Origin of the sequence: Kitasatospora sp. NPDC087271 (assembly GCF_044744605.1) — a bacterium.
GTDB lineage: Bacteria > Actinomycetota > Actinomycetes > Streptomycetales > Streptomycetaceae > Kitasatospora.
Genome location: NZ_JBIUYQ010000005.1, coordinates 254577 through 308444, shown reverse-complemented (window position 1 = coordinate 308444; position 53868 = coordinate 254577). Strand labels below are relative to the sequence as shown.

At 74.5% G+C, this 53868-nt stretch carries 53 protein-coding genes and 2 pseudogenes (2 of these 55 running past the window's edge); 25 read left to right on the top strand and 30 right to left on the bottom strand.

What is annotated here, in order from left to right; all coding sequences use genetic code 11:
• Together ACIO9K_RS11865 and ACIO9K_RS11860 are read right to left on the bottom strand one after the other, a co-directional pair.
• Positions 1-753: the beginning of an AAA family ATPase gene (locus ACIO9K_RS11865; protein WP_400328962.1), read on the bottom strand. It extends 1224 nt beyond the left edge of the window; 753 of the gene's 1977 nt are visible here — the first part of the coding sequence; its start codon is at positions 751-753; its stop codon lies beyond the left edge, outside the window.
• Positions 754-1160: 407 nt separating this feature from the next.
• Positions 1161-1793: a uridine kinase gene (locus ACIO9K_RS11860; protein ID WP_371516010.1), complete on the bottom strand. Its 633-nt coding sequence runs from the start codon at positions 1791-1793 to the stop codon at positions 1161-1163.
• A gap of 209 nt (positions 1794-2002) precedes the next feature.
• Between ACIO9K_RS11860 and ACIO9K_RS11855 the strand changes: the two genes are divergently transcribed.
• Positions 2003-3166, top strand: coding sequence for an acyl-CoA dehydrogenase family protein (locus ACIO9K_RS11855; protein ID WP_400328829.1), 1164 nt, complete (start codon positions 2003-2005; stop codon positions 3164-3166).
• 128 nt (positions 3167-3294) lie between these two features.
• Here the strand turns inward: ACIO9K_RS11855 and ACIO9K_RS11850 are convergent, their stop codons facing one another.
• Positions 3295-3774: a hypothetical protein gene (locus ACIO9K_RS11850; RefSeq protein ID WP_363623625.1), complete on the bottom strand. Its 480-nt coding sequence runs from the start codon at positions 3772-3774 to the stop codon at positions 3295-3297.
• A 229-nt stretch (positions 3775-4003) separates the two neighbouring features.
• Here ACIO9K_RS11850 and ACIO9K_RS11845 point away from each other — a divergent pair, with 229 nt between their 5' ends.
• The 4 genes from ACIO9K_RS11845 (at position 4004) to fxsA (ending at position 8698) form a co-directional block, all read left to right on the top strand.
• The gene (locus ACIO9K_RS11845) at positions 4004-4444 is read left to right on the top strand and encodes an Lrp/AsnC family transcriptional regulator (protein ID WP_350883567.1); all 441 of its coding nucleotides are present in this window, start codon (positions 4004-4006) and stop codon (positions 4442-4444) included.
• 31 nt (positions 4445-4475) lie between these two features.
• The gene (locus ACIO9K_RS11840) at positions 4476-6089 is read left to right on the top strand and encodes an amidohydrolase (protein ID WP_400328825.1); all 1614 of its coding nucleotides are present in this window, start codon (positions 4476-4478) and stop codon (positions 6087-6089) included.
• Between the two features lie 334 nt (positions 6090-6423).
• Entirely contained in the window at positions 6424-8064 is a 1641-nt protein-coding gene (gene lnt / locus ACIO9K_RS11835) for an apolipoprotein N-acyltransferase (RefSeq protein WP_400328822.1), read from the top strand.
• Positions 8065-8119: 55 nt separating this feature from the next.
• Entirely contained in the window at positions 8120-8698 is a 579-nt protein-coding gene (fxsA, locus tag ACIO9K_RS11830) for an FxsA family membrane protein (protein WP_400328819.1), read from the top strand.
• A 136-nt stretch (positions 8699-8834) separates the two neighbouring features.
• On the opposite strand, the gene ACIO9K_RS11825 is transcribed toward fxsA, so the two are convergent.
• The 3 genes from ACIO9K_RS11825 to ACIO9K_RS11815 form a co-directional block, all read right to left on the bottom strand.
• A complete protein-coding gene (locus ACIO9K_RS11825; RefSeq protein ID WP_030306127.1) occupies positions 8835-9209 on the bottom strand; it encodes an RNA polymerase-binding protein RbpA in 375 nt (124 codons plus the stop codon).
• Between the two features lie 275 nt (positions 9210-9484).
• The gene (locus ACIO9K_RS11820; RefSeq protein ID WP_400328816.1) at positions 9485-11101 is read right to left on the bottom strand and encodes a hypothetical protein; all 1617 of its coding nucleotides are present in this window, start codon (positions 11099-11101) and stop codon (positions 9485-9487) included.
• Positions 11102-11228: 127 nt separating this feature from the next.
• Complete coding sequence (locus tag ACIO9K_RS11815; protein WP_063346460.1) at positions 11229-11423, bottom strand: hypothetical protein; 195 nt, start codon at positions 11421-11423, stop codon at positions 11229-11231.
• 431 nt (positions 11424-11854) lie between these two features.
• Between ACIO9K_RS11815 and ACIO9K_RS11810 the strand changes: the two genes are divergently transcribed.
• The 4 genes from ACIO9K_RS11810 (at position 11855) to ACIO9K_RS11795 (ending at position 14608) form a co-directional block, all read left to right on the top strand.
• On the top strand, positions 11855-12280 hold the full coding sequence (locus ACIO9K_RS11810; protein WP_400328813.1) for an ankyrin repeat domain-containing protein: 426 nt from the start codon (positions 11855-11857) through the stop codon (positions 12278-12280).
• A 23-nt stretch (positions 12281-12303) separates the two neighbouring features.
• Positions 12304-12816 (top strand): GNAT family N-acetyltransferase, encoded by a 513-nt coding sequence (locus tag ACIO9K_RS11805; protein WP_363623636.1) that lies wholly within the window; start codon positions 12304-12306, stop codon positions 12814-12816.
• 50 nt (positions 12817-12866) lie between these two features.
• Positions 12867-13940 (top strand): serine hydrolase domain-containing protein, encoded by a 1074-nt coding sequence (locus ACIO9K_RS11800; RefSeq protein ID WP_400328810.1) that lies wholly within the window; start codon positions 12867-12869, stop codon positions 13938-13940.
• Positions 13941-14110: 170 nt separating this feature from the next.
• Positions 14111-14608, top strand: a complete 498-nt coding sequence (locus tag ACIO9K_RS11795; RefSeq protein ID WP_363623640.1) for an NUDIX hydrolase — start codon at positions 14111-14113, stop codon at positions 14606-14608.
• Positions 14609-14641: 33 nt separating this feature from the next.
• Here the strand turns inward: ACIO9K_RS11795 and ACIO9K_RS11790 are convergent, their stop codons facing one another.
• The 3 genes from ACIO9K_RS11790 to ACIO9K_RS11780 all read right to left on the bottom strand — a co-directional run bounded on the left by ACIO9K_RS11790 (position 14642) and on the right by ACIO9K_RS11780 (position 16993).
• Positions 14642-15292, bottom strand: a complete 651-nt coding sequence (locus ACIO9K_RS11790; RefSeq protein ID WP_400328807.1) for a vitamin K epoxide reductase family protein — start codon at positions 15290-15292, stop codon at positions 14642-14644.
• Positions 15293-15360: 68 nt separating this feature from the next.
• Positions 15361-16182 (bottom strand): thioredoxin domain-containing protein, encoded by an 822-nt coding sequence (locus ACIO9K_RS11785; protein WP_363623642.1) that lies wholly within the window; start codon positions 16180-16182, stop codon positions 15361-15363.
• 136 nt (positions 16183-16318) lie between these two features.
• Positions 16319-16993: a hypothetical protein gene (locus ACIO9K_RS11780; RefSeq protein WP_350883589.1), complete on the bottom strand. Its 675-nt coding sequence runs from the start codon at positions 16991-16993 to the stop codon at positions 16319-16321.
• A gap of 284 nt (positions 16994-17277) precedes the next feature.
• Here ACIO9K_RS11780 and ACIO9K_RS11775 point away from each other — a divergent pair, with 284 nt between their 5' ends.
• Positions 17278-18165 (top strand): CHAD domain-containing protein, encoded by an 888-nt coding sequence (locus ACIO9K_RS11775; RefSeq protein ID WP_400328804.1) that lies wholly within the window; start codon positions 17278-17280, stop codon positions 18163-18165.
• A 240-nt stretch (positions 18166-18405) separates the two neighbouring features.
• Here the strand turns inward: ACIO9K_RS11775 and ACIO9K_RS11770 are convergent.
• Positions 18406-18531 (bottom strand): annotated as a pseudogene (locus ACIO9K_RS11770) (transcriptional regulator); the annotation flags it as partial.
• Between the two features lie 209 nt (positions 18532-18740).
• Here ACIO9K_RS11770 and ACIO9K_RS11765 point away from each other — a divergent pair.
• Positions 18741-19127: pseudogene (locus ACIO9K_RS11765) on the top strand (SDR family NAD(P)-dependent oxidoreductase); the annotation flags it as partial.
• Positions 19128-19242: 115 nt separating this feature from the next.
• On the top strand, positions 19243-19515 hold the full coding sequence (locus tag ACIO9K_RS11760) for an SDR family NAD(P)-dependent oxidoreductase (RefSeq protein ID WP_400328801.1): 273 nt from the start codon (positions 19243-19245) through the stop codon (positions 19513-19515).
• Between the two features lie 82 nt (positions 19516-19597).
• On the opposite strand, the gene ACIO9K_RS11755 is transcribed toward ACIO9K_RS11760, so the two are convergent.
• On the bottom strand, positions 19598-20377 hold the full coding sequence (locus ACIO9K_RS11755) for a uracil-DNA glycosylase (RefSeq protein ID WP_363623648.1): 780 nt from the start codon (positions 20375-20377) through the stop codon (positions 19598-19600).
• A 172-nt stretch (positions 20378-20549) separates the two neighbouring features.
• Here ACIO9K_RS11755 and ACIO9K_RS11750 point away from each other — a divergent pair, with 172 nt between their 5' ends.
• Both ACIO9K_RS11750 and ACIO9K_RS11745 read left to right on the top strand, forming a co-directional pair.
• Positions 20550-21521, top strand: coding sequence for an SPFH domain-containing protein (locus ACIO9K_RS11750; protein WP_363623649.1), 972 nt, complete (start codon positions 20550-20552; stop codon positions 21519-21521).
• Positions 21522-21598: 77 nt separating this feature from the next.
• Positions 21599-22087 (top strand): CBS domain-containing protein, encoded by a 489-nt coding sequence (locus ACIO9K_RS11745; RefSeq protein ID WP_400328797.1) that lies wholly within the window; start codon positions 21599-21601, stop codon positions 22085-22087.
• A 151-nt stretch (positions 22088-22238) separates the two neighbouring features.
• Here ACIO9K_RS11745 and ACIO9K_RS11740 read toward each other — a convergent pair whose 3' ends face one another.
• From ACIO9K_RS11740 to ACIO9K_RS11725, 4 genes are all read right to left on the bottom strand, one after another.
• On the bottom strand, positions 22239-25160 hold the full coding sequence (locus ACIO9K_RS11740) for an FAD-binding and (Fe-S)-binding domain-containing protein (RefSeq protein ID WP_400328794.1): 2922 nt from the start codon (positions 25158-25160) through the stop codon (positions 22239-22241).
• Between the two features lie 174 nt (positions 25161-25334).
• A complete protein-coding gene (locus ACIO9K_RS11735; RefSeq protein ID WP_400328791.1) occupies positions 25335-26339 on the bottom strand; it encodes a glycosyltransferase family 2 protein in 1005 nt (334 codons plus the stop codon).
• A 201-nt stretch (positions 26340-26540) separates the two neighbouring features.
• Positions 26541-27203 (bottom strand): lytic transglycosylase domain-containing protein, encoded by a 663-nt coding sequence (locus ACIO9K_RS11730; protein ID WP_400328788.1) that lies wholly within the window; start codon positions 27201-27203, stop codon positions 26541-26543.
• A gap of 539 nt (positions 27204-27742) precedes the next feature.
• Positions 27743-28588 (bottom strand): EI24 domain-containing protein, encoded by an 846-nt coding sequence (locus ACIO9K_RS11725; protein ID WP_400328785.1) that lies wholly within the window; start codon positions 28586-28588, stop codon positions 27743-27745.
• 143 nt (positions 28589-28731) lie between these two features.
• Here ACIO9K_RS11725 and ACIO9K_RS11720 point away from each other — a divergent pair, with 143 nt between their 5' ends.
• A complete protein-coding gene (locus ACIO9K_RS11720) occupies positions 28732-29529 on the top strand; it encodes a serine protease (RefSeq protein WP_400328782.1) in 798 nt (265 codons plus the stop codon).
• 115 nt (positions 29530-29644) lie between these two features.
• On the opposite strand, the gene ACIO9K_RS11715 is transcribed toward ACIO9K_RS11720, so the two are convergent.
• The 3 genes from ACIO9K_RS11715 to ACIO9K_RS11705 all read right to left on the bottom strand — a co-directional run bounded on the left by ACIO9K_RS11715 (position 29645) and on the right by ACIO9K_RS11705 (position 32910).
• On the bottom strand, positions 29645-30835 hold the full coding sequence (locus ACIO9K_RS11715) for a helix-turn-helix domain-containing protein (RefSeq protein ID WP_400328779.1): 1191 nt from the start codon (positions 30833-30835) through the stop codon (positions 29645-29647).
• 165 nt (positions 30836-31000) lie between these two features.
• Entirely contained in the window at positions 31001-32440 is a 1440-nt protein-coding gene (locus tag ACIO9K_RS11710) for an amino acid permease (RefSeq protein WP_363623664.1), read from the bottom strand.
• 245 nt (positions 32441-32685) lie between these two features.
• Positions 32686-32910, bottom strand: coding sequence for a hypothetical protein (locus tag ACIO9K_RS11705; RefSeq protein WP_400328777.1), 225 nt, complete (start codon positions 32908-32910; stop codon positions 32686-32688).
• A gap of 162 nt (positions 32911-33072) precedes the next feature.
• Between ACIO9K_RS11705 and ACIO9K_RS11700 the strand changes: the two genes are divergently transcribed.
• Both ACIO9K_RS11700 and ACIO9K_RS11695 read left to right on the top strand, forming a co-directional pair.
• On the top strand, positions 33073-34125 hold the full coding sequence (locus ACIO9K_RS11700) for a Ku protein (RefSeq protein WP_400328774.1): 1053 nt from the start codon (positions 33073-33075) through the stop codon (positions 34123-34125).
• Positions 34126-34169: 44 nt separating this feature from the next.
• Positions 34170-34460 (top strand): hypothetical protein, encoded by a 291-nt coding sequence (locus tag ACIO9K_RS11695; RefSeq protein WP_400328771.1) that lies wholly within the window; start codon positions 34170-34172, stop codon positions 34458-34460.
• A 57-nt stretch (positions 34461-34517) separates the two neighbouring features.
• Here the strand turns inward: ACIO9K_RS11695 and ACIO9K_RS11690 are convergent, their stop codons facing one another.
• Both ACIO9K_RS11690 and ACIO9K_RS11685 read right to left on the bottom strand, forming a co-directional pair.
• Positions 34518-35906 (bottom strand): NADP-dependent succinic semialdehyde dehydrogenase, encoded by a 1389-nt coding sequence (locus ACIO9K_RS11690; RefSeq protein ID WP_363581736.1) that lies wholly within the window; start codon positions 35904-35906, stop codon positions 34518-34520.
• Between the two features lie 123 nt (positions 35907-36029).
• On the bottom strand, positions 36030-36311 hold the full coding sequence (locus ACIO9K_RS11685; protein WP_350883625.1) for a DUF6158 family protein: 282 nt from the start codon (positions 36309-36311) through the stop codon (positions 36030-36032).
• Positions 36312-36484: 173 nt separating this feature from the next.
• Between ACIO9K_RS11685 and ACIO9K_RS11680 the strand changes: the two genes are divergently transcribed.
• Positions 36485-37477, top strand: a complete 993-nt coding sequence (locus ACIO9K_RS11680; RefSeq protein WP_400328766.1) for an adenosine deaminase — start codon at positions 36485-36487, stop codon at positions 37475-37477.
• Between the two features lie 69 nt (positions 37478-37546).
• On the opposite strand, the gene ACIO9K_RS11675 is transcribed toward ACIO9K_RS11680, so the two are convergent.
• The 5 genes from ACIO9K_RS11675 to ACIO9K_RS11655 form a co-directional block, all read right to left on the bottom strand.
• On the bottom strand, positions 37547-38110 hold the full coding sequence (locus ACIO9K_RS11675) for a dihydrofolate reductase family protein (RefSeq protein WP_400328764.1): 564 nt from the start codon (positions 38108-38110) through the stop codon (positions 37547-37549).
• Positions 38111-38194: 84 nt separating this feature from the next.
• The gene (locus ACIO9K_RS11670; protein WP_363581740.1) at positions 38195-38812 is read right to left on the bottom strand and encodes a vitamin K epoxide reductase family protein; all 618 of its coding nucleotides are present in this window, start codon (positions 38810-38812) and stop codon (positions 38195-38197) included.
• Positions 38809-39606, bottom strand: coding sequence for a DsbA family protein (locus ACIO9K_RS11665; protein WP_400328762.1), 798 nt, complete (start codon positions 39604-39606; stop codon positions 38809-38811). Before ACIO9K_RS11665 ends, ACIO9K_RS11670 begins: the two co-directional genes overlap by 4 nt.
• A 98-nt stretch (positions 39607-39704) precedes the next feature.
• Entirely contained in the window at positions 39705-40364 is a 660-nt protein-coding gene (locus ACIO9K_RS11660) for a hypothetical protein (protein WP_363623672.1), read from the bottom strand.
• A 166-nt stretch (positions 40365-40530) separates the two neighbouring features.
• Complete coding sequence (locus tag ACIO9K_RS11655; RefSeq protein WP_363623673.1) at positions 40531-40983, bottom strand: SRPBCC family protein; 453 nt, start codon at positions 40981-40983, stop codon at positions 40531-40533.
• A gap of 135 nt (positions 40984-41118) precedes the next feature.
• Here ACIO9K_RS11655 and ACIO9K_RS11650 point away from each other — a divergent pair, with 135 nt between their 5' ends.
• Complete coding sequence (locus ACIO9K_RS11650; protein ID WP_363623675.1) at positions 41119-41988, top strand: DNA-formamidopyrimidine glycosylase family protein; 870 nt, start codon at positions 41119-41121, stop codon at positions 41986-41988.
• A gap of 87 nt (positions 41989-42075) precedes the next feature.
• Here the strand turns inward: ACIO9K_RS11650 and ACIO9K_RS11645 are convergent, their stop codons facing one another.
• Entirely contained in the window at positions 42076-42936 is an 861-nt protein-coding gene (locus ACIO9K_RS11645) for an SAM-dependent methyltransferase (RefSeq protein ID WP_079135406.1), read from the bottom strand.
• A gap of 228 nt (positions 42937-43164) precedes the next feature.
• On the opposite strand from ACIO9K_RS11645, the gene ACIO9K_RS11640 reads away from it, so the two are divergent.
• From ACIO9K_RS11640 to ACIO9K_RS11625, 4 genes are all read left to right on the top strand, one after another.
• The gene (locus ACIO9K_RS11640) at positions 43165-44025 is read left to right on the top strand and encodes a polysaccharide deacetylase family protein (protein ID WP_400328757.1); all 861 of its coding nucleotides are present in this window, start codon (positions 43165-43167) and stop codon (positions 44023-44025) included.
• Positions 44026-44203: 178 nt separating this feature from the next.
• Positions 44204-44530, top strand: coding sequence for a hypothetical protein (locus ACIO9K_RS11635; protein ID WP_363623679.1), 327 nt, complete (start codon positions 44204-44206; stop codon positions 44528-44530).
• Positions 44531-44669: 139 nt separating this feature from the next.
• On the top strand, positions 44670-45542 hold the full coding sequence (locus ACIO9K_RS11630; RefSeq protein WP_363581754.1) for a sulfurtransferase: 873 nt from the start codon (positions 44670-44672) through the stop codon (positions 45540-45542).
• 227 nt (positions 45543-45769) lie between these two features.
• Positions 45770-47296: a M1 family metallopeptidase gene (locus tag ACIO9K_RS11625; protein WP_400328755.1), complete on the top strand. Its 1527-nt coding sequence runs from the start codon at positions 45770-45772 to the stop codon at positions 47294-47296.
• 93 nt (positions 47297-47389) lie between these two features.
• Here the strand turns inward: ACIO9K_RS11625 and ACIO9K_RS11620 are convergent, their stop codons facing one another.
• From ACIO9K_RS11620 to ACIO9K_RS11610, 3 genes are all read right to left on the bottom strand, one after another.
• Positions 47390-48250: an aminoglycoside N(3)-acetyltransferase gene (locus ACIO9K_RS11620; RefSeq protein WP_400328752.1), complete on the bottom strand. Its 861-nt coding sequence runs from the start codon at positions 48248-48250 to the stop codon at positions 47390-47392.
• A gap of 142 nt (positions 48251-48392) precedes the next feature.
• Positions 48393-49367, bottom strand: a complete 975-nt coding sequence (locus tag ACIO9K_RS11615; RefSeq protein WP_400328750.1) for an NAD-dependent epimerase/dehydratase family protein — start codon at positions 49365-49367, stop codon at positions 48393-48395.
• A 92-nt stretch (positions 49368-49459) separates the two neighbouring features.
• Entirely contained in the window at positions 49460-50812 is a 1353-nt protein-coding gene (locus ACIO9K_RS11610) for a condensation domain-containing protein (RefSeq protein WP_400328747.1), read from the bottom strand.
• 238 nt (positions 50813-51050) lie between these two features.
• On the opposite strand from ACIO9K_RS11610, the gene ACIO9K_RS11605 reads away from it, so the two are divergent.
• Positions 51051-52325 carry an MFS transporter gene (locus ACIO9K_RS11605; protein WP_363581764.1) on the top strand — a complete coding sequence of 425 codons (1275 nt, stop codon included), beginning with the start codon at positions 51051-51053 and terminating at the stop codon, positions 52323-52325.
• Positions 52326-52457: 132 nt separating this feature from the next.
• Here ACIO9K_RS11605 and ACIO9K_RS11600 read toward each other — a convergent pair whose 3' ends face one another.
• Positions 52458-53300 (bottom strand): class I SAM-dependent methyltransferase, encoded by an 843-nt coding sequence (locus ACIO9K_RS11600; protein WP_400328745.1) that lies wholly within the window; start codon positions 53298-53300, stop codon positions 52458-52460.
• A gap of 379 nt (positions 53301-53679) precedes the next feature.
• Here ACIO9K_RS11600 and ACIO9K_RS11595 point away from each other — a divergent pair, with 379 nt between their 5' ends.
• Positions 53680-53868 carry the beginning of a hypothetical protein gene (locus ACIO9K_RS11595; RefSeq protein WP_400328742.1) on the top strand. The gene runs 1863 nt beyond the window's last position, so only the first 189 of its 2052 coding nucleotides appear in the window; the start codon lies at positions 53680-53682; its stop codon lies beyond the right edge, outside the window.

The window sequence follows — 53868 nt, the reverse complement described above, 5'->3', positions numbered from 1 at the left end:
CGGCAGGCCGCCGTCCAGCAGGGCGTCCGGCAGGTCGTCCGCCAACCCGTCCTCCGCCGCGATCGCGGCCAGCCGCGCGGCGGTGTCCATGAACACCGGATCGGCCCGGTGCACCGCCCGGTAGAGCGGCAGCGCGGCCGCACTGCGCCCGGCCCCCTCGTACGCCCGGGCCAGCCAGTACCGCAGCTCCTTGCGCTGGGGCTGCTCGGAGCGGCAGCGGGCCAGCGAGGCGGCCAGCGGCGCCTGCGCCTGGGCGCACATGTCCAGCCGGACCCGTGCCATGCCGGCGAACAACCCGGCCTCGATGCCGAGCAGCGGGTCGTCCAGCAGCCGGTCGGTGTCCCGGATCAACTGCTCCCAGTCCTTGAGCAGATAGGACCGGCAGGCGTACAGGAACTGGGCGGACGGGTCCTCGCTGGGCGCCGGGCACTGTTCCAGCGCCCGGTCCAGCTCGGCCAGGTGGCGGCCGTCCAGCCAGTGCGAGGCGTGCGCCAGGGCCAGGTCGCGGGCGTCCTCCAGGACGGGCTGCACCCACCAGCCCAGCCAGTACCAGGAACTGAGCGGGCGGCGGTGGCGCCGCCGCTGCTCGCCGAACCGCTTCTGGTTGCGGTACATGGCCAGCAGCGCCGCCGAGGTGTCGCTGCGCAGCGCGTGCAGGCCGAGCCAGGCGTCGGCCATGCCCGGGTCCAGCCGGACGGCCGCGCGGAACTCCTCCTCGGCACGGGCGTACGCGCCCGCCGTGTACGCGTCCATGGCACGCAGCCACGCGCGTTCGGCGAGCCGGTCCGGGCCGCCCGCGTTGCTGTCCGAACTGTCCACCGTCGTCACTCACGCCCCCCGCGGCTTGGCCCGGGGCTCGGTGGCAGGTCGCCTGCGTGCAGCCGGGCCGGTGGTCGAAAGCCCCCGGGCGCATCTGCGCCTGCGAGGAATCGTACCGGCGTGGCGCTGATCCGGAAGGGCGCCCACGGAGTCAAATGCGATCGTGTGAGCGGTCGTTGAGCGGGTGGGGGCCTGGACCGGGGGTGCGGGAGCGCGATTCGGAAAGGACCGGACGGCGCCCCCGGCTCACGGGGGAACAAGCCGGGGACGCCGGGTCCGAGGCGGCCGGAACATCCCGTTCCGGCGGCTGAGGAGAACCTAAATCCTGGCGACAGCGCAGGTCAAGGGCTTGTTGAAGGTTCACCCACGGTGCCCGGCGTGATTCGCCCGGTCACCCCGTCGACCCGCGTCCCGGCGAACGGACGGCTCGGATCCGCGGCGAAATGCGCCGATTCGGCCCGGGCCCAGCCGGCCCAGAACTCGGCCAGATCCGGCCCGTCCCGCTGCTCGCCGCGCCGCCGGGCCGAGGCGGCGTCCAACTCCAGCCAGATCACCCGGGCCAGCCACGGCCGCACCGCCCGCCGTCCGGCGCCGACGCCCTCCACCAGCACCACCGGGGCGACCGGCACCGCGGCCGTGCCCGCGAAGCGGCGCAGCGTCCAGTCGTACACCCGGTACGCGCCGTCCCGGCCGGCCGCCAGCGGCTCCAGCACCTGTTCGCGCAGCCGCCCGGTCCAGCCGAAGGGCTCGGCGTGGGTGGCCAGGTCGTCGAGGTGGACCACCGGCGCCCCGCCGAGCGCCGCCGCCAGCCGCCCGGCGAAGGTCGTCTTGCCCGAGCCCGCGTGCCCGTCCACCGCGACCAGCCGCACCGGCCCGCAGGAGGGCGGCAGCGCGCGCAGCTCCGCCGCGAGCGAGGCCACCGCGTCGCCGGGAACGGGTGGAAGGGCGGGGGAGAGGGGTCGGGAAGCAGCCACAACGGCAACCCTACGGTGCCGTAGCCCACCAGTCCGTCCAGTTACTCCTGGGTGATCGTGACGGCGGCGCGGGTTTCCGGCATACTCGCATCGCCATGCCTGTGAACGGCCGTTCACCGTAATCCGGTGCCGGTCGGGCCGACCTGCCACACCCGCGCCGGACCAGCCACACCACGCTCCGGTGCCCGATCGAGGAGGCGACCGCCGCCATGACCCCGTCCCCAGCGAAAGCCGTGGAGCGCCAGCTGCCCAGCGAGGAGGCCCACGAGCTGCTGAGCCTCACCCGGGACCTGGTCCAGCGCGAGCTGCAGCCCCGCGCGGCCGAGGACGAGGCCGCCGGCCGCTTCCCGCGGGAGGTCTTCCGCACCCTCGGCGAGGCCGGCCTGCTCTCCCTCCCCTACGACGAGAAGTACGGCGGCGGCGGGCAGCCCTACGAGGTGTACCTGCAGGTGCTGGAGGAGCTGGCGGCCGGCTGGCTGGCCGTCGGCCTCGGGGTGAGCGTGCACACCCTCTCCTGCCACGCGCTGGCCGGCTTCGGCACCGAGGAGCAGCGCGGCCGGTGGCTGCCCGGAATGCTCTCCGGCGAGCAGCTCGGCGCCTACTGCCTCTCCGAACCGCAGTCCGGTTCGGACGCGGCCGCGCTGCGCACCCGCGCCGACCTCGACGGCGACGCGTACGTGGTGAACGGCACCAAGGCGTGGATCACCCACGGCGGCCGGGCGGACTTCTACAGCGCCCTGGTGCGCACCGGCGACGAGGGCTCCAAGGGCATCAGCTGCCTGCTCGTCCCGGGCGACGCGCAGGGCCTGTCGGCCGCCCCGCCGGAGCACAAGATGGGCATGCGCTCCTCGCCGACCGCGCAGCTGCACTTCGACGGCGCCCGGGTCTCCCGCGACCGGCTGATCGGCGAGGAGGGCCAGGGCTTCCAGATCGCGCTCGCCGCACTGGACTCCGGCCGCCTCGGCATCGCCGCCTGCGCGGTCGGCGTCGCCCAGGCCGCGCTCGACCTCGCGGTCGACTACGCGCGCACCCGCCGTCAGTTCGGCCGCCCGATCGCCGACTTCCAGGGCCTGTCCTTCATGCTCGCCGACATGGCCACCCAGATCGAGGCCGGGCGGGCGCTCTACCTGTCCGCCGCCCGGCTGCGGGACGCGGGCCTGCCGTTCTCCAAGGAGGCGGCGATGGCCAAGCTGTTCTGCACCGACGCGGTGATGCGGGTGACCACCGACGCGGTCCAGGTGCTCGGCGGCTACGGCTACACGCAGGACTTCCCGGCCGAGCGCTACATGCGCGAGGCGAAGGTGCTGCAGATCGTCGAGGGCACCAACCAGATCCAGCGCCTGGTGATCGGCCGTCACCTCACCAGGGGCTGAGCCCCCCCACAAACGGCCTCCGGCCGTCACTCCAGGGTGCGGAGTGACGGCCGGAGGCGTCTTCGATCCTGTGTCAACCCGCCTGCGCGGGCGGGCGGATCAGCAACCCGCCCGCGCGGGCCGGCGGATCAGCGCCGGACCAGGCGGCGGCGCTGCTCGGGGATGGCCGAGATGGCCGAGATGACCGGGACGGCCGGGGCGACGACGGCGGTCCGCGTCGGCCGGTGCGCCACCGCGTGCGAGAACGGCTGGGTGCGCCAGTCGAGTTCGGTGGGGAGCCTGAACAGCGCGTCGAGCACGCCGGGTTGGGCGTCCTCCGGGGTCTCCACCTCGGCGAGGTCGTCGGTCGGCGTGCCCGAACCCGGGCACAGCGCGGGGGTGAAGGGGTTCCAGGCGGTCGGCAGCAGCGCGTGCTGCGGCAGCCGCTCCTCGTCGGCCACCAGGGCGATCGGGCGGCGGCACTCGGGGCAGTGCACCCGGAAGATGTCCCAGGTCTCGGCCTCGCCCGGGTCGATGCCCGGGACGTGGCCGTGATCGACCGCGAGGTCGTCGCGGCCGGTCGTATCGTCGGTCTCGTCGGCGCCCAGGGCACGCTGGTCAGTCGGCATGAGGATCCCCCTCGGATCGGGCCCGGCGTGGTCGCCCGGGGCCACAACCAGCACTTCCCTCCGATTCGGGCTCATAACCCTGCGGTCCGGTGCACCGTGATGCACCGGGTGTGTCCTTGGCCACATCCACTGCCACATTCGCCTGGCATTTGCCCGCGTGACACCTGCGGGCACCCGATGTGACACCGCGTGCGCCCCCCGTGCCCCCGACCGGGTAGGTTTGCGCACTGTGGAGGATCTCGACCAACGCATCGTCCAGCTGCTCCTAGAGGACGGCCGGATGAGCTACACGGACCTGGGCAAGGCCACCGGCCTGTCCACCTCGGCGGTGCACCAGCGGGTGCGCCGCCTCGAACAGCGCGGGGTGATCCGCGGCTACACCGCGATCATCGACCCCGACGCCGTCGACCTGGCACTGACCGCGTTCATCTCGGTCAAGCCCTTCGACCCCAGCGCCCCGGACGACACCCCCGAACGGCTGGCCGGCCTGCCCGAGATCGAGGCCTGCCACAGCGTCGCCGGCGACGAGAACTACATCCTCAAGGTGCGCGTCGGCGCCCCCGGAGACCTGGAGGACCTGCTCGCCCGCATCCGCAGCGCCGCCGGCGTCTCCACCCGCACCACCGTCGTCCTCTCCACCCCCTACGAGGCGCGACCCCCGAGGCTCTGAGGACGAACCCCGCAGGTGCAGACTTAGCGGCATGACCGAACGCACTTCCCGGACCGTCCTGCTGCGCGGCGGCGCCGTCTACAGCCCCGCCGACCCCTTCGCCACCGCGATGCTCGTCGAGGGCGAGCACATCGCCTGGGTCGGCAGCGACGGCGCCGCCGAGGCGTACGCCGCCACCGCCGACGAGATCGTCGACCTGGACGGCGCCCTGGTCACCCCCGCCTTCGTCGACGCCCACGTGCACGCCACCGCCACCGGCCTGGCGCTCACCGGCCTCGACCTCACCGGCAGCCCCTCGCTGGCCGACGCCCTCGCCGCCGTCACCGCCTTCGTCGACGCCCGGCCCGAGCCCGGCGGGGTGCTCATCGGCCACGGCTGGGACGAGACCGGCTGGCCCGAGGGCCGCCCGCCCACGCTCGCCGAACTCGACGCCGCCGCCCGCGGCGCCGCGCTCTACCTCTCCCGCACCGACGTGCACTCCGCGCTCGCCACCACCGCGCTGCGCACCCTCGCCCCCGGCCTGGCCGAGCGCCCCGGCCACGCCGCGGACGGCCCGCTCACCAAGGACGCCCACCACGCCGTCCGGCGGACCGCGCTCGCCCACCTCACCCCCGAGCAGCGCGGCCGCGCCCAGCGCGCCACCCTCGCCCGCGCCGCCGAACTCGGCATCGGCGCGCTGCACGAGTGCGCCGGCCCGGAGATCTCCTCCGAGGCCGACCTGGCCGCCCTGCTGGCCCTCGCCGCCGAGGGTGAAGGCCCCGAAGTCTTCGGCTACTGGGGCGAGTTGGGCGGCGTCGAGACGGCCCGCCGGCTCGGCGCGGTGGGCGCCGGCGGCGACCTCTTCGCGGATGGCGCGCTGGGCTCGCACACCGCCTGCCTGCACACCCCCTACGCCGACGCCGAGCACACCGGCACCGCCTACCTGACCGCCGAGCAGGTCGCCGACCACGTCGCCGCCTGCACCGAGGCCGGGCTCCAAGCCGGCTTCCACGCCATCGGCGACGCGGCCGTGGCCGCCGTCCTGGACGGCGTCCGGGCGGCCGGGGAGCGGGTCGGCGCCGGGCGGGTCAAGGCGCTGCGCCACCGCGTCGAGCACGCCGAGGCGCTGGACGACGAGTCCGTCGCCGCCTTCGCCGAGCTCGGCCTCACCGCCTCCGTCCAGCCCGCCTTCGACGCCGCCTGGGGCGGCCCGGACGGCATGTACGTCCAGCGCCTCGGCGCCGAGCGGGCCGCCGCGCTCAACCCCTTCGCCGCCCTGCTGCGGGCCGGTGTGCCGCTGGCCTTCGGCTCGGACGCCCCGGTCACCCCGCTCGACCCCTGGGGCACCGTCCGCGCGGCCGCCTTCCACCAGACCCTGGACCACCGGATCTCCGTCCGCGCGGCCTTCACCGCGCACACCCGCGGCGGCTGGCGCGCGATCGGCCGCGACCAGGACGGCGTGCTCGTGCCCGGCGCCGTCGCCAGCTACGCGATCTGGGCCGCCGACGAACTGGTCGTCCAGGCCCCGGACTCCCGGGTGGCGGGCTGGTCCACCGACCCGCGCTCCGGCACCCCGGGCCTGCCCGACCTCACCCCCGGCCACCCGCTGCCGGCCTGCCTGCGCACCGTCGTCCGCGGCCGCACCGTCCACCGCGCCGCCGAGTAGAGCCGAGCAGAGCCGAGCAGACCCGCGTGAACCCGGCCGAAGCGGCGGCCCGGCGGCCGTGGGGCGACCCCCGGGACGACCGCCCCGCTGGTCCCCGCCGGCTTCACCGTCCCCCGCGAGCTGCCCGCCCCGGACTTCCGCCCGGAGCCCCTGGGCGGGCAGCACCATGCCGCCGACCCCGCCGCCCGGTCGGGGGCGTGTGCGGCAAGGCCCGCCGGGCCGTGAGCCGCTGACCCTGCTACCACCCTGACCTCACGCTTCCCTGACCTTCCGGGGTACCTTCTTCGGACAGCGTCCGAACAGCAAGATCCAGGAAGATGGTGCGCCGGTGGCCATGCCCGTCACCCAGGAGCGGCCGGGGGCCGCACCCGAGCCGGCGGAGTCGGCGCCCAGGCCCGGCCGGGCCGCCCGCGCCGTCGCCAAGGTCCGGGCGGGCCTTCCCCGCACCGGCCTCGCGGCCCTGGCGGGTCTGCTGCTCGCACTCGCCTTCCCGCCCTTCGACCTGTGGCCGCTGTCGCTGCTCGGCGTCGCCGCGCTGTCCCTGCTCACCCGGGGCCGCACCGTCCGCCAGGCGGCCTGGACGGGCTTCGCCTTCGGCCTGCCGTTCTTCCTGCTGCTGCTCAGCTGGCTGCGGGTGGTCGGCTGGGACGCGACGGTCGGCCTGTCGGTCGTGGAGGCGCTGTTCCTGGCCGTCCTCGGCGGCGGTCTGGCCCTCACCTCCCGGCTGCCGGCCTGGCCGCTCTGGGCGGCCTGCCTGTGGATCACCCAGGAGTGGGCGCGCGACCGGCTGCCGTTCGGCGGCTTCCCGTGGGGGCGGCTGGCCTTCGCCAACACCGCGACCCCGTTCACGCCGCTGGCCGCGCTCGGCGGCGCACCGCTGGTGACCTTCGCGGTCGCCCTCTCGGGAGCCCTGCTCGCCGGCGCCGCGCTGCGCGTGCGCGGGCCGCGCAAGACGCCCCGGGCCGCCGCGCTGGCGGGGCTGGGCGCGGTGGCCGCGCTGCTGGCCGGGTACCTGGTGCCGGTGCCGACCGCGCCGGCCGACACCGTGAAGGTCGCCATCGTCCAGGGCAACGTGCCCAACCCGGGCATGGACTTCCTGGGCCGCCCGATGATGGTCCTCAACAACCACGCGACGGCGACCGAGCGGCTGGCCGCGGACATCGCCGCCGGCAAGGTCGAGCGCCCCGACATCGTGATCTGGCCGGAGAACTCCTCCGACCTGGACCCGTTCAGCGACCCGCTCGCCTACCAACGCATCGACCAGGCCGTGAAGACGGTCGGCGTGCCCACCCTGGTCGGCACCCTGGTGGACGGCCCGGACGCGCAGCACGTCCAGAACGAGGGCATCGTCTGGGACCCGAAGACCGGCCCCGGCGCCTCCTACACCAAGCAGCACCCCGTCCCGTTCGGGGAGTACGTGCCGTTCCGCGCCCAGCTGATGAAGGTGATCACCCGGCTCCAGCGGGTCGCCCGGGACTTCTACCCCGGCGACCACAACGGCGTCATGCAGCTCGGCCCGGCCCGGATCGGCGACGTGATCTGCTTCGAGGTCGCCTACGACGAGATCGTCCGCGACACCGTGGACAGCGGCGCCCGCGTCCTGGTGGTCCAGACCAACAACGCGACCTATGCCAAGACCGGCCAGCCCGAGCAGCAGCTCGCGATGAGCCGGCTGCGCGCGGTCGAGCACGGCCGGGCCGTGCTGATCGCCGCCACCAGCGGCATCAGCGCGGTGATCGCCCCGGACGGCACGGTCCAGCAGCGCACCGAGGAGCTGACCGCGGCCGAGCTGTCGGCGGTCGTCCCGCTGCGCGACGGCACCACGGTCGCCGACCGGGTCGGCGCCGCGCCGGAGTGGACGCTGGCCCTCGCGGGCCTGCTGGCCTGCGGCGCGGGCGTGCTGGTCGGCCGCCGACGGAAGGCCGGCGCCGGAACACCGGCCGCGGGGGAATCGTTGGACCAGGTGGTGCCGTAGCCGGCCCGGACCTCCCGTGCGGCGCGCAGAGCACTGCTTGGAGTGGATTCGTACCGTGACCCAGCAAGCTACCCCCGCCCGTCCGGCCCCGCGCGGCAAGCTCCGCCGGGTGCTGCCGCTGCTGATCACCGCCTGGCTGGTGCTGGAGATCTGGCTGCTGGTCCAAGTGGGCTCGTGGCTGGGTGGATTCGTCGTCGTGCTGCTGCTCGTCGCGGGCGCGCTGATCGGCGGTTCGCTGATCAAGCGGGCCGGGCTGAAGGCGCTGTCCGCGGCGATCGAGCAGAGCAAGGACCCGAAGTCCGAGCAGCCCGAGACCGGCACCAGCCTGACGGTGCTGGCGGGCCTGCTGCTGATCGTCCCGGGCTTCCTGTCGGACCTGGTGGCGCTCACCCTGCTGTTCCCGCCCACCCGGGCGCTCTGGCGGGCCGGTGGCCGCCGGGTGGCCGACAAGGCGCTGCGCAGCACCGTCGCCGCCGGGGCGGACCCGTTCGCGGACGCGATGCGGCTGCAGGAGCAGCTGCGCATCCACCGCCCGGACGGCAAGGTGATCCAGGGCGAGGTGGTGGAGCCCGGTGATGGCCCGCGCGGTCCGCAGGGCCCGGACACCACCTACCGCCCGCCGATCTCGGGCTGACCGCCCCTCCCGGGAACGCGAGAGCCGGCCTCGCCTCGCCTTCCCGGGAGCGCGCGGGAACGCGAGGCGGGAACGCGAAAGGGACCCTGGTGACCAGGGTCCCTTTTCGCGTCCTCCCGCCGTGGCGGGAGCGAGGTCAGGCGCTCTTGCGGGTGTCCCGCGGGTGTACCGCGAGGTTCATTCCGCCGGAGCGGAGCACGGCCAGTCGCTCGGCCAGTACCTCCTCCAGTTCCTCACGGGTCCGGCGCTCCATCAGCATGTCCCAATGGGTACGCGTCGGCTTGACCTTCTTCTCTTCCGGCTCGTCGCCGTCGAGAAGTACCGCCTCCTGGCCACAGAAGCGGCATTCCCAGGCCTGGGGGATCTCCGCCTCGACCGAGAAAGGAACCTCGAATCGGTGTCCGTTCTGACATGCATACTCGACGGTCTGGCGGGGAGCCAGATCGATACCGCGGTCGGTCTCGTAGCTAGTGGCCCCGAGTCGCGTGCCGCGGAGAGCTCGCTCGCTCATGAATCGTGCCTCCCGGGCTTATGGCCCACAGGACTAGTGGTCGCTGTTCTTCGTCGTTCGGTCAACGCTCGGCTTCCGACGAAGATTCCCGTCCGGGGACATGCGTCGTCTGTCGTGCCGCCCCTGTTTGTACCCATCGGCGCCCGATTTGTCACATCTGGCCGTGGATATCACCCTAGGTGTCACCTATTTCACATCTGGTGATCGGTCGGCCTTTCCGTGACGAGCCTACCGGGGCGGGATTCGACGACCGCCGCCGCCCCCGCCCGCCGCGGTCAGGAGATCGGGCGGGAACGGATCATCGGCTCGCCCTTGGCGAGGTCGACCGGGTGGGCCAGGGGGGCCGGATCGGCGGGCAGGACCACCGGCGGGCGCTCCGGCCGGGGCGGCAGGTCGGCGGCGGCCTCGGTGCGGGTGTCGCGGTGCGGCAGCAGGGCGATCACCGCGTCCCGCAGCTGGGCCGGGGCCTCCTCGTCCAGCGGGTCGACGGTGGCGGGCACCTGGAGCCGGACGGGGGTGCCGTTGCCGATCCGGGCGTAGCCGCGGCCGGCGGGGGCGTGCGCGGCGGGCACGATGTCCAGCGGCGCGCCGAGCACGGCGTGGCCCTCCTCGGGCCCGGTGGGGCCGAGTACCACCCGGGCCCGGGTGGTGGAGCGCACGGTCGAGGTGATCCGGCCCCTGGCCTCGACGTCGTCGGCGATCACCACGGTGACGCGGGCGGCGCGGCCGTGCCGCAGCGGCAGTTCCAGCAGGTCCTGCGGGTCCGGGCGGCCCTCGGCGTGGGCGAGCTCGCTCAGCTCGGTCGGGTGGTCCAGGAGCAGCCAGAGCGGGCGGGTGGCGTCCTCGGGGGGCGCGGTGCCGGCGTGCCGGGCGGCGTTCAGCGCGGCGAGCCGGCGCTCGGTCTCCTGCGCGGCCCACTCCAGCGCGGCCAGCGCGCCGTGCAGGCTGGTCTCCACGGTGTGCACGCCGGGCCGGTTGACCAGGCAGGCGTGCTCCCCGGTGCCCGCGCCGTCGACCACCACCAGGTCCCCGTACGGGAGCGCCTGGAGCGCGATCGAGCGGATCAGGCTGGAGGTGCCGTAGCCGGTGACGCCGAGCGCCAGCAGGTGCGGCTCGGCCGAGCGGGGGCCGGTGCGCCAGACGACCGGCGGCTGCTGGGCGATCGTGCCGCCCTGGGTGACCGGGATGGTCCGGGCGGTGCCGTCCTCGTCGGTGAAGCCGAGCACGATCTCGCCGGGGGCGGCCACGAAGCGCTGGGCGACGATGTCGGCGGGCAGCGGGGTGAGCGCGGCGATCCGCAGCCGGTTGGACTCCTCGTCCCAGTCGAAGCGGTACTCCCGGGCCCGGCCGGCCTTGCCCTGGACGACCTGCTCGATCCGGGCCCGCGCGATCGGCTCGGTGTCGGTGAAGTACGCCGGGTAGCCGAGTTCCAGCCGGGAGAGCCGGCCCTCGTCGTCGAACTCCCAGGAGCCGAAGGCGTTCTTGTAGTGGCCCTCGTAGTGGTACAGCGGGTTGGCGTCCTCGGGGCCGCACAGGTACGGCGTGAGCGCCGCGTAGAGCGCGCCGAGCTTGATGTCGGCGACGTCCGGGGCGGGCGGGGCGGGTGCGGGCTTGGGGGCCCGGCCGGCCCAGGCGGAGCTGGCCATCAGGGCGATCAGGGCGAACAGCAGGCCGTGCGGCAGCAGGTAGACGCCGACCAGCATCGCGGCGGAGAGGAACAGCGTCGGGCCGCGGCGCTCCTTCGGGGTGGCGTTCCAGCGGTCCTTGGCCCAGCCCGCGTGGTGGCGCAGTCCGCGGCCGATCACGGAGAGCGGGGCGAACATGTCGGAGGCGTGGTCCCCGGCGGTTCGGGCGATCTCGCGGCCCTTGCTGAGATGGCGTTGGAGCGGCATTCCTTGACTCCCCGGGCGAGTGGGACGGGTCGGGTGGCGGGGGCGGAGCCGGTACGACGGGACCCGGGGCGGTGGGATCCGCACCCGGGCCCGTGCGGGGGAGTGGCAGCGCCTGGAACGTGGACCGCTAGAACTTGAGGCCGCCGAGCAGGCTCGCCAGGCTGGCGCCGCCGGCGGTGATGCTCGGGGCGATCGAGGAACCGGCGACGTAGAAGCCGAAGAGGGCGCAGACGACGGCGTGGGAGACCTTCAGCCCGTCCCTGCGGAAGAACAGAAAGGCGATGGTGCCGAACAGGACGATGCCGGAAATCGAGAGGATCACGTTCTGCTCCTCGGGGAGGGGGGACGGGGACGGTGTTACGGAAAGTGCGCTAATCGTGACAAAAAGTAATAGATGATGGAACGGTGCAAATGGGTGGTTTCCCGTTCAACGTCGCCCTGGAGTTCGGGCGAAGGCGGGCGGACCGGCCGGGGTGGGGCCGTGTCCCGCGCAGTTCCAGTGCGGCGAGGCATTCCCGCCGGGGGGTCGGGAGGTTTCCGGGGGGTCGGGGAAGTTCGCCCGGATGGCCGCCGTTCGAGGGCTGCCATCCGCCATCCGGACGCGCGCTGGCCCGGCCCGGCGCCCGGCCGCTACGGTGCGGTACGCGCGGCTCCTCCAGCCGCACTCCTCCAGCGACACTCCTCCACCGTGGCTCTGCCGCCCGCGGAACCCGTAGAACCCGCAGAGCCCGCAGACCGGAAAGGCCGCCCGCCATGACCGACGACGCCAACCAGCAGCCCGCCGGCGCCCCTGGCGCCCCCGACGCCGAGGTGATCGCCCTGGCCGGAAAGCTCTTCGACGCCGCCCGGGCCGGCGAGACCGACACCCTGGCCGCCTACGTGGACGCCGGCGCGCCCGCCGACCTCACCAACGACCGCGGCGACACCCTGCTCATGCTCGCCGCCTACCACGGCCACGCCGCCACCGTCGAAGCCCTGCTGGCGCGAGGCGCCGACCCGAACCGCGCCAACGACCGCGGCCAGACCCCGCTCGCCGGCGCCGTCTTCAAGGGCGCCGAGGACGTGCTGACCGTCCTGCTGGACGGCGGCGCCGACCCCACCGCCGGCACCCCGAACGCCGTCGACACCGCACGGATGTTCGGCAAGAACGAGCTGGTCGCCCGTTTCGAGGCCCGCTGATCCAGGTCGTAGGCTCTTCCCTCATGAAGAGCACCACCATGGAGGCCGGAACCGTCGAGTTCCGCGTCACCGGCTACGCCCACCCCGACGCCCAGGCCCTGTCGGCGGAGGTGCAGCAGGAGTACGTCCGCCGCTACGGCGACCCCGACGAGACCGTGCTGCACCTCGACGACTTCGACTCGCCGGGCGGCCTGTTCCTGGTCGCCTACCTCGACGGCCGACCGGTCGCCTGCGGGGGCTGGCGGGCCAAGCAGGCCGGGCCGGACGGGCTGCGTGACGGCGACGTCGAGCTGAAGCGGATGTTCGTGGTCCCCGCCGCTCGCGGCCGTGGCCTGGCCCGGGCGGTGCTGCGCCGCCTGGAGCAGACCGCCGCCGAGGCCGGACGCACCCGCGTCATCCTGGAGACCGGCACCGAGCAGCCCGAGGCCGTGGCGCTGTACGGGTCCGAGGGGTACGCGGCGATCCGGAAGTTCGGCATCTACCGCGACCACCCGCAGAGCATCTGCCTCGGCAAGGAACTTCCCGCGGAGGCCTGACCGGCCGCCCGCCCGCCGGGTAGGCTCACGACACCTCTGAGGGGGGGGCGATGAGCCAGCAACCGCCAGGAGCCGACCGGCTCCCCGCCCTGGCCGCGCCCGGTGGGGAGCTGGACCGGCTGGTCCGGGACGGCGTGCGCACCGTCGGGGCCGGCGCCGTCTGGGCCGTCGGCGATGCCGGCGGGACGCTCGGCGGCGGCGCGCACGGCGTGCTCGGGCAGGGCCCGTACGCCCGGCTCGCCCCCGGGCCGGACACCCGGTACGACCTCGCCAGCCTCACCAAGATCATCGCCCTCTGGCCCTGCGCCGGAGTGCTCCGGCAGGCCGGGCGGCTCCCGCTCGACGCGCCGCTCGGCCACTGGTGGCCGCCCGCCTCCGGGCATCCCGTCGGTGTGGTGACGGTCCGTCAACTCCTCGCGCACACCGCCGGAATGCTCCCTCGCACCGGATTCGAGCAGCTCTACGGGCCCGACCTCGCGGCGATCCGGGCCGGGGTGATCGCCGCCCCGCTGCACCGCGTCCCCGGTGCGGCCGTCGAGTACACCGACCGCGCCGCCGTCCTGCTCGGCTACCTCGTCGAGGACCTCGGTGGCGCGCCGCTGGACGAGCTCGTCACCCGCTGGATCTGGCGGCCGCTCGCCATGGCCGACACCCGGTACGGGCCGCTCGGCCCCGCCGACACCGCCCGCACCGCGCCCACCGAGTACGACCCGCGGGCCGGGAGCCACCTGTGCGGCGTCGTCCACGACCCCTCGGCCCGGCTGCTCGGCGGGGTCTCCGGCAACGCCGGGGCCTTCTCCACCGCCCGCGACCTCGCCCGCTTCCTCACCGCGCTGCTCGCCCCGCCGCCCCAACTGCCGTGGGGCGAGGCCTGGATCGCCGAGTCGCTGCGCGAACAGACCGGCGGCCTCGCCCCTGCTCGCGGCCTGTCCTGGCTGTACGCCCCCGGCACCGACCCCGCCGAGGGCGCCTTCGTCCACTACGGCTTCACCGGCACCGGCATCTGGATCTCCCGGCGGCTCGGCCGCTGGGCGCTGCTGCTCACCAACAAGGTCCACTACGACCGCGACATCCAGCCGCTCACCGACCTGCGCAACGCCTACCGGCGGGCGGTCTTCGGATAGGGGCTCTCTTCCGGACCGCGCCGGGCGCGCGGCGTGATCCGGAAGAGAGCCCCTGGGTCCGTTCCCGCGTCGAGTACCCGATCGGGTGGATTAGGGCACGAACCGCCGGATCCGGCACGGGGGTTGCGGCAGAGTGGCCACCGCGACGGGGCACCGGCGGAGGAGGCGCGATGACGGACACCTGGCTCTCGGAACAGGACTGGCTGGCCGGACTGCTGCGCGCCTACGTCGGCTGCAGCGTGCTGCTCACCGGCGAAGGCGGCGACGTCCTGCTGCTGAAGGCCAGTTACCGCGCCCAGTGGCAGTTCCCCGGCGGCGGGATGGACCCGGGCGAGGGCCCCGCCGAATGCGCCGCCCGCGAACTGCGCGAGGAGACCGGGCTGGTGGCCGGCGAGCTGCGGCTGCTCGTCGTCGAGTGGCGCGATCCGATCCCCGGCCAGGGCGAACACGCCCACCCCGCCGTGCAGTTCATGTTCGACGGCGGAACGGTCCCGGCCGGCGCGACCATCCGGGTGCAGGCCGAGGAGATCGCCGAGTACGGGTACTTCACCCCCGCCCGGGCGGCCGCACTGCTGCACCCCTGCGCGGCGCGCCGGCTCACCCGGGCCCTGGCGGCCCGGCGCACCGGCGCCACCGCGCTGCTGCACTCCACGGGATACGTAGGCTGACGATCCGTCAAATCTGCCAGTCCGTCAGACCCGTCAGACCAGCGTGCTCCAGTAGTACCAGAACCGATTGAGGATCAGCAGCGCGATCACCGCCGCCCACAGCACCGGCACCGCCCAGTGGTAGCGTGCCGCCTCCCGCACGACCGGCCGCAGCCGCGGGCCCACCGGGATCACCCCCGTCCGGAGGTTGTGCAGCGTCGTGTACCAGAACAGCACCACCACCGTCGCCCACACCACCATGCAGTACGGGCACAGCGCGCCGATCCGGTACAGCGCCTCGTCGATAAGCCAGTGCACGAACACCACCCCCAGCAGGGTGCCCGCGTGCAGGCCCAGCCAGAACCAGCGCCGGTACGCGGCACCGGCCAGCAGCCCCGCCCCGACCGCCGCCAGCGCGCCGAAGGCGGCCAGCCCGAGCAGCGGGTTCGGGAACCCGAAGACCTCCGCCTGCTCGGTGCGCATCACCGAACCGCAGCTGATCACCGGATTGAGGTTGCAACTGGGGACATAGGACGGGTTCTCCAGGATGCGGAGCTTGTCGAAGGTCAGGACGGCCGAGGCGGCCAGCCCGATCAGCCCGCCGAGGAACAGCAGCAGGGAGAACGCCCGGCCCGCGCCGACCGGCGCACGGCCGGGGGCGCCGGGGGCGGGAGGGGAGAGGTGCACAGAGGTAGCGGCGGACATGGCAGCACACTCCGGTGGCTGGGAGGAGCCGGCCCGGCCGGGGTTCGGCCGGGCCGGTGGTGCCGTGCTTACTTCAGGCCGGCGGCCTGCTTCACCTGGGCGGTGAACTGCTCCGGCGTCACCGTGGACTGGCCGCTGAACAGCGTGATCGGCTTGCCGTCCACCTTGACCGTCGGGGTGCCCGTCACCCCGCTGCCGTTGAACGCTTCCGCGACCTTCGCCGCCCACGGCGCGTACGTCTTGTCGGTGACGGCCTTCACGAAGGCGTCCGTCTTCAGCCCCGGCACCTGGCCGGCCAGGTCGAGGATGTGGTTGACGTTGCCGAAGTCGTCCTTCCGCTCGTCGGGCTGGTTGGCGTACAGCACGTCGTGGAACTGCTTGAACTTGTCCACGCCCTCGTTCAGCGCGGCCCCCGCGGCGGCCAGCGCGGTGCGCGAGCCCTTGCCGCCGAGGGCGTTGTCCAGGAACGCCGCCAGGTGGAACTCCACCTTGACCGAGCCGTCCTCGGTCAGCTTCTTGACCGCCTCGCCGTTCGCCGCCTCGAAGTGCTTGCAGACCGGGCAGCGGAAGTCCTCGTACACCTCCATGGTGTGCGGGGCGTCGGCCTTGCCGTAGGTGATCACCGTGCCGTCCGGGCCGGAGGCGTTCGCCGGGACGACCAGCTCGGTCGGCGCGGACGCATCGGCGGCCGCCTTCGAGTCCTTCTTGCCGGACGCCGAGTTGATCGCGACCGCCGCTCCGCCCGCGAGGGCGAGCACCGCGACGGCGGACACCGCCACGACGATCCGCTGACGGCGCTTCGAGGCCGCCTGCTCGATGCGCTGCGCCTCCTGGATCCGCTCACGGGCACTGATGCGCTTGGCCTGCTGCTTGCTGGGGGTCTGAGCCATGGAAGGTCAACTCCTGTACGCGGCGCGCGGATGCGCGCGGGAAACCGCACCGGGTGCGGCGGGATCGGGTGAACGCGGGAGTTGTGCGCGCTGCCTGCGGACGAACGTGCGCGGCGGCCCTACGGCCTCGGGCGGGTCAGCAGGCAGGCGCGAGAACCGGCGGACCACGCCGGGGAGCCGGGCTCAGCACCACGTCCTCGCGGCGCGGCCGCACGCGGTCCGACACCGGCAGCGGCACCCGCAGCACCGGCCGAACCGGAGCCGGGAGCAGCAGCAGGACCAGGGCGCGCAACGGGCGGGCCAGCGACTGGCGCAGCGCGCGCAGCGACCGGGCCAGGCCCGACAGGGCCGCGTCGCCCAGCCGCAGCCAGGCAGCGGCGGCCAGTGCGATCACCAGGTGCACCAGCAGGAGCAGCACCTGGGTCGCCGCCGGGGCCAGCGGCCCCACGTGGCCCAGCGGACCGGCCAGCAGCGACCCGTCCACCGAACCGCCGCCACACACCAGCAGGTTCACACCGCGCGCGGGCACGTGCTCGGACAGGATCGGCCCACAGCCGGCCTGCCCCAGGTTGAACGTCGTGTTGAGCAGCAGCTCGACCGGCACCAGCACACCGGAGATGTGCAGCAGCCGCCGCTCCCCGCCGGCCAGCGCGGCCGCGACCAGGAAGACGACGGCGGTCGCGGCCGCCACCAGCGAGAGCGGCAGCGGGCGACCCGTGATGACCACCTGGCCCAGCGCGGACAGCGGCACGGCGAGCGCGGTGAACACCGCGGCCCGCAGGGCCCTGATCGCATGGGTGGAGGTCGTCACGTCCCGGAGTATGCCACGACGCTTACATCCGGCACGAGGGCGCGTACCCGGGGAGTGGAAGCGTTGTCCGTCGGAGGCCGTTCGTTCACCCGCCTGACGCGCGCTCAGCCGGGATCGCTTCGCTGTTCGTGCGGGTCGGCGTCCTGTGCGCCGCGCGGTCGTCCCGGGCCTGCTCGTCCCCGCCCGGGCCTGCCCGTCCCCGTCGCGGTCCTGGTCGTCGTCGGGCCCCGGGGCCCGTAGCCTGGAATGCGTTCCCGGTGACCCCGATGAGGGGGTGAGCGCTCATGGCGCGACCCGCCACCACGGTGGGGCAGGTGCTGCTGGACCGCCTCGGCACCCAGGCGGCGGTGCTGGCCGGCCTCGACGACGCCGTCCGGGCGGACGAACCGGACGCGGTGCACCGGATGCGGGTCGCCTGCCGGCGGCTGCGCAGCGCCCTGCAGACCTTCCGGCGGCTGTTCGCCCCCGGGGCCACCGACCACCTGGTCGCCGAACTGCGCTGGCTCGCGGCCGCCCTCGGCCGCGCCCGGGACGGCGAGGTGCTCGCCGAGCGGCTGGCCGCCCAGGCCCGGGCACTGCCCGCCGTCTGCCGGCCGGAGCGGCTCGCGGCGGAGCTGGAGCGGTGGGGGCGGGTCGAGTACCGGCAGGCCTGGCCCGAGGTGCTCGCGGCCCTCGACAGCCCGCGCCGCCGCGCCCTCGCCGACGCCCTCGCCACCCTCCTCGCCGACCCCCCGCTGCGCCGCCGGGCCGGCCGCGACGCCGTCCCCGAGCTGGCCCGGATCGCCGAGCGCGAGCAGCACCGCACCGGCGAGCGCGTCCGGGCGGCCCTCGACGCCGGGGCCGGGCCCGCCGAGCAGCGCGACCGCGCCCTGCACGAGGCCCGCAAGGCCGCCAAACGCGCCCGCTACGCCGGCGAGACCGCCGCCCCGGCGGTCGGCGCGGCCGCCGAGCGGTACACGGACCGGATGAAGGCCGTCCAGGAACTGCTGGGCGAGCACCAGGACGCGGTGATCGCCGCCGACACCCTCGCCGGGCAGGCCGCCGACAGCGGCGAGCCCTTCGGCCTCGGGGCGCTCTACGCCCGCCAGCTCACCGCCGCCGAGACGGCCCGGGCCCGGCTGCCCCAGGTGTGGGACCGGGCGGCGGGGCGCAAGCTGCCGCGGTTCGGCTAGGGCGAACCCGGGTCGGCGCCGCGTGGGCCGGGGCCGCGTCGTGGGCGGCGGCGAAGGCGTGGCGGGCGCGGCTGCCGGGTGGGGCGAGGCAGACGAAGACGTACCGGCCCTCCTCGGGCAGGGCGAGCACCGTGTAGTCCAGGACGTCGGTGTCCAGTGCCGGATGGCGGATGTGGAGCCGGCCGGGGCCGGGCGGCCCTGCTCCAGCCGGGCGTAGTAGTCGGCGGAGATGCCCGCACGGGCCGCCACCTCCTCGCGGCGCAGCCCGGGCGTCCGGCGGCGCCCGGCCGGGGGCAGGCCCGCCTCGGCGGGCGCGAGGCGGGCGCGGCGGGCGCGCAGGAACGCGCCCAGCGGGGTCTCGGGCATGGCGGTCACGCTGCCACAGCCGGGGCGGGGTTAACCAGGACCTGGCCGTCCCTGGCCGGCCCGTCCCCGGTCGGCCGGTCCCCGGTCGGCCCGTCCCCGGTCGGCCGGTCCCCGGCCGGCCCGTCCCCGGTCGGCCGGTCCCCGGTCGGCCCGTCCCCGGGAAGGGCTGGCCGCTGGTGGTCCGGGCGGGGCGCCGGGAGGCTCCTCGCATGGGACTTCTCGACGACAAGGTCACGATCGTCACCGGCGCCGGGCGCGGCATCGGCGCGGCCGCCGCCCGGCTGTTCGCCCGGGAGGGCGCGCTGCTGGTGCTGGCCGCCCGCTCCGGCGCCGAGGTGGAGGCGCTGGCCGCCGAGCTGCGGGCCGGCGGGGCCCGGGCGGTGGCCGTCGTCGCCGACCTGACCACCGCGGAGGGCGCCGAGCGGACGGTCGAGGCGGCGCTCACGACGTACGGCCGGCTGGACGCGGCCTTCGACAACGCGGGCTCCGGCCTGTCGCCGGCCCCGCTCGCCGAGCGCACCGAGGCCGAGTGGGACGACACCCACGCGCTCAACCTGCGCGGCAGCTGGCTCTGCCTGCGGGCCCAGCTGCGGGCGATGGCGGCGGGCGGTCGGGGCGGCGCGGTGGTGCTCAACTCCGGGGTGGGCGCGCTGGTCGGCGGGCTTCGGGGACGGCGTCCAGCAGGCCGCCAAGCACGGCCTGACCGGCCTGGTGAAGGCGGCCACCGCCGACTACGCCCGACACGGCATCCGGGTCAACGCCGTCGCGCCCGGCGTGGTGCGGACGCCCTCGACGGAGCAGTTCTTCGCGTCCGGCCCGCAGTTCGACGCCCTGGTGGTCCGCTCGACCCCGCTGGGCCGGGCGGGCTCGGACACCGAGATCGCGGAGGCGGCGGCCTGGCTGCTGAGCGACCGGGCGTCGTACGTGGCCGGGGTGACCCTGCCGGTGGACGGCGGGATCACCGCGACCCGGTGGTTCGACTGAGCGCGGGCCCGGCCGGTTCGGGGAAGGCCCGGCCGGTCGGGGCGGGCCCGGCGGCACCGTACGGGGGTCGGTGCCGCCGGGCCTACTCCGGCGCCGGTTCCAGCCCGGCCGACCGGGCGGCGGTGCGGAGCAGGGCGCGGAGCATGGGGGTGGTGAGGCGGCCGGTGTTGGTGTTGCGCGGGCTCACGTGGTAGCAGCCGTACAGCTGGAGGGCGGGGCCGCCGTCGGTGGCGGGGAGGACGGCCAGGGCGCCGTGACCGAAGGCGGGTCGGGGCCGGGGGACCTGCCAGCCGGCCTGCGCGAGGGCGGGCAGGAGGGCCTGCCAGGCGAAGCCGCCGAGGGCTACGACGGTTCGTACGGTGGGGCGCAGCAACTGGAGTTCGCGGGTGATCCAGGGGCGGCAGGTGTCGCGTTCGGCGGTGCTGGGCTTGTTGTCGGGCGGGGCGCAGCGGACCGGGTCGGTGATGCGGACGCCGTACAGGCGCAGGCCGTCGCCGTACCGGACGGACTCGGGGCGGTTGGCGAGCCCGAGGTCGTGGAGCGCCGCGTAGAGCAGGTCGCCGGAGGGGTCGCCGGTGAAGATCCGGCCGGTGCGGTTGGCGCCGTGGGCGGCGGGGGCGAGGCCGACGAGGACGAGCGGGGCGTCGGGCGGGCCGAAACCGGGGATCGGGCGGGCCCAGTAGTCCCAGTCCAGGTAGGCGCGGCGCTTGGTGCGGGCGGTCTCCTCGCGCCACTGGACCAGGCGCGGGCAGGCCCGGCAGTCGGTGACGACGCGGTCCAGCGCGGTGAGCGAGGTGGCGCGGGCGGCGGCCTCGGCGGGGTGGCGGGGGTGGCCGGGGTCGTCGGCGGCGGACTGCGGCATGGTCACGATCCTACGGTCCGGCTCTGGCCCCGCATCGGCCCTGCGCCGGCCTGCCCGGGCAGGCGTAGCGTGGAATCAGCTGCTCCGGCGGCCCCCCGGCTGGGCCGGGTCGGCGACGGCCGGGGCTGGCTGGCGCGCGAGGAGGCCTCGCCGAGGCCGCAAGGAGGCCGCGATGATCGTCGATGCGGTGCTGGGTGCCATCGGGGGGCTGGTCGGGCTGGGGGCGATCTGGGCGGGCCTGAGCGTCCGGGTCGTCCAGCAGTTCCAGAAGGGAGTGGTGTTCCGCTTCGGCCGGGTGCGCAGGGAGGTACGCGAGCCAGGGCTGGTGGCGCTGCTGCCGATCGCGGACAAGTTGCGCAAGGTGAACGTGCAGATCGTGACGATGCCGATCCCGGCGCAGGAGGGCATCACCCGGGACAACGTGACCGTCCGGGTGGACGCGGTGGTGTACTTCCGGGTCGAGGACCCGGTGAGGGCGACCGTCAACGTGCAGGACTACCAGTTCGCGATCTCCCAGGTGGCGCAGACCTCGCTGCGCTCGATCATCGGCAAGAGCGAGCTGGACGACCTGCTGGCCAACCGCGAACCGATCAACCAGGGGCTGGAGTTGATGATCGATAGCCCGGCGCTGGGCTGGGGCGTCCAGATCGACCGGGTGGAGATCAAGGACGTCGCGCTGCCGGAGTCGATGAAGCGCTCGATCGCGCGGCAGGCGGAGGCCGAGCGGGAGCGGCGGGCGCGGATCATCACGGCGGACGGTGAGTACCAGGCCTCGGCCCGGTTGTCGGAGGCGGCGGCGGTGATGAGCGCGACCCCGGCGGCGCTCCAACTGCGGCTGCTGCAGACGGTGGTGGAGGTGGCGGCGGAGAAGAACTCGACGCTGGTGCTGCCCTTCCCGGTGGAGCTGCTGCGCTTCCTGGACAGTGCGACGGACAACCAGCAGCGGGCCGCGGTGAATGCCGCGGCGGCAGCGGCGAAGGCCGCCGAACGGGCCGCCGTGGAGCGGGAGGAGGCAGCGAAGGCGGAGGTCGAGCAGGACCGGTCGCAGCACGAACTCCCGCCGCTGGAGGAACTGTTGGACCAGTCGCCGCTTCCGGGCGCGGACGCGCCGGGCGGGCGCGCGGAGCCGGACCAGGCGGCCTGACCGGTGCCCGGTGGCGGCCTCCGCGGGCCCGGACCAGGATGGACAGGGGGGCGGAAGCCAGGCCAGGAGGCGGGACCATGACCAGAGCCAGCGACATCATGCACCCGGGCGCGGAGTGCATCCGCGAGCACGAGACGCTCGCCGCCGCCGCCCGGATCATGCGGGAACGGCACGTCGGCGCGCTGCCCATCTGCGGGGAGGACGACAAACTGCTGGGCATCGTGACCGACCGCGACATCGTGCTGCGCTGTGTCGCCGAGGGCCGGGACCCGGCCGGGGTGACGGCGGGCGAGCTGGCCCTGGGCCGGCCGATGACGGTGGAGGCGGACGAGGACGCGGAGCAGGTGCTACGGGTGATGGAGCAGTACCGGGTGCGCCGGCTGCCGGTGATCAACCACCCGGAGCACAAGCTGGTCGGGATGATCAGCGAGGCGGACATCGCGCGCGGGCTGCCGCAGGCCCGGGTCGCGGAGTTCGTGTCGGCGGTCTGCGCAGAGGAGGCGCCCACGGAGGAGGCGCCCACGGAGGAGGCGGCCACGGAGGAGGCGGCCAAGGCCGGGGCCTGACGGCGTCGGGGTCTGACGACGGCGGCGGATCGGGCCGGCGGATCAGGGCCGTTGCGATCAGTCAGGGCATCGGACGCGGCCGACTGCGGCTACCCGACGAAGGAGGAGGCCGCGGCCGCGCCGGGGCCTTCCTCGGCGAGCACGCCGCGCCCTAACCGCGCTCCCGAAGCGCCCGGGCGATCAGTTCCGCCAGGTGCAGGGCCTGGCGGCCCTGGGCGAGTTGGGCGATCTGGGTGCGGCAGCTGAAGCCGTCGGCCAGGACCACCGTGTCGGGGGCGGCGGCCCGGACCTCGGGGAGCAGGACGCGCTCGGCGATCGCCTCGGACACCTCGAAGTGGCCCCGCTCGAAGCCGAAGTTGCCGGCCAGGCCGCAGCAGCCGGAGTCCAGCACCCGGTTGTGCAGGCCGAGTCGGTCCTCGATCCGGCGGTCGGCGGCGCTGCCGAGGACGGCGTGCTGGTGGCAGTGGGTCTGGGTGACGGCGTCCAGCGGGACCTGGGGGAGCGGGGTGTCGGGGGCGTACTGGTCGAGGAACTCGGCGAAGGTGCGGGTGCGTTCGGCGAGCGGGCGGCCGTCCGGGCCGAGCAGCCGGGGCAGGTCCTCGCGCAGGGCGGCGGTGCAGCTCGGGTCCATCCCGACCACCGGGGTGTCGGCGGGCAGCCCGGTGCCGGCCAGCGTCCGCAGGCTGCGCCGCAGCACCCGTCGGGCGGTGCCGAGTTGGCCGGTGGAGTACCAGGTCAGGCCGCAGCAGACCGGGCCGGCGGGCAGCCGTACGTCGAAGCCCAGGTGCTCCAGCACCTCGACGGCGGAGCGCAGCACGTTCGGCTGGAGGTGGTCGGAGAAGGTGTCCGGCCACAGCAGCACCGGCCGTGCCCCCGCCGGGGCCGGGTGCGCGGCGCGGTGGCGGCGGTACCAGCGGGTGAAGGTCTCCGGCGGGAGGACCGGCAGCACCCGGCGCCGGTCGATCCCGGCGAGCCGCTTGAGCGGCCCGACGGCCGGGGAGCGGGCGAGGGTGTTGGCGGCGCCGGGGGCGAGGGCGGCGGCCCGCAGCCAGAGCGGCAGCCAGCCCATCGAGTAGTGGGCGAGCGGGCGCGGGCGGTGCCGGTAGTGCTGGTGCAGGAACTCGGCCTTGTAGGTCGCCATGTCGACATGGACCGGGCAGTCGCTCGCGCAGCCCTTGCAGCTCAGGCAGAGGTCCAGGGCCTCCCGGACCTCCGTCGAGCGCCAGCCGTCGGCGATCGCCGCGCCGCCCTGGTGGCCGGGAGGCGCTGTCATGCCGCGCAGCATCTCGGCCAGCAGCCGGGCCCGGCCCCGGGTGGAGTGCCGCTCCTCGCCGGTGGCCATGTAGCTGGGGCACATCACCCCGGTGTTCGGGTCCACGCACTTGGCGACGCCGACGCAGCGGTGCACGGCCTTGGCCAGGCTGCCGCCGTCCTGCTCGTACGGGAGGGCGAGCGGCAGCGGGCGGCGCGGGGCGGTGACGAAGCGCAGGTCGGCGTCGAGCGGGCGCGGGTCGACCAGGGCCCCCGGGTTGAGCAGGTGCTCGGGATCCCAGATCCGTTTGAACTCGCCGAACAGGGCGATCACGTCGGGCGGGTACATCCGGGGCAGCAGTTCGCCGCGGGCCTGCCCGTCGCCGTGCTCGCCGGACAGCGAACCGCCGTAGGAGACCACCAGGTCGGCGGCCTGCTCCAGGAACTCCCGGAAGACCAGTACCCCGGCGGGCTCGTCCAGCGGGAAGTCGATCCGCAGGTGCACGCAGCCGTCGCCGAAGTGCCCGTACGGTACGCCGTGCAGGCTGTGCCGGCGCAGCAGGGCGCGCAGGTCCCGCAGGTAGTCGCCGAGGCGCTCGGGCGGGACGGCGGAGTCCTCCCAGCCGGGCCAGGCCTCCCCGCCGCCGGGCAGCCGGGTGACGATGCCGGCGCCCGCCTCCCGGACGGCCCAGAGCTGGCGCTGCTCGGCCGGGTCGGTGACGAGGGAGACGGAGGCGGAGCGCTCGCGGCGCACCGCGTCGGCGAGCCGGCGGGCGGCCTGGTAGGCCTCGACCGGGGTGGCGCCGCCGGTCTCCAGGAAGAGCCAGCACTCGCCCGCGGGCAGCCGGTCCAGTGCGGGCGGGCGGGGGCCGGCGGCGAGCAGTGCGGCGATCAGGTCGGCGGACATGCCCTCGGCGGTGAGCGGCCCGAGCGGCAGCAGCGCGGGGACGGCGTCGGCGGCGGCGCCCTCGTCGGGGTAGCCGGCCACCACCAGGGCGCGTGCGGGCGGCTCCTCGACCAGCCGGACGGTCGCGCCGAGCAGCAGCGCGCAGGTGCCCTCGGTGCCGGTGAGCGCGCGGGCCAGGTCGTGGCCGTGCTCGGGCAGCAGGGCGTCCAGCGGGTAGCCGGAGGTGCGGCGGGGCAGCGCGGGCAGGCCCTGGCGGATGGTGGCGAGGTTGCGGTCGGTGAACTCCTGGAGCTGCCGGTGGAGTTCGCCGGGCCGCCCGGGCAGGGTGCGGAGCGCGGCGCGCTCCTGCGGGGTGAGCCGGCCGCCCACGGTCAGCTCGGTGCCGTCCGCGAGCAGCAGGTCCAGCCGCTCGACGTTGTCCGAGGTGCGCCCCCAGGCGAGCGAGTGCGAGCCGCAGGAGTCGTTGCCGATCATGCCGCCGAGGGTGCAGCGGCTGTGCGTGGACGGGTCGGGGCCGAAGCGCAGCCCGTACGGCCGGGCGGCGCGCTGGAGGTCGTCCAGCACGGTGCCCGGTTGGACCCGGGCGGTGCGGGCCTGCGGGTCGACGTCCAGGACGGCGCCGAGGTGGCGGCGGAAGTCCAGCACCACCGCGCCCGGGCCGATCGCCTGCCCGCCGATGCTGGTGCCCGCCCCGCGCGGCACCACCGGCACGCCGTACCGGCGGCAGAGCGCGAGGGCGGTGCGGACGTCGTCGAGGTCCGCGGGTTTGACCACGCCGAGCGGCAGCTGCCGGTAGTTGGACGCGTCGTGGCTGTAGACGGTCCGCTCGGCGGTGCCGAAGCGGACCTCCCCGCGCAGCACGGCGGCCAGTTCGCGGGCCAGCTCGGCCCCGGGGGCTGCGGACGGACGGCTCACCAGGGACCTCCGGGCGGGTGCGGCGACGGCTCCGGCCGATCATGGCAGCCGCGCGCCCGCAGGGGTACCGGCCACGGCCGGGGTACCGCCGATGGGGTGTCGGCGGGCGGCCACCCGGCCAGGGCCTAGGCCCCGCCGCCTGCGGAGGCGGGGCCGCACACGTCCGGAGTCCGGTCACCGCCGCCCGGTGAGCGTGCCGCGGGCGATGTGGGAGAGCTTGGCCATCTCGAACGCCGGGTAGGCGCCGCCGGCCAGCAGCGAGAACTTGATCCCCTCGCGGCCGCCCGGCCGCCGGTGGCCGGGCGGCTGGAAGCGCCGGTGGTGCTCGGCGGCCCGGTGGAAGAACTGCGGCCGCTCGGCGCGGGTGACGCACCCGGCCAGGTCGAAGACGAACAGGTAGTGCCGGATCATCCGGACGAACAGCGCGTCCCGCACCGCGTACAGGTGCGGCTGGTCCTCCAGCAGCGCGAAGCTGCGCTCGTACTGGTCGAAGAGGTCGAACACGCCGCTGCCCGGGGAGCCGGTGGGGTGGACGGTCTCCCGGCGGCGCAGCTGCACGCACTCGCGCGCCAGCACGGCGACGCGGCGGGCGCCGAGCAGCGCCGCGTGCACCACCGGGATCTCCTCGTACCGGCCGTCGGGGAAGGCCAGCCGCAGCTCCTCCCAGTGGCCGCGGCGGATCAGCCGGTCCCAGACCAGCGGCGGCGCGCCGAACAGCGCGGGCTGGTCGAAGGGCTCGAACACCTCGGGGCCGGTTTCGGCGAGCAGCGACTCCGCCCCGCCCGGCCAGTCCCGGTCGTTGTGCCGGCGGGAGTGGCCGAACAGCAGCAGGTCCACCGGGCCGGTCTGCCCGAGCCGGTCGGCGAGGGTCCGCAGCGCGTCCTGGGGCAGCTGGTGGTCGGCGTCCAGGAACAGCAGGTACTCGCCGGTCGCCCGCGCCGCCCCCGCGTTCCGGCTCACCCCGACCCCGACCGCCGCGTTGAGGTGCAGGACCGACAGTCGCGGGTGCCGGGCCGCGTACGCGTCGGCGAGCTCGCCCGCGGCGTCGGGGGAGCGGTCGGCGACCACGATCACCTCGACGTCCTGGAGGGACTGCGCGAGCAGCGAGTCCAGGCAGTCCGCGAGCTGTTCGTGCTGGTCGTAGGCGGGGAGCACGACGCTGATGAGGGGTGAGGGCATGACGCCGGAGCGTAAGAGGACGCGCTGACCGTGGCAAAGCTCTGACGGTGCGTAATACCGATCAATCCCCGCCAAATCGTACGACCGTACGCCATATCTTCACGCGGCCTGCCGGACGCGTCCACGACAGCCGGAACGCGCCGGGGCCCGCGACGCGTGCTGCGTCGCGGGCCCGGGGGGCCGAGGCTTGGCGGCCTCGATTCAGTACCAGTGGTGGTTCTGCCAGAACGACCAGGCGGCGCAGGGGCTGCCGTAGCGGGAGTTCATGTAGTCCAGGCCCCACTTGATCTGGGTGGCCGGGTTGGTGCGCCAGTCGGAGCCGGCCGAGGCCATCTTGCTGCCGGGCAGCGCCTGCACCAGGCCGTACGCGCCGGAGGAGGCGTTGACGGCGAGGTGGTTCCAGCTGCTCTCGCGGGACACGATGTTGCTGAAGCACTGGAGCTGGCCGGCCGGGACGAGCTGCGCGGCGATCTGCTGCGGGCTGCCGGTGAGGGCCGGGGCGCTGGTGAGGTTCTGGCGCGCCTGGGAGCGGGAGGCGGCGGCGTCCGCGTCGGCCTTGGCCTTGGCGTCCGCCTGGGCCTTCGCGTCGGCCTCGGCCTGGGCCTGGGCGGCGGACTCCGCCTCGGCCTGGGCCTGCGCCTGGGCTTCCTGGGCGGCCTGGTCGGCGGCGGCAGCGGCAGCGGTGTCAGCCTGGGCCTGGTCGGCGGCCGCGTTGTCGTCCACCGTGACGGCGGCCGCGGGGGCGGCGGCCTCGGTGGTGCTCCCGGCCTGCGGGAGGGCGAGGGCGGCGGTGGCGGCGCTCGCGACGACGAGGGTGGCGATGCCGGTGATCAGGGAGTTGCGGCGGGCATGGCTGAGCTGCATGAAGCGGACAATCCTTTTCCGTCGGGGGCCGTGCCGGTGGCACCGGGTGCGGGGCATCGCACGGGCGCCCGGGTGAGCGGGGCCCGCGCGGCCGTCCGGGACGGCCGTGGTGCCCCGGCGGAAGTGGCGGGGCGGGTCGGCTGCGCGGCGGACGGGGCCGGCTGCGCTGCCTGGCGACGGGCCATTCTTGGCAGGGCCGGGGACGGGTCGCAAAGGCAGTTGCCACTATGGCGGGTAGTAGCCGCAGGGCGGGCGTGGCGAGAAGCGGTGATGGTTTTGGGAGAATTTGTCCGACTTGCGTATTTGTAGGTCGGAGGCTGGTGGCGCGGGCGGAATGTGCGGGTGTGAGGTGTGGTGGCCTGCGTTCTTCGAGGTGTTCCGGGCGGCCCGGCGTGGGACGGGAGCCCGTGCCGGGTGGTCGGCCGACGCCCTGGCCGCAGCCATCCACTATCGGGGGCCGTAGACGGCGAACCCCGTGTGGGCGGCCTCACATGTCCGGACGGCCGGGATCGGCGCAGGGTGACCGGCCGGTCACCGCCTCAGGAGGTCGCGTGCGGGCTTCCGGCGGCGGGCCGGGAGGCCGGCTCCGCCGCCGGTTCCGGCTCCTGCTCGCCCGCCGGGGCCGCGTCGTGGACCGGGTCGAGGGCGAGGTCGCGGGCCAGGTCCCGGGCCAGCAGGGTGGCGCCCGCGACGGCCCCCGGCATGGCGAGCACCGTCACCAGCGGAACCAGGAACGCCAGGATCAGCGGCGTGCCGAAGCCCAGCGACAGCCCGAGCCGGGCGCGCAGCAGCCGGATCCGCTCGCGCTGCGGCACCCCGCGCCGCTGGAGGGCGACGGCGGCGAGCTCGACGGTCAGGAAGAAGCCGGACACCAGGAAACCCAGCGCCGGCACCACCGTCTGCCCGATCACCGGGATGAAGCCGCAGGCGAACAGCACCACGCCGAACGCGGCCACCCGCACCAGGACATAGGCGCTGTCCCGTACCGCGATCACCAGTTCGCGCCACAGTGGCGACTCCGGCGGGGCGGGCGCACCGCCCTCGGTCTCGTCGACCTTCGCGGACAGCGCCTCGTAGAAGGGCTGGCCGACCAGCAGGGTGACGGCGGTGAAGGTGAGCAGCGAGAGCAGCAGGCCGCCGCCGAAGGCGATCGCGGCGAGCGCGTCGCGCAGCAGGCCCTGCCAGGGCGAGCTCCAGCGGTCGGCGAACGGGGTGGCCCAGTCGGCGAGGTCCTTCGACCAGCCGCCGAGGAAGACGAGCGCGACGGCGTACCCGGCCAGGGTGAGCAGCGCGGGCAGCATGCCGAAGCCCCACCAGCGGCCGTGCCGGCCCACCCACTTCTGGCCCCCGACCAGGTACTTCATCCCCGCCACAAGATCTCGCATGGGCGATCACCTTAGGGGCTCCTCCTCCGGAACCCCGCATTGCCGTGTTCCTGCCAGTTTCGACCGGCAGGGCCGGGCCCCTCCTGTCGTGACGCCTGCGGGGCCACCCTCGGTGCTCCCCGACCTGTCGATGGAGGAGCCTGATGAAGCATCAATTCGGAAGATTCATCGTGCTGTTGGCCACCCTGGTGCTCGGCTCCGGCGCGCTCGTGCTGCCCGCCGCCGCCTCGCCCGCACCCTCGGCGCCCTCGCCGGGCGTGGTCGGCGGCACGCGGGCGGCACAGGGCGAGTTCCCGTTCGTGGTGCGGCTCTCGATGGGCTGCGGCGGCGCGCTCTACACCCCGCAGATCGTGCTCACCGCCGCCCACTGCGTCAACGGCACCGGCGCCGACACCAGCATCACCGCGACCGCCGGCGCGGTCGACCTGCGCAGCGGCAGCGCGGTCAAGGTCCGCTCGTCGTACGTGTACCAGGCGCCCGGCTTCTCCGGGGCGGAGAGCGGCGACGACTGGGCGCTGATCAAGCTGGCCTCGCCGGTCGGCGGCAGCCAGGTGAGCACGCTGCCGACCACCGACTCCACCGCCTACGACAGCGGCACCTTCACCATCATGGGCTGGGGCGCCGCGACCGAGGGCGGCGCGCAGCAGCGCTATCTGCTCAAGGCGACCGTGCCGTTCGTCGACGACGCTGCCTGCGCCAACGCCTACCCGGGCCTGAACAGCGCGGCCTCACTCTGCGCGGGCTACGTCGACCAGGGAGGCGTCGACACCTGCCAGGGCGACTCCGGCGGGCCGATGGTCCACCGGGACGCGGCCGGCCGCTGGGTCCAGGTCGGCATCGTCAGCTGGGGCAGCGGCTGCGCCCGGCCCGGCTACCCGGGCGTCTACACCAAGGTCAGCACCTACGCGGCCGACATCGCCGCGGCGGCGGCCGGGCTCTGACGCCGACCGCCGACCGCCGGAGAGCCGAAGAGCCGAAGAACCGGAGCGCCCGGGGGATCCCCACCGGGCGCTCCGGCGCGTCCGCCGTCCGCGGTCCGTGGTCAGCCGTCCGTGGTCAGCCGTCCGCCGGGGGCCGGTGCGCCGTCGAACCGCCCAGCCAGGCCCGGGCCCGGCGCCGCTCGTAGGCGATCCGGCCGGTGGCGTCCGGCGGTAGCCGGGAGAGGACGGCGGCCGCGGCCTCGTGGCGCCCGGCCCGGGCGTACGCCCCGGCGAGGCGGCCGGCGACCAGTGCGTGGTCGTGCGGGTGGGCGGCCTGGTCCAGGCGCCCCAGGGCGGCGCCCAGGTGGGCCACCGCCGCGTGCGCGTGGGCGGTGTGGCCGGTGCGGACGGCGAGGTCCCGGTGGCAGGTGCCGTGGGCGACGCCCAGCACCAGGGCGGCCCGGGCGGCCCCGGGCGCCGGCTCGCCGGCCCGCAGGGCGGCCTCGGTCAGCCGTTCGGCGTCCGCCAGCGCCCGCCACGTCTCGGGCGCCGCGCCGGCCAGTGCGTGGGCGTGCGCCTGGGCGAGGGCGGCCCAGGCGCGCAGGCCGGGCAGGGTGCGGGCGGTGGCGTGGGCGGCTTCGGCCAGGGCGAGGGCGGTGGCCGGGTCGCCGCTCCACCAGTGCAGGGTGCTCTGCCGGGCGAGCAGGGCGGCCGCGGTCGGCTGGTCGTCGGCGGCGCGGGCCCACTCCAGCCCGGCCGCGTACCAGCCGAGCGCGCGGGTGCGGCGGTCCCCCTCGAAGTGGGCCCAGCCCGCGAGTTCGGCGTAGCGGGCGGCGAGCGAGCGGACGGCGGGGGCGGTTTCGCGCGGGGCGGCGTGCTGCCAGGCGGCCAGGGTGCGGGCGTGGTGTTCGAGGACGGTGGCCAGCTGTTCGCCGCCGGTGTGGGTGGCGGCCGCGCGGTAGACGTCGAGCAGGTGGCCGAGCACGGCGAAGGTGGCGGCGTCCGGTCGGCCCGTCGGGGGCCCTGTGCCGCTCTCGCCGAGGGGCGGCAGGGGCGGGGCGGCGAGTTCGCCGAGGTGCTCCCGCTCCTGCCGGACGGGTTGCCAGAGGGCTGCCAACTCGCCTCCGGTGAGCAGGAGTTCGTCGGCCCGGGCGGGGAGTCCCGGGGGTGGCCAGCGGCGGGCGTTCTCCACTCGGCTGATCAGTGAGTTGTGGTAGCCGAGCAGGCGGCCGAGTTCGGCCTGGCTGAGTCCGCGGGCCTCGCGCCAGTGGCGCAGCCGGTGGCCGAAGCGCAGGCGTGCGGACGCGGGGGCGGGGAGGGGTGGCAAGGGGTCTCCCGGGGGGTGGGGGAGCGCTCGTGGGGGAGCGCCATGCCCAGGTATCCCCTTTGACGTGCCATTGTCAAACTGTGGGTCGCATCCCTCGAGCGGCACCGGGCCCGGGAGCCTCCGCAACGGCTCCCGGGCCCGGCACCGTCGCGCGGCGCGGACGGGTCAGGAGTCCGCCGCCACCGCGGCCCGCCGCCGTCGGCCCACCACGGCCGAGGCCGCGAGCACGATCGCCGCGGCGACCAGCGACAGGTACATCTGCTTGCGCCCGTCGGCGTCGGTGAACATGTACGCCACCACGAACCCGATCATGCCGATGGCCGTCCAGGTCAGATAGGGGTACAGCCACATGCGGACGGTCAGCCGCTCGGGAGTCTCCCGCTCGATGATCCGGCGCATCCGCAGCTGGGAGAAGCAGATCACCAGCCAGACGAACAGCGCAACCGCGCCGGAGGAGTTGAGCAGGAAAGCGAACACCGTGTCCGGCGAGGTGTAGTTGAAGAACACCGCGACGAAGCCGAAGACCACCGAGGACAGGATGGCCACCCGCGGCACGCCCCGCTTGGTCACGGTCGCGAAGGCCTTGGGCGCGTCCCCGCGCTGGCCGAGCGAGAAGGCCATCCGGGAGGCCGTGTACATCCCGGAGTTGAGGCAGGACAGCACGGCCGTCAGCACGATCACGTTCATCACCTGGCCGGCGCCCGGGATGCCCACGTGCTCCAGCACCGCCACGTACGGGCTGCCCTTGACGGCGTCCGAGTCCCACGGCAGCAGGGTGACCACGAGCAGGATCGAGCCCAGGTAGAAGATCCCGATGCGCCAGATCACGCTGTTGGTGGCCTTGCTGACCGCGCGCTCCGGGTCCTCCGACTCGCCCGCGGCCAGGGTGACGATCTCGCTGCCCATGAAGGCGAAGACCACCGTGAGCATGCCGGTGAACACCGCGCCCACGCCGTGCGGCAGGAAGCCGCCGTGGCCGGTCAGATTGCTGGTGCCGACCGCGTGGGTGCCGGGCAGCAGGCCGAAGACGGCGAGCGTGGCGATCACCAGGAACGCGGCGATCGCCACCACCTTGATCCCGGCGAACCAGAACTCGAACTCGCCGTAGGAGGCCACCGAGAACAGGTTGGTGGCGGTCAGCACCGCCATCACGAGCAGCGCGAACGCCCACTGCGGCACGCCGGGCATCCAGGCGTTGAGGATCTTCGCGCCGGCGGTCGCCTCCACCGCGAGCACCACGACCCAGAAGAACCAGTACAGCCAGCCGATGGTGAACCCGGCCCAGCGGCCGAGCGCGCGGTCCGCGTACGCCGAGAACGAGCCGCTCTGCGGGTCGGCCGCCGCCATCTCGCCGAGCATCCGCATCACCAGCACGACCAGCACGCCGGCCAGCGTGTAGGAGAGCAGGATGCCCGGCCCGGTGGTGGCGATGCCCGCGCCGGAGCCGACGAACAGGCCGGCGCCGATCACCCCGCCGATGGCGATCATCGACAGGTGGCGGTTCTTGAGCCCCGCCTTCAGGTGGCCCTCGCCGCCGTGCCCGGGCGGCCCGGCCTGCTGGGGGACCTGGGCGGCTGCCGCAGGCCTGGTGGTGTCCGCACTCATCAGATGAGCCCTGTGCCTTTCCCGCGCGCGGCGCGACCCTCGGCTCGTTGCGCCGGAGGGTGGGGGACGGACCCGCGCATTGCGGTGCAACCTAACTTCTACGGCCGCGTATCGGAACAGAGCATCCGTAAATGTTCGGTAACCGGACGCAAAAAGCCAGGTCAGAGCGGGTGGAAAAGCGGTGCGAAAAGCTCAAATCTGACGCACCGCCAATGCGTCGGAGGCGCTCGGACCCCTGTCGCGGCTCACGGCCCGCGCAGGTCCAGCACGGTGATCCGCGCCGCGTCCGCGGGCCGGCCGGTCAGCCGCGCCGCCAGGATCCGGGGGATGTCGCCCTCCTGCGAGTATCCGGGCACCACCTCGACCTCCGCCCGCCGCACGCCGGCCTCGCCCCGCACCGCGTACACCACCCGGTACACGGTCCGCTCCGGCGGCGGTGGTGCGCCCTGCGCACGGCTCCGGACGGTCATCGGCATCGACCTCCTCGGCCCATTGTCGGCCCGGTGTGGCCGATCGGGGCAAACCCGGGCACAGTGGGATTCTCGGCACGTCCTCGGCACGTCCTCGGCGGGAGGGCGCCGGGCCGGGCGGGAACCTCCGGCAACGGGAAACTCCGGGAAGGAGCGACCCCCATGCAGACCACCTGGAAGGGGACGATCAGCTTCGGGCTGGTCAGCATCCCCGTCCACCTCTACTCGGCCACCCAGGAACACGACGTCCCGCTGCACCAGGTGCACGCCAAGGACGGCGGGCGGGTGCGGATGAAGCGGTACTGCGAGCGGGAGGAGAAGGAAGTCCCGTACGCGGAGATCGCCAAGGGCTACGAGTCCCCCGACGGCCGGACCGTCACGCTCACCGACGAGGACCTCGCCGACCTGCCGCTGCCCAGCAAGAAGATCATCGACGTGCTGGCCTTCGTGGACGCCGACGAGATCGACCCGCTGATGTTCTCCAAGGCCTACTACGTGGGCGTCGCCGACCAGGCCGCCGCCAAGCCGTACGCCCTGCTGCGCGACGCGCTCACCGCGTCCGGGCAGATCGCCGTCACCAAGATCGCGCTGCGCACCCGGGAATCCCCGGCGGTGCTGCGGGTGCACGACGGCACACTGGTGCTGCAGACCTGCATCTGGCCCGACGAGGTCCGCCCCGCGGCCGGCATCGCGCCCGAGGAGGACGTCACCGTCCGGCCGCAGGAGCTCAAGATGGCGCGGTCGCTGATGGACACGCTCTCCGAGGACTTCGACCTCGCCCAGTTGCACGACGACTACCAGCGGGCGCTCCAGCAGGTGATCACGGCCCGGTTGGAGGGCGTCGAGCTCCCGCACGAGGAGGAGCCGGGCGAGGCGCCCGACAACGTGATCGACCTGATGGAGGCGCTGCGCAGCAGCCTCAAGCGGGCCAAGGGCGGGCGGGGGCACGCCGCCGGGCCCGACGAGGACCAGCCGGAGGAGCAGCAGCCCGCGCCCCGCAAGCGCGCCCCGGTGAAGAAGCCCGCCGGATCGGCGGCCGCCGCCGGGAAGGCCGCCCCGGCGAAGAAGACCGCGACCGCGAAGACCGCGACCGCGAAGTCCGCGACCGCGAAGTCCGCGACCGCGAAGTCCGCGACCGCGAAGACCGCGACCGCGAAGGCCGCGGCGGGAAAGACCGCGACCGGAAAGTCCACGGCTCCGCGCAAGGCCTCCTGAGCCCCGCGGATCCGGCAGCCCCCCGAGAACCGGAGGCGATCCCGATGGACCTGCTGACGTACAAGGAACTCGACACCGAAACCGACCCCGAGGCCCCACCGCCGCACCGGAGCCCGGTGCAGCGGGCCTGGCACTGGCTGCTCGGCCTCAACCCGACCGCCGTCGTGTTCATGGTCGCGCTCTCGCTCGGCCTGGCCATGGTCGGCGCCCAGGTGAGCTGGCTGCCGATGCTGGTGCTGATGGCCATCGTCTGGGGAGCGACCGTCCTCGCCCTGGTCGGCGTGGTCGCCCGCTGGATGACGCCCGGCCGGGGCAGGCACCGCGTGGCGTCCTGACCCGGCCGCGTCCGCGTCCGGCTCGTGCCCGGCTCGTGCCCGGCGGTCCGGGGGTGCTCAGCCGATCCACACCGTGGTGATGTTGCAGAACTCCCGGATCCCGTGCCCGGACAGCTCCCGGCCGAACCCGGAGCGCTTGACGCCGCCGAACGGCAGCGCCGGGTGGGAGGCGGTCATCCCGTTGAAGAACACCCCGCCGGCCTGGATGTCGCGGACGAAGCGCTCCTGCTCGCCCTCGTCCCGGGTCCAGACGTTGGAACTGAGCCCGAACGGCGTGTCGTTGGCGTGCGCCACCGCCTCGTCCAGGTCGGCGACCCGGTAGACCGTGGCGACCGGGCCGAAGGTCTCCTCCTGGTGGATCCGCATGGCCGGGGTGATGCCGGTCAGCACCGTCGGCTCGTAGAAGTAGCCGGTGTCCCAGCCCTCCGGGCGCCCGCCGCCGCACTCGACCCGGGCGCCGTGGGTGCGGGCGTCCTCGACCAGCTCCTCCAGGTCGTCCCGGCCCTGGCGGCTGGCCAGCGGGCCGACGTCGGTCGCCTCGTCCATCGGGTCGCCGACGCGCAGCGCCCGCATCGCCTCGGTGAAGGCGGCGGTGAAGCGGTCGTACACGTCGGTGTGCACGATGAAGCGCTTGGCGGCGATGCAGGACTGCCCGTTGTTCTGCGCCCGGGCCCGGACGGCGGTGCGCACCGCCGCGTCCAGGTCGGCGCTGGGCAGCACCACGAAGGGGTCGCTGCCGCCCAGCTCCAGGACGGCCTTCTTCACCTCGTCGGCGGCGGTGGCGGCGACCGCCCGCCCGGCGGGCTCGCTGCCGGTGAGCGTCACCGCGGCCACCCGGCGGTCCCGGATCACGCCCTCGACCGCGCCCGAGCCGATCAGCAGGGTCTGGAAGCAGCCCTCCGGGAAGCCGGCCCGCCGGAACAGCTCCTCCAGCGCCAGCGCCGTCCGGGGCACGTTGGAGGCGTGCTTGAGCAGGCCGACGTTGCCCGCCATCAGGGCCGGCGCGGCGAACCGGACCACCTGCCAGAACGGGAAGTTCCACGGCATCACGGCCAGCACCGCCCCGAGCGGGCGGTAGCGGACGTAGGCGCGGGCGGCGCCGGAGTCGGCGACGTCGGCCGGGGCCGGGTGCTCGTCGGCGAGCAGTTCCTCGGCGCGGTCGGCGTACCAGCGCATCGCCGTGGCGCACTTGGCGGCCTCGGCCCGGGAGGCGGCGAGCGGCTTGCCCATCTCCTCGGTCATCGTGCGGGCGATCGCCTCCCGGTCCTGGTCCAGCAGGTCGGCGGCCCGGCGCAGCAGGTCGGCGCGGGCGGCGAAGGGGGTGGTGCGGTAGCCGTGGAACGCGGCCTCGGCGCGGGCCAGCCGCTGCTCGATGCCGGCCGCGTCGAGCGGTTCGAAGGTCTCCAGGATCTCGCCGGTCGCGGGGTTGACGCTGGCGATGGGCATGCGGGGCTCCCAGGGGGGTCGGGGTCCGGTGCGTCTGCGTCTCTCACCCTCCCCGACGGCCCGCCCGGGGGCACGCCACCACCGCCCGGCGTGTCCCGCCGGGCGGTGGTGGCGCGGGCACGTCTACTCGGGCAGCGACTCCACCCGGGCCGCCGCCTCGCGGGCCCGGGCGCCGGCCCTGGTCCGCCCGGCCGTCACCAGCCGGCTGGGAAAGCGGTGCAGGTACTCGGCCTCCAGCTGCCCGGTGCGCAGGGTGTGCCGCTTGAGGGCCTCCTCCGAGCCGTACAGGAAGGTCTCGTGGCGCGTGCGGTGCAGCTGTTCCAGCTCGTGCAGGAGCGTGTCGTTGCCCAGGGCGTGCGGGGAGACGCCCGCAGGCCGGATGTGCGGATCCTCGACGTGCCGCATCTGGTACCTCCTCGGCGGAAGCCCCCTCCTCCAGGGTGCCCGCTGCCCCCGGCCGGTGCACCAGTTCGGGTGGCCGGGGGCGCGCCCGTCAGGCCGATCGTGATCGAACGGATCGTAGGATGAATGCTTCTGGACTCTTCGCTCCCGCCCCCTACAGCTCGGACAGATCCCCCATGCCGCTCCCCAAGGCCGAACTCCACCTGCACATCGAAGGCACCCTGGAGCCCGAACTCGCCTTCGCCCTCGCCGCCCGCAACGCGGTCGCGCTGCCCTACGCCGACACCGAGGCGCTGCGGAAGGCGTACTCCTTCAGCGACCTGCAGTCCTTCCTGGACCTGTACTACGCGCTGATGGCCGTGCTGCGCACCGAGGAGGACTTCGCCGACCTCGCCGACGCCTACCTCACCCGGGCGGCCGAGGCGGGGGTCCGGCACGCGGAGATCTTCTTCGACCCGCAGGCGCACACCGCGCGCGGCGTGCCGCTCGGCGTGGTGGTCGACGGCCTGACCCGGGCGCTGGCGCGCAGCGAGGAGCGGCACGGGATCAGCACCCGGCTGATCATGTGCTTCCTGCGGGACGAGTCCGCCGAATCCGCGCTGGAGACCTTCGAGGCCGCCCGCCCGTACTTCGACCGGATCGCGGGCATCGGCCTCGACTCGGCCGAGGTCGGCCACCCGCCGGCCAAGTTCCGCGAGGTCTACCGGCGGGCCGCCGAGGCCGGGCTGCGCCGCGTCGCGCACGCGGGCGAGGAGGGCCCGGCGTCCTACATCACCGAGGCGCTGGACGTGCTCGGCGTCGAGCGGATCGACCACGGCCTGCGCTGCCTGGAGGACGGCGAGCTGGTCGCGCGGCTGGTCCGCGAGCAGGTCCCGCTGACGCTCTGCCCGCTCTCCAACGTCCGCCTGCGGTGCATCGACACCCTCGCCGACCACCCGCTGCGCGAGATGCTGGAGGCCGGCCTGCTGGTCACCGTCAACTCGGACGATCCGGCGTACTTCGGCGGCTACGTCGACGACAACTTCCGGGCCGTGCAGCAGGCCCTCGCGCTCGACGAGGAGACCCTGCGCCGGCTCGCCGCCAACTCCTTCCGGGCCTCCTTCATCGACGACGAGCGCCGGGCCGAACTGCTGGCCGAGGTCGAGGAGTTCGTGTTCGACGCGGTCTAAGACCGACCGAACCCCGGTCCCGGGCGGGCTTCCTCGCCGGCTGCTCGGGCACCGCCGCCGTCAGCGGGCTCACGGGACTGCCGAAGGAGCCGTCCCGGCCCGGGTGTAGTGCAGCAGGGTGACGCCGCTCGCGAAGCGGCGGGTGCCGGTCAGGGCGAGCGGGACGGGGTGGGGAGTGGGGCGGAACAGGAGGGTGCCGCGGCCGAGGACGACGGGGTGGACGTAGAGGCGGAACTCGTCGACCAGGTCGTGGGCCAGGAAGGACGCGGCCAGGTCGGCGCCGCCGAGGGCGAGGTCGCCGCCGGGGGCGGTGGTGAGGGCCGCGATCGCCTCGGGGGTGACCTCGCGGGCGATGGCGGTGTTCCAGTCGGCGTGCCGGAGGGTGCGGGAGAAGACGGTCTTCGGCATCTCGCGCCAGATGGCGGCGAACTCGGCCATCGGGCCGGCGTTGGCCGGGTCCCGGTCGGCGGTGGGCCAGAACGAGGCCATCAGCTCGTGGGTGACCCGGCCGGAGAGGAAGCCGCCCATCCGGGCGAGTTCCTGGTTGAAGTGGGTGTGCAGGTCGTCGTCGACGAGCTGCCAGCCCAGGTCGTGGTCCGGGCCCTCGAAGTAGCCGTCGAGAGAGACGGACATGAAGAGGACGATCCTGCGTCGCATGGGCGGCCTCGGGCGGAGGATGGTCCGCCGCCCCCCGGGGGTGGGGGCGGCGGACGGCGATCAGAGCAGGGTGCTCCAGTAGTACCAGAACCGGTTGAGGACCAGCAGGGCGATCACCGCGTACCAGAGCGCCGGGACGACCCAGTGGTAGCGCGCCGCCTCGCGGACGACCGGGCGCAGGGCGCGGCCGGTGGGGATGATCCCGGAGCGCAGGTTGTGCAGGGTGGTGTACCAGAACAGCGGGATCATCGAGGCCCAGACCACCATGCAGTACGGGCAGAGCGCGCTGATCCGGTAGAGCGCCTGGTACATCAGCCAGGTCACGAAGCCGACGCCGAAGACCGTCCCGGCCTGGAGGCCGAGCCAGAACCAGCGCCGGTACGTCGCCCCGGAGAGCAGCCCGGCGCCGATCGCGATGACGACCCCGAAGCCGACCAGGCCGAGCAGCGAGTTGGGGAAGCCGAAGGCCTCGGCCTGGTCGCTGCGCATGATCGAGCCGCAGCTGATGATCGGGTTGATGTTGCAGGAGGGGACGTACGACGGGTCCTTCAGCAGCCGGATCTTGTCCAGGGTGAGGACCGAGGAGGCGAACAGGCCGACCGCGCCGCCGATCAGCAGCAGCCAGGCGAACGGGCGGCTCGCGCCGTACGTCCGCGCGGCGGGGGCGGCGGCCGTCATCCGGTCACCTGCTTGACCATCGCGGTGAACTGCTCGGGCGTGGCGGCCTTGCCGCCGGTGAGGACGTCCAGCTTCTTGCCGTCCAGCTTGACGGTCGGGGTGCCGGTGACGTCGCTCTTGTCGAACTCCTCGTTGACCTTGGCCGCCCACGGCGCGTAGGTGCCGTCCTGGACGGCCTTGACGAAGCCGTCGGTCTTCAGCCCGGGCACCTGGCCGGCCAGGTCGAGGAGGTGGTTGACGTCGCCGAAGCCGTCGGTGCGCTCGTCGGGCTGGTTGGCGTAGAGCACGTCGTGGAACTGCTTGAACTTGTCCACGCCCTCGTTGAGCGCGGCTCCGGCGGCGGCCAGCGCGGTGCGCGAGCCCTTGCCGCCGAGGTTCTTGTCCAGGAACGTCGCCAGGTGGTACTCGATCTTGTACGTGCCGTCGTCGGCGAGCTGCTGGACGGCCTTGCCGGTGGTGGTCTCCAGCTGCTCGCAGTACGGGCAGCGGAAGTCCTCGTAGATCTCCAGGGTGTGCGGGGCGTCGGCCCTGCCGTAGGTGATCACGGTGCCGTCCTGGCCGCCCGTGTTGGCGGGGACGACCAGCGGGCCGCTCGCGGCCGCGTCGGCGGAGCCGGAGCCGGAGGAGCCGCCGACGGCGAAGGCCACGCCCGCCACGAGGGCGAGCACGGCGGCGGAGGCGCCGCCGACCACGACCCGGCGGCGGATCCGGTCGGAGCGCTCGGCCTGGGCGCGGGCGGCGCGCATGCGGTCGGTGGCACTGGTCTTGGCGGCGGCCTTGCGGGTGTTGCTCATGAGGTGTCGTCCTGTGCTCTCGGGCGTGCGGGGGTGCGGGCGCGCGGGGCGCGCGGCGAGAGGACCGGCCGGGAGCGGCGCCGAGCGGCGCGCGCCTGTCAGCAGGCCAGGGCGAGCGCCGGCGGACCGCGCCGGACGGCCGGGCGGACGACGACGTCCTCGGCCGGGACCAGCGTCCGGCTGGCCCGGGGGAACGGCACCCGCGCCACCGGACGGGCCGGGACGGGCGCGGCGAGCAGCCGCAGCCAGCGGGCGGCGGCCGGCAGGTGCCGGTGCAGGAAGTCGCCCAGCATCCGGGCGGTGCGGGCGAGGCCGGCCAGCGCGGCGTCCGCGCGGCGCAGCCAGAACGCGCCGGCCAGCGCGATCGCGGCGTGCAGCAGCAGGAGCAGCAGGACGCCGGTCTGCTGGGAGACGCCGTGGCCGAGCAGGAACCCGCCCAGCGAACCGCCGCCGCACAGCAGCGGCTGGAAGCCGCGCGCGGAGCCTGGCGGCAAGGACGGGCAGGTGGTCTGGGCGAAGTCGAACAGCGCGCTGACACCCAGCTCCAGCGGCAGGAACACCGCCGCGACCGCCGGGTAGCCGCGCTCGCGGCCGGCCAACGCGTACGCCACCGCGAACACGGCGACGCAGGCCAGGGCCATCGGGCCGGCCGGCAGCGCGCGGCCGGTGACCAGCACCTGGCCGAGCCCGGCGAGCAGCACGACCAGCGCGGCGAAGACCGCCGCGCGGAGCGTCCTGGTGACCGGGCCGATGTCCATGGCATCCGAGTCTGCCACAGGTTGAAAGCGAAACGGTCGGGCCGGAGGTCCGCTGTGAAGAGCCTCACCACCGGCGCTGAGCTGGGCTTATGCGGCCCTTACGCGGGTCGGGCCGTCGTGCTCACCGGGGCTGCCCGCCGCGCTCGCCCGGGCCTGCCGGCCGTGCTCACCCGCGTCTGCCCGCCGCGCCGACCCGCTCCTCGACCAGTTCCCGGAAGTGCTCCAGGTCGCCCCGCACGGTCCGCTCGATCGCCCCGGCCAGGGCGAAGCCGCGCGGCCCGCCGAACGCCTCGTGCATCGCCTCCGGGTCGTACTCCACCCGGATCTGCAGCCGGGTGTGCCGGGCGTCCAGCGGCAGCAGCGCGAACGCGCCGTGCAGCCGGGGTTCGTCGAGCGTCCGCCAGGACATCACCCGGCCCCGGCCGCGGTCGGTGATCTCGGTGTCCACCGCCCGCTCGGTGCCGTCGACCTCCACCCCGAGGTGCGCCAGGTTCCGCCCGTGCGGGTGGGCGCTGCGGACGCCGTCGACGAACTGCGGGTACTCGTGCACCCGGTGCAGCTGCTCCCAGGCGGCGAGGACGGGGACGGCGAGGTCGATCTGTTCCTCAAGGATGCTCATCACGGTGCTCCGTGGCGGGGGCGCATGGGGGACGCGGGGTACGGCGCGTAGTTCCAGCCTGCGCCCCGCGCGGGGGCCGGGCAAAGGCACGCCCCCGGGCGGGCGGCCGGCGCGGGGCTGCGGGAGACTGGGCGCATGCCGGAGCTGCCCGAGGTCGAGGCGCTGAGCGACTTCCTGTCCGAGCGGCTGACCGGGCGCGTCATCGCCCGGGTGCAGCCGGTCGCGATCAGCGCGCTGAAGACGTACGACCCGCCGGTCACCGCGCTGGAGGGACGGACGGTCGGCCCGGTGACCCGGCGCGGCAAGTTCCTCGACATCGAGGCCGGCGGGCTGCACCTGGTGGTCCACCTGGCCCGGGCCGGCTGGCTGCGCTGGAAGGACGGCCTGCCCGCCGAACCGCCGCGCCCGAGCCCGAGGAACCCGCTGGCGCTGCGGCTGCGCCTGGCCGGGGAGGCTGGCGACGGCTTCGACCTGACCGAGGCGGGGACGAAGAAGGGCCTCGCGGTCTACGTGGTGAAGGACCCGGCCGAGGTGCCCGGGGTGGCCCGGCTCGGCCCCGACCCGCTGGACCCGGCGTTCACCCTGGCGGACTTCGCCGCCCTGCTGAGCGGCGACCGGCGCCGGCTCAAGGGCGTGCTGCGCGACCAGGGCGTGCTGGCCGGGGTGGGCAACGCCTACTCGGACGAGGTGCTGCACGCGGCCCGGATGTCCCCGTACAAGCTGGCGTCCAGCCTGACCGAGGAGGAGGCGGCGCGGCTCTACGAGGCGCTCGGCGCCACGTTGCGCGGCGCGGTGGAGCGCTCGCGGGGGCTGGCGGCGGGGGAGCTCAAGGCGGAGAAGAAGCTGGGGCTGCGGGTGCACGGCCGGACCGGCCTGCCCTGCCCGGTCTGCGGGGACACCGTGCGCGAGGTGTCCTTCGCGGACTCCTCGCTGCAGTACTGCCCGACCTGCCAGACCGGGGGGAAGCCGCTGGCGGACCGGCGGCTGTCGCGGCTGCTGAAGTGAGGGCGCGGGTGGGGCGGGCCCGGTGCGGCCCGCCCCACCCGAGGTGGGTTTCCGTGGGGCTCCGGTGGGAGCGGGCCCGGCGCGGGTTCAGCGCTTGACGGCGACGCCGCCCCAGTAGTACGCGGCCTTCGGGTCGGCCGGCGGCTCGCCGTCCGGGCGCCAGGCGAGGACGGGGGAGAGGCCCGGCTCGACCAGGTCCCAGCCGTCGAAGAAGCGCAGGACGTCGTCGTGGGTGCGCGGGACGAGGGTCATGCCGCCGGCCCGGGCGGCCTCGGTGACCTTGCCGACCGCCTCCGGGTCGAAGTCCTGGGTGGGGGTGGTGAGGGCGATGCAGCTGCCGGCGGGCAGGGCGTCGCGCAGGGCGGCGACCCGGCCCCACGGGTCGTCCTCGTCGGCGATGAGCATCAGCACGGCGATCATCAGCAGGCCGACCGGCTGGGTGAGGTCCAGCGTGGCGGTGAGCGCCGGGTCGGTGAACAGTTCCTCGGGCTTGCGCAGGTCGGCGTGGATGTAGGTGGTCCGGCTGGCGGGGCTGGACACCATCAGGGCGCGGGCGTGGGCGAGCACGATCGGGTCGTTGTCGACGTAGACCACCCGGGTGCCGGGGCTGACCGCCTCGGCGATCTCGTGGGTGTTGGGCGAGGTGGGGATGCCGGTGCCGAGGTCGAGGAACTGGCGGATGCCGTGTTCCCGGGCGAGGTGGCGGACGGCCCGGCCCTGGAAGGCGCGGTTCGCCTTGGCCATCTGCTTGACGCTCGGCACGGCCTCCTCGATGGCCTGCCCCATCGCGCGGTCCGGCGGGAAGTTGGTCTTGCCGCCCAGCCAGTAGTCGTACACGCGCGCCGAGTGCGGGGCGGTGGTGTCGACGCCGAACCGTTCCCACTGGCTCAGCTCGGCGGGGTCGTCGTCGGGCCGGCCCTGGTCCGGGATGTCCTGACTTGTCGTCATGGCCACGTCCTCTGATGGCAGATCATCACACTGGGGAAGGCACAGCGTAGCGGTCGGGAGGGGAGGCCGAGCGTCCGGTCGGGGAAGTCGCGGGGAAGCCGGGGGCGGGCGGGGTGCGCTTGCGCCGTCGGAGTGGTGATCGGGCCCGTCTGAGGCGCCATCGGGGAGCGGCGGCGCTACACGGGGGAAGCATTCAGAATGCTGTCAGATCATCAGATTTACGCACGAATGCCCTCGCGGCGACTACTACTGGTCGCGGCCGGGATGTCCCTGCTCGGGGCGGCCGGCTGCGGCAGCCCCTGGAGCGACGCGGACGACGCCGGGGCGGGCGCCACGGCGCGGACGCCGGGTGCCGCGCCGGTGGCCTCCGGACCGGGCTCCGGGCCGGAGGCGGCCCAGTCCGCCCCCTCCGCGGCGCCCCCGCCCGCCCCCACGGCTGCGCCCCCGCCCGCCGCCGCCCCGCCGATGCCCGTCCGCCGGCGGCTCACGGAGGAGGAGGCCAAGCCGGTCAACCAACTCGACCCGGGCCAGCGGGTGGTGGGGCTCACCATCGACGACGGGCCGGATCCCCGGTACACGCCGACCGTCCTGGCGCTGCTCCAGCAGTACGGGATCCGGGCGACCTTCTTCCTGGTCGGCGAGTGCGCCGTCGAGAACACCGGGCTGGTCCGGGAGATCGCGGACCGCGGCCACCACATCGGAAACCACACCTGGACCCACCCCGACCTGCGGCACATGTCCGACGAGGCGGTGCGGGACGAGCTGGAGCGCACCTCCGACCTGCTGTACCGGACCACCGGGCGCCAGCCGTCCTGGTTCCGCGCGCCCGGCGGGGACTGGTCGCCGGTCGCGCTCAGGGTGACCACCGAGCTCGGGATGCGGCCGATGGGCTGGACGGTGGACCCGGAGGACTGGGCCACGCCCGGGACCTCGGTGATCACCGAGCGGATCCTCAAGAACGTCCGGCCGGGGTCGATCGTGCTCAACCACGACGGTGGCGGCGACCGCTCACAGACGGTGGCGGCGCTGAAGGCGTACCTGCCGGTGCTGGTCGACCAGGGGTACTCCTTCTCGGCCCCGTCGAACTGAGCGGGGGCGCGGGGCGGCGGGTGCGGGTGGCGGTTTCCCGATGAAGGTCGCGGCTTTATCGCTTAAACCACCCGAAAGAGTGGCTTGGGAGAACCGTTTCTGCTGATTTTGGGCCTCTAGGGTGATCTCGCATCAATGCATCAGGTACCACCAGGTACCTCCTGAAAGGCCATCAATCATGCGTCTCCGCAACACCGCACTCGCCGTCGCCAGCGCCGTCGCCCTCGTCCTCGCGGTTCCGACCTCCGCCGGCGCCGCCACCGGCGACTTCCTCTACAAGGTCGGCCCCGGCGTGCCGGCCGGGCTCGCCGACCCGGAGAGCGGCAAGTGCATCAACCTGTTCGGGGCCACCGAGAAGGACCCGGCCTTCGCGCCGGAGAACTTCACCACCTCGACGGCCACGGTCTTCCTGGACTTCGACTGCGACGGCGACGTCTTCTACGTCATGAACCCCGGCAAGAAGCTCGGCGACCGGCTGAAGCTGCGCTCCGTGGTCTTCTCCTGAGTGGGGTGGCCCGGGCCGGACGGTCGGCGTAGCGTCGAACTGTCCGGCCCGGTCGCCGGCGCCCCGCCGTGCCCGTGCGCGGCTCGCTGTGCCCGTGGTCGGGCGCCCCAAGCCTGGGCAGAGCGAAGGAGGGCCTGGGATGACCGGCAACGGCTACGCACACCCCGAGGCGCTGGTCCGCACCGAGTGGCTGGCCCGCCACCTGGACGACGGGACGATCCGGGTCGTCGAGGTGGACGAGGACACCACCGCCTACGACCGGGACCACATCCCCGGCGCGATCGGCTGGAACTGGACCACCGACCTGCACAGCCGGGTCGGCCGCGACTACGCCGACCGGGAGGGCGTCCAGCACCTGCTGCGGGCGGCCGGCGTGGAGGACGACACCACCGTGGTGCTCTACGGCGGTAACAACAACTGGTTCGCCGCGTACGCCTACTGGCTGCTGCGGCTGCGCGGCTTCGGGCCCGTGCGGCTGCTGGACGGTGGGCGCAAGAAGTGGGAGCTGGAGGGGCGCGGGCTCACCGAAGAGGTGATGGACTACCAGCACACCGCCTACCGGCTGACCGGGCCCGAGCGCCCGGAGCTGCGGGCGCTGCGGGACGAAGTGCTCGGCAAGGCCGAGCTGTTCGCCAAGCCCGGCTCGGACGCGGTGCTGGTCGACGTCCGTTCGCCCGCCGAGTACCGGGGCGAGCTGATCGCGCCGCCGCACCTGCCGCAGGAGCAGGCGCAGGTGCCCGGGCACATCCCCGGCGCGGTGAACGTCCCCTGGTCGCAGGCGGCCAACGACGACGGGTCGTTCCGCTCGGCGGAGGAACTGCGGGCGCTGTACGCGGGGAAGGGCGTGGAACCGGAGCGCGAGGTGATCGCGTACTGCCGGATCGGCGAACGGTCGGCGCACACCTGGTTCGCGCTCACCGAGCTGCTGGGGTACCCGCACGTGAAGAACTACGACGGCTCGTGGACGGAGTACGGCTCGCTGGTGCGGGCGCCGGTGACGCTCGGCGGGTGAGGGGGCGGCGGGTGAGGGGGGTCAGGAGCGAGTGGGCCCGGGGGGTGAGGGGTCGGGGCGTGAGGGACGGGTGGGGCGCGGGGGGCCGGTGGGGTGTGTGACGGTGCCGCGGCGGTGCCGTGTCGGCCTGTTTCTTTTCATGAACATCTCACAATTGGGGAGTGGAGCGGGAGCCACCGGGACATGGATCGATCCGACCCATCGTCCCAGTGACCCTGGAGGACCACGTGCGCAAGAGGCTGATCGTCTCTGCTGCCAGCGCCCTGAGCCTGTTCCTGGCCGTCCCCGCCTCGGCGGCCGACTTCCAACCCGGCGCGGCCGGCATCGGAGACCCGTACTACCCGACCTACGGGAACGGCGGGTACCGCGTCTCGCACTACGACATCCGGCTGAAATACCAGCCCGCCACCGACGAGCTGGAGGGCACCACCACCATCCTCGCCACGGCGACCGAGAACCTCTCCCGCTTCAACCTCGACTTCGCGCTGAACGTCCAGGAGGTCCGGGTCAACGGACGTCCGGCGACCTTCGCCACCAGCGGCGAGCAGGAGCTGGAGGTCACGCCCGCCCGGCCGCTCGCCAAGGGCAGCCAGGCGACGGTGGTGGTCCGCTACAAGGGCGTCCCGTCCACCGTGAAGAAGTACGGCTTCACCGCCTGGCTGCGCACGCCGGACGGCGCGGTGGCCGCCGGCGAGCCCGAGTCGGCGTGGTGGTGGTTCCCGAGCAACGACCACCCGAGCGACAAGGCCACCTTCGACGTCTCGGTCCAGGTGCCGGACGGCAACCAGGTGATCAGCAACGGCATCCTGACCAGTGCCGTCTCCCAGGCCGGCTGGACCCGCTACAGCTGGCGCGAGAACAAGCCGCAGGCGACCTACCTGGCCACCCTCGCGGTCGGCAAGTTCGACGTCACGACCGACACCACGCCGAGCGGGCTGCCCGTCTACAACGCGTACAGCAAGGACCTCGGCGAGGACACCGACGCGGCCAAGGCCAGCGTCGAGCGCACCGGCGAGATCGTCGACTGGCTGAGCGGCTACTTCGGCGACTACCCGTTCAGCTCGGTCGGCGGCTACGTGCCCAACGTCAAGACCGGCTTCGCCCTGGAGACCCAGACCCGGGTCTTCTACAGCCCCCGGCAGTTCGCGCGCGGCTCCAACACCTCCGTCGTCGTCCACGAGCTGGCCCACCAGTGGTACGGCGACAGCGTCTCGGTCTCGCACTGGAGCGACATCTGGCTGAACGAGGGGTTCGCCCGGTACTCGCAGTTCCTCTGGTCCGAGCACGAGGACGAGGGCACGGCGCAGGAACTCGCCGACTACGTCTACGCCTCGCACCCGGCCGACGACCCCTTCTGGACCGTCAAGCCGGGCGACCCGGGCGCCGCCAACCAGTTCGCGAACGCCGTCTACGACCGGGGCGCGGTGGCCATCCAGGCGCTGCGCAACGCCGTCGGGGACGACAAGTTCTTCCAGATCCTGAAGGGCTGGCCCACCGAGCGCCGTTACGGCAACGCCTCCGTCCCGGAGTTCCAGGCGTACGCGGAGAAGGTCTCCGGGAAGAAGCTCGGGGACCTCTTCGCCACCTGGCTGTTCACCGCCTCGAAGCCGGCCGCCGGGCCGGCGCCGGCCGCAGCGGCGGCCTCGCTCGCGCCGGGTGCCGGTGCGGGACAGGACGCCGGGCGGCTGCCGGCGGAGCCGAAGTCCTGGAAGAAGATCCAGGAGACCAACTCGCTGCACGACGAGGAGCGTTGATTCCTGGGTCCGTTGAGCCCCCGGATGTGACCTGGTGACCTGGTGACGGGCGTGGTCCGGTCGGCCGCTGGAGGAAGCGGGCGGTCGATCGGGCTACGCCGCTCCGGGGCCGTCCGCCGCCAGCAGCTCGGTGAGGCGGCGGACGGCGAAGGGTATGAGCTCCCGGACCGGGATCAGCCGACAGGGCGCGTTGCCGACCAGCACCTCGCGGATGCCCGCCCGCTCCTCGAACTCCTTTCCCACGGCAGGGAAGTGGGTGTCGTTGTCGTCGCCCACGTCGGGTGCCTCGATCCAGACCCGCTCGCCCTGGATCGCCATCGGGAAGCGCCGGAGCTTGAGGCGGCGGTTGGGCGCGAAGGTCTCTGCGTAGTGCAGGAAGGTGTTGCGGTTGTGCCCGACACCGATCAGCAGCACGTACCCGCCGAGGTCGTGCAGCGCGCCGAAGGGCGACTCGCGACCGACCGCGAAGCCCAGCGAGCGGCGGGCGGTGACCTCGCGGGCGTGCGCCCCGACCGCGGCGACCGAGGCCTGCGGATGCGTGCTGCGCAGGCTCTCCGGCAGCGCGCGCAGCGCCTCCGGTACGGCGCCCGTCAGTGAGGGGAGCCCGGGGTGGAACAGCGGGACGGCGGCGCGCCGTTCGGAGACCTCGGGGCTCGGCAGGCCGGTGTGCTCCGGTGCCGGGTCCCGGACGACGGCGGTGGTGAAGGTGGGCACCGCGACCGTGCCGCCGGGCCCGACCGCCTCGCGCAGGCTGGCCACCACGGACGCGGCACCGCCGTCGACCCGGCCGAGGCTGGAGAGCGAGGAGTGCACGATCACCGCCATGCCCTCGCGGACGCCCACCCGCCGCCAGCCCTCGACGAGATCGGCGGTGCTGAGCGGCGCTTCGAGCGGTGCGTCGAGCGGGGTGGTGCGCGGGCCGGCGCTGTGCGCGGTGGTGCGGTGCGCGGTCATGGTGCCCCCTGGCGGTGCTGTGCAGGTGCTGGTGGGATCGTTCGGGGCCGACCATAGCGCGTGACACTGACAACCGGTCAGGACGGGGTGGCCGTCCGGCAGTCCGTTCTGCTCGGGCGTGCGGTGCCGGGGCGGCGGCCGTTCAGGGCCTCGACCCCGTCGCTTCGGCCAGCACCCGGGCCTCCTGCTCGGGCGTGAAGCCGTGGCCGAGGGGCGGTTCGCCGCGCTCGCGGTCCCAGGCGAGCACGTCGGCGGCGGTGACCGCGAGCGGGGTCGCCGGCAGCCCGGCCGCTCTGGCCCGGGCGGCGCTGCGCTGCTGTCCGGGCCAGAGCGGTGCGGCCCGGACCAGCGGGAAGAACGGCGGCGGCGCGCTCTCCGGCGGCACCGGGACGACCTCCACCTCGGTGCCCGCGACCTCGGCGCAGGTGGCGATCAGCCCGCCCAGTGTGGTCGCTTCGGCCGGGCCGACGGCGTGGAAGGCACCCGCCCGGCCGTCCTGGAGCAGCCGGACCACCAGCCGGGCCAGGTCGCGCACGTCGACCACCTGGACGGGCTGCTCCGGCCGCCCCGGCAGCGCGATCCGCCCGCCCCGGGCGGCCCGGCGCGCCCAGTAGGTGAGCCCGCGCTGCTCGTCGTGGGGGCCGGCCACCTTTCCGGGGCGCACGATCGTCGCCCCGTCCCCGTAGCGGGCGGTGACGTCGTCCTCGCAGGCGACCTTGAGCCGGCCGTACGTCTCCTCGGTGAGCTGCTCGGCGTCGCGCAGCGGTGCGCGGCGCGGGACGGACTCGTCAGAGCCGGGGGCGAGACCGGCGCGCTCGTACACCGCGTGGCTGGAGATGAACAGGTAGCGGCCGACCCGGTCGCCGAGCGCGTCCATGGCCTGGCCGACCTGGCGGGGGCGGTAGCCGCTGACGTCCACCACCGCGTCCCAGCGGCCGCCGCGCAGGGCGGTGTAGTCGCCGGTGTCGCGGTCGCCGATCAGGTGGGCGGCGGCGGGGAAGAGACCGGGGTTGGTCCGGCCGCGGGTGAACAGGGCGACCTCGGCGCCACTGCGCAGGGCGTCGTCGGCGATCGCGCGGCCGACGAAGGAGGTGCCGCCGAGGAGGAGGATCCGCATGGGCCCAGCGTAGCGGCGGGCCGGGGGAACAACGGGTGGTGAGGGGGCGCCGGAGGGCACCGCGCATCACGCGGTGCCCTCCGGACAAGGGCCTAGGCTGCTTCGAGAGCGCGGGCCTCGGTGAGGATCAACTCCTCGATCCCGTAGAGGAAGCGTTCCATCGCCGGGCGCGGGAGCACCGCCGGGTCGGCCGTCATGGTCAGGCTCAGCGCGCCCGGGGACTGCAGCGCGTCCAGGGCGTAGGTCAGGCCGGGGCGGGGCTCGAACTCCACCGGCCAGGTCAGGGTGGTCGCGTCCTCGCCCGTCCCGGTGTCGGGGGACGCGGTGGCCAGCTCGCGGGTGTCGTTGAAGATGCAGGACCGGTCCGCGAGCGGGACGCCCTCGGCGGCGAGCCGCCCGATCTCGGCCTCCAGCCGGAGCTTGTCGTGGTAGGCGTGGCGGTAGGCGCCGATCGCGGCGGCGTTGGTGCGCCGGACGACGTCCCCGAACTCGGCGGTGGCGTCCGGGAGGTGGAACAGCCCGTCGCCCGCGACCACGCTCACCGCGTTGGTCAGCTCGGGCAGGAAGCGGTTGCTCACCACGACGTTCAGCACCGCGTCCGTCGAGCCCGACAGCCGGGCCGTCATCGCCGCCGTCGCCGCCAGCAGCACCGAGGAGGAGGTCACCCGGTGGGCGGCCGCCACCCGGTCCACCGCGCGGGGCAGCGCGGGCGAGCGCAGGACGGCGTTCGGGAACCTGGTGGCCGGCGTGGCCGGCTCACCGGGCGGGGGGAACAGCCGGGCCGGGGCCAGCCGCAGCTTGCGCAGGAACTGCTTGCGGGCGCCCTCGTCCCGCCGTCGACCGCGTTCCGAGGCCTGGAACTCCGCCTCCTCCAGCGGTTGCTGGGCGGGCTCGCGGATCTTGGCCAGCTCGTCCGGCGAGGTGCCCTGGCAGAGCGCGGTCAGGTCGGCCACCAGGCGGTTCATCCCCGTGCCGTCGACCGCGGTGTGCGAGAGCACCAGGCTCACGTACCGGGCCGACCCGCCCGTCTCCACGACGCCGACCCGGATCGGCCACTGGGCGGTGGTGTCGAACGGCAGCGCCGCCAGCTCCTCGTGCAGCCACGCGCCCGCCTCGACCGGATCGGCCGACTCCGCGCAGTGCCGTACCTCCACCTCCAACCGGCCCTCGGGGTCGACTACTTGGCGCAAGCGGCCGGCCTCGCCCGGCACCAGGCGGGTGTGCAGCGAGTCGTGCAGATGGAGCAGTCGCTCCAGGCCTGCGAGCAGGACGGGCAGCGGCAGCCCGGGGTCGAGCGGCGCAGCCGCGGCGATGTTGTAGCGCGGCGCGTCGGCCGGGGCGAGCCGGCTCACGGCGTCCCGGATGGCCTGTTGGCCCCAGGTGGCGGGACCGGACCCGGCCCGGCCGGACGAGAAGGCGATGTGCAGCAGTTGACGAGTGGTCACCGTGTGGCTCTCCGATGTGGCGGTGGATCGTGACGTCGTGCCGGTGCGTTGGGAGCGCGGATGCTGCTGGGGAGAGTGTGGCGCACCGCCTGCCCGCCGTCGAGGTCCGGAGCCCGGGGGCCGGGGCTCCGGCGGGCGCGCGGCCGGGGCTTCCGCATCTATCTCGACGTGAAGTATCTTGATGTCGAGATTGATGCCGATCACGCAACGGGGGCCTGCCATGCGGGGGAACGGACTGATGGCGCAGCTGCGGAAGCCGCCGGGCGGGCGGGACGCGCGGATCATGCTGCTGGCGCAGTGCGTCGACCGGACCGGGAGCGGGGTGTGGGCGGCGGCCTCGGTGCTGTACTTCACCTACGTGTGCGCAATGGACGCCCGACAGCTCGGCGTGCTGCTGGGCGTGGGCGCGGCGGCGGGCATCGCCGGATCCCCGCTCGCCGGGCGGGCGGCCGAACGGCTGCCGGTGCGGTGGCTGCTGATCGGGTGCCACCTGCTGCGGATCGGGACGATGGGCCTGCTGCTGGTCGTCGACGACTTCGCCACGCTGCTCCCCGCCGTCGCCCTGACCTGCCTGGCCGAACGTGCGGCCAAGACCCTGGAGATGCTGTTCGCCACCCGGATCGCGGGCGAGCGGCGCGGCACGTACCAGGCGCTGTTCCGCAGCGTGGCCAACGCCGGGTACGCGCTCGGCGCGGGCATCGCGGCGATCGGCCTGGCGATGGGCACCACGACCGCCTACCGCGCGCTGATCGTGGCCAACGCGCTCTCCTTCGTCCTCGCTGCCGTCCTGGTCTGGCGCACCCGGGAGCCGGCCGGGCGCGGCCTGGTCGCGGCGGCCTCCGGGGAGGAGCCCGCCGCCGCCCCGGCGGCCGTGCCGAGCCCCTGGCGCGACCGGGGCTACCTGCTGTTCGTCGCGCTGGACATGCCGCTGAACCTCGACGACTCGATCCTCAACGTCGGCCTGCCGCTCTGGCTCGTCCACCACACCGGCGCGCCGCACGCCGTCGTCCCGGCCTTCCTGATCCTCAACACGGTGCTCGTGGTGCTCCTGCAACTGCGCGTCTCGGCGCGGGCGGAGGGCCCGCGCGGGGCGGCCGCGGCGGTGGGCTGGTACGGCCTGACGCTGCTCGGCTGCTGCCTGCTGACCGCGCTCGCCACCGGCGGCGGGCCGTGGACGGCCTCGCTCGCGCTGCTCGCCGCGGCGATGCTGGTCACGCTGGCGGAGCTGATGCGCTCGGTGAGCTCCTGGGAGCTGGCGGTCGTCCTGGCACCCCCGGGGGCCCAGGCCTCCTACCTGGGGGTGGCCGGGATGGCCCAGTCGGTGCAGAAGTCGGTGGGCCCGCTGCTGCTCACCGGCGTGGTGATGACGGCCGGTCCGGCCGGCTGGCTGGCCCTCGGCGCGGCGACCGTCGGCCTCGGCGCGCTCCAGCGCCGGGCCAGCCTGCGCCGGCTGGCGGCGCTGGCCGGCCCGGCGGCCGAGCCGTCGCCGCGGGTGGGCGCGGCGGTCGGCTGATCCGGCGCGTCGCGGCCGCCGGGCACCCGCCGGGCCCGGTGCCGTCGGCGGGCCGGGACGGACGGCGAAGGGGGGCGTCAGGGCCTCGTGACGTGCGGGGGGGGGTCGGCCGCGCTGCCGCGGGGCGGCTCGTCAGATCGGCTGGCGGGCCATTTCCGCCGGCCCGGGCCGGGTGGCGGTGACGACGTGGTAGTCGAGGAGGCCGCTGCGCCAGGCGGGGAGGAAGTTGCGGCTCCAGTGACCGGGAGGGACGGCGTCGGTGAGATAGCGGTCGAGGCCGGGCCAGACGGCGTCGCCGATGGACTCGGTGGTGATGGTGGCGAAGCCGGCCGCGGTGAGGTCGCTGGTGAAGGCGGCGAGGGGATGGGGGACGTCGAGGCCGTCGGCGAAGCTGGCGAGGAGGATGCTCAGGCGCTCGGTGATGTCCGGTCCGGCGGCGGCGAAGAAGGTGGTCACGACGAGTCGGCCGCCCGGGCGTAGGACGCGGGCGGCCTCGCGGGCGAAGCCGGTGAGTTCGCGGAAGTGCTGGGCGGCCTCGACGGAGTAGACGCCGTCCAGGGAGGCGTCGGCGAAGGGGAGTTGGTTGGCCGATCCGAAGGTGTAGGCCAGCCGATCGGGGTAGGTGGCCAGGGCTTTGGCGTTGACGGCGCGGGCGCGCTCGATCTGGTCCGGGTGGATGTCGACGCCGGTCACGCCCCCGAACCGGAACTCGCGCAGGGCGAGCGCCGCGCCGAGCCCGCGCCCGCAGCCGACCTCGGCCAGCCGCAGCCGCTCACGTGGCTCCGCGAACTCCCGCAGGACCCGGCGGTAGAGCTGCTCCTGGCTGTGGACCCGGTCCTCGGTCGTCGGGGCGGTGAGGTCCATGTCCTGCCAGTAGCCGAAGTTGATGAATCCACCGGCGAAGCTCGCGGCCCGGGACAGATCGCCGGCACCGTAGGTCCGGCGTACGGGGGCGGGGATGTGGTCGTGGCTCATGATGGTCGGTCTCCCGGTGTGTGATGTACCCGGTCTCGGCGGTGGAGTGACGACCCCGGACCGGGGGCGCTGAACGCGCAGTGTGACGGTGTGGCGGCGCTGTGACCGGCTCCGCGGTGTTCGGCGCCCGTCGGGCGCGCCGAGGTACGTACCCAAACCGGTGGTGATCCGAACACGGTACGTGATGGACCCCGGTCCGGGGCGGGAAAGGGGCGCGGAGGTGGCCCGGGGGGCTCAGAACACCGCCGCACTACCCGGGGCGGCTACCGGGCGCGCGGACTTCCTGCGGGAGACGGCCGACGGGGCGCCGGGGCGCCGGGGCGTGTCGTGCGGGCCGCCCGGCCCGTTACCGGGACGTCTGAACAGGAGAGGGGATTCCTTGGGGAACAGCGGAGGTGCCGCGGCGCATTCCGGCATCGACTTCCAGCAGCGCGTGGCGGCGCTCGCCATGTGCCACATGCTGTGCGACCTCGCCGATCTGAGCCTGCTGGGGCTCGACGGCGCGGTCCGGGTCGAGGAGCTGCGGTTCGAGACGGAGGACGAGATCGACGACCTCGTGCTGGTCGGG

Bases quoted from the DNA above. Each gene is read 5' to 3' on its own strand.
- ACIO9K_RS11855 (WP_400328829.1), top strand. From the start codon at position 2,003: ATGACCCCGTCCCCAGCGAAAGCCGTGGAGCGCCAGCTGCCCAGCGAG.
- ACIO9K_RS11850 (WP_363623625.1), bottom strand. From the start codon at position 3,774: ATGCCGACTGACCAGCGTGCCCTGGGCGCCGACGAGACCGACGATACG.
- ACIO9K_RS11840 (WP_400328825.1), top strand. From the start codon at position 4,476: ATGACCGAACGCACTTCCCGGACCGTCCTGCTGCGCGGCGGCGCCGTC.
- lnt (WP_400328822.1), top strand. From the start codon at position 6,424: ATGCCCGTCACCCAGGAGCGGCCGGGGGCCGCACCCGAGCCGGCGGAG.
- ACIO9K_RS11825 (WP_030306127.1), bottom strand. From the start codon at position 9,209: ATGAGCGAGCGAGCTCTCCGCGGCACGCGACTCGGGGCCACTAGCTAC.
- ACIO9K_RS11820 (WP_400328816.1), bottom strand. From the start codon at position 11,101: ATGCCGCTCCAACGCCATCTCAGCAAGGGCCGCGAGATCGCCCGAACC.
- ACIO9K_RS11810 (WP_400328813.1), top strand. From the start codon at position 11,855: ATGACCGACGACGCCAACCAGCAGCCCGCCGGCGCCCCTGGCGCCCCC.
- ACIO9K_RS11805 (WP_363623636.1), top strand. From the start codon at position 12,304: ATGAAGAGCACCACCATGGAGGCCGGAACCGTCGAGTTCCGCGTCACC.
- ACIO9K_RS11800 (WP_400328810.1), top strand. From the start codon at position 12,867: ATGAGCCAGCAACCGCCAGGAGCCGACCGGCTCCCCGCCCTGGCCGCG.
- ACIO9K_RS11795 (WP_363623640.1), top strand. From the start codon at position 14,111: ATGACGGACACCTGGCTCTCGGAACAGGACTGGCTGGCCGGACTGCTG.
- ACIO9K_RS11790 (WP_400328807.1), bottom strand. From the start codon at position 15,292: ATGTCCGCCGCTACCTCTGTGCACCTCTCCCCTCCCGCCCCCGGCGCC.
- ACIO9K_RS11785 (WP_363623642.1), bottom strand. From the start codon at position 16,182: ATGGCTCAGACCCCCAGCAAGCAGCAGGCCAAGCGCATCAGTGCCCGT.
- ACIO9K_RS11775 (WP_400328804.1), top strand. From the start codon at position 17,278: ATGGCGCGACCCGCCACCACGGTGGGGCAGGTGCTGCTGGACCGCCTC.
- ACIO9K_RS11755 (WP_363623648.1), bottom strand. From the start codon at position 20,377: ATGCCGCAGTCCGCCGCCGACGACCCCGGCCACCCCCGCCACCCCGCC.
- ACIO9K_RS11750 (WP_363623649.1), top strand. From the start codon at position 20,550: ATGATCGTCGATGCGGTGCTGGGTGCCATCGGGGGGCTGGTCGGGCTG.
- ACIO9K_RS11745 (WP_400328797.1), top strand. From the start codon at position 21,599: ATGACCAGAGCCAGCGACATCATGCACCCGGGCGCGGAGTGCATCCGC.
- ACIO9K_RS11735 (WP_400328791.1), bottom strand. From the start codon at position 26,339: ATGCCCTCACCCCTCATCAGCGTCGTGCTCCCCGCCTACGACCAGCAC.
- ACIO9K_RS11730 (WP_400328788.1), bottom strand. From the start codon at position 27,203: ATGCAGCTCAGCCATGCCCGCCGCAACTCCCTGATCACCGGCATCGCC.
- ACIO9K_RS11725 (WP_400328785.1), bottom strand. From the start codon at position 28,588: ATGCGAGATCTTGTGGCGGGGATGAAGTACCTGGTCGGGGGCCAGAAG.
- ACIO9K_RS11720 (WP_400328782.1), top strand. From the start codon at position 28,732: ATGAAGCATCAATTCGGAAGATTCATCGTGCTGTTGGCCACCCTGGTG.
- ACIO9K_RS11710 (WP_363623664.1), bottom strand. From the start codon at position 32,440: ATGAGTGCGGACACCACCAGGCCTGCGGCAGCCGCCCAGGTCCCCCAG.
- ACIO9K_RS11705 (WP_400328777.1), bottom strand. From the start codon at position 32,910: ATGACCGTCCGGAGCCGTGCGCAGGGCGCACCACCGCCGCCGGAGCGG.
- ACIO9K_RS11700 (WP_400328774.1), top strand. From the start codon at position 33,073: ATGCAGACCACCTGGAAGGGGACGATCAGCTTCGGGCTGGTCAGCATC.
- ACIO9K_RS11695 (WP_400328771.1), top strand. From the start codon at position 34,170: ATGGACCTGCTGACGTACAAGGAACTCGACACCGAAACCGACCCCGAG.
- ACIO9K_RS11690 (WP_363581736.1), bottom strand. From the start codon at position 35,906: ATGCCCATCGCCAGCGTCAACCCCGCGACCGGCGAGATCCTGGAGACC.
- ACIO9K_RS11685 (WP_350883625.1), bottom strand. From the start codon at position 36,311: ATGCGGCACGTCGAGGATCCGCACATCCGGCCTGCGGGCGTCTCCCCG.
- ACIO9K_RS11680 (WP_400328766.1), top strand. From the start codon at position 36,485: ATGCCGCTCCCCAAGGCCGAACTCCACCTGCACATCGAAGGCACCCTG.
- ACIO9K_RS11675 (WP_400328764.1), bottom strand. From the start codon at position 38,110: ATGTCCGTCTCTCTCGACGGCTACTTCGAGGGCCCGGACCACGACCTG.
- ACIO9K_RS11670 (WP_363581740.1), bottom strand. From the start codon at position 38,812: ATGACGGCCGCCGCCCCCGCCGCGCGGACGTACGGCGCGAGCCGCCCG.
- ACIO9K_RS11665 (WP_400328762.1), bottom strand. From the start codon at position 39,606: ATGAGCAACACCCGCAAGGCCGCCGCCAAGACCAGTGCCACCGACCGC.
- ACIO9K_RS11660 (WP_363623672.1), bottom strand. From the start codon at position 40,364: ATGGACATCGGCCCGGTCACCAGGACGCTCCGCGCGGCGGTCTTCGCC.
- ACIO9K_RS11655 (WP_363623673.1), bottom strand. From the start codon at position 40,983: ATGAGCATCCTTGAGGAACAGATCGACCTCGCCGTCCCCGTCCTCGCC.
- ACIO9K_RS11650 (WP_363623675.1), top strand. From the start codon at position 41,119: ATGCCGGAGCTGCCCGAGGTCGAGGCGCTGAGCGACTTCCTGTCCGAG.
- ACIO9K_RS11645 (WP_079135406.1), bottom strand. From the start codon at position 42,936: ATGACGACAAGTCAGGACATCCCGGACCAGGGCCGGCCCGACGACGAC.
- ACIO9K_RS11640 (WP_400328757.1), top strand. From the start codon at position 43,165: ATGCCCTCGCGGCGACTACTACTGGTCGCGGCCGGGATGTCCCTGCTC.
- ACIO9K_RS11635 (WP_363623679.1), top strand. From the start codon at position 44,204: ATGCGTCTCCGCAACACCGCACTCGCCGTCGCCAGCGCCGTCGCCCTC.
- ACIO9K_RS11630 (WP_363581754.1), top strand. From the start codon at position 44,670: ATGACCGGCAACGGCTACGCACACCCCGAGGCGCTGGTCCGCACCGAG.
- ACIO9K_RS11620 (WP_400328752.1), bottom strand. From the start codon at position 48,250: ATGACCGCGCACCGCACCACCGCGCACAGCGCCGGCCCGCGCACCACC.
- ACIO9K_RS11615 (WP_400328750.1), bottom strand. From the start codon at position 49,367: ATGCGGATCCTCCTCCTCGGCGGCACCTCCTTCGTCGGCCGCGCGATC.
- ACIO9K_RS11605 (WP_363581764.1), top strand. From the start codon at position 51,051: ATGGCGCAGCTGCGGAAGCCGCCGGGCGGGCGGGACGCGCGGATCATG.
- ACIO9K_RS11600 (WP_400328745.1), bottom strand. From the start codon at position 53,300: ATGAGCCACGACCACATCCCCGCCCCCGTACGCCGGACCTACGGTGCC.